The organism is Janthinobacterium sp. PAMC25594, assembly GCF_019443505.1.
GTDB lineage: Bacteria > Pseudomonadota > Gammaproteobacteria > Burkholderiales > Burkholderiaceae_D > Janthinobacterium.
In genome coordinates this window covers 173,015-229,170 of record NZ_CP080377.1, presented here as the reverse complement: position 1 = coordinate 229,170, position 56,156 = coordinate 173,015, and the positions used below count along the sequence as shown (strand labels likewise).

The 56,156-nt window shown below is 64.9% G+C and carries 54 protein-coding genes (2 of these 54 running past the window's edge); 31 read left to right on the top strand and 23 right to left on the bottom strand.

The window, feature by feature from the left end:
- The 3 genes from KY494_RS00965 to KY494_RS00955 form a co-directional block, all read right to left on the bottom strand.
- On the bottom strand, positions 1-553 hold the 5' portion of the coding sequence (locus KY494_RS00965; RefSeq protein WP_219889519.1) for a DMT family transporter. Its footprint begins 389 nt before the window's first position; 553 of the gene's 942 nt are visible here — the first part of the coding sequence; the start codon lies at positions 551-553; the stop codon falls past the left edge of the window.
- Between the two features lie 72 nt (positions 554-625).
- Positions 626-2,446, bottom strand: coding sequence for a DUF885 domain-containing protein (locus KY494_RS00960; RefSeq protein WP_219889518.1), 1,821 nt, complete (start codon positions 2,444-2,446; stop codon positions 626-628).
- A 124-nt stretch (positions 2,447-2,570) separates the two neighbouring features.
- The gene (locus KY494_RS00955; RefSeq protein ID WP_219889517.1) at positions 2,571-4,580 is read right to left on the bottom strand and encodes a glycoside hydrolase family 3 N-terminal domain-containing protein; all 2,010 of its coding nucleotides are present in this window, start codon (positions 4,578-4,580) and stop codon (positions 2,571-2,573) included.
- A gap of 208 nt (positions 4,581-4,788) precedes the next feature.
- Here KY494_RS00955 and KY494_RS00950 point away from each other — a divergent pair, with 208 nt between their 5' ends.
- On the top strand, positions 4,789-5,829 hold the full coding sequence (locus KY494_RS00950) for an AraC family transcriptional regulator (protein ID WP_219889516.1): 1,041 nt from the start codon (positions 4,789-4,791) through the stop codon (positions 5,827-5,829).
- A gap of 7 nt (positions 5,830-5,836) precedes the next feature.
- On the opposite strand, the gene KY494_RS00945 is transcribed toward KY494_RS00950, so the two are convergent.
- From KY494_RS00945 to KY494_RS00920, 6 genes are all read right to left on the bottom strand, one after another.
- Positions 5,837-6,937: a porin gene (locus KY494_RS00945; RefSeq protein WP_219889515.1), complete on the bottom strand. Its 1,101-nt coding sequence runs from the start codon at positions 6,935-6,937 to the stop codon at positions 5,837-5,839.
- Between the two features lie 24 nt (positions 6,938-6,961).
- A complete protein-coding gene (gene maiA, locus KY494_RS00940; protein WP_219889514.1) occupies positions 6,962-7,606 on the bottom strand; it encodes a maleylacetoacetate isomerase in 645 nt (214 codons plus the stop codon).
- Positions 7,603-8,964, bottom strand: a complete 1,362-nt coding sequence (locus tag KY494_RS00935; protein WP_219889513.1) for an aromatic acid/H+ symport family MFS transporter — start codon at positions 8,962-8,964, stop codon at positions 7,603-7,605. Before KY494_RS00935 ends, maiA begins: the two co-directional genes overlap by 4 nt.
- Before the next feature lie 66 nt (positions 8,965-9,030).
- Positions 9,031-9,738, bottom strand: a complete 708-nt coding sequence (locus KY494_RS00930; protein ID WP_219889512.1) for a fumarylacetoacetate hydrolase family protein — start codon at positions 9,736-9,738, stop codon at positions 9,031-9,033.
- A 21-nt stretch (positions 9,739-9,759) separates the two neighbouring features.
- Positions 9,760-10,812 (bottom strand): gentisate 1,2-dioxygenase, encoded by a 1,053-nt coding sequence (gene gtdA / locus KY494_RS00925; protein ID WP_219889511.1) that lies wholly within the window; start codon positions 10,810-10,812, stop codon positions 9,760-9,762.
- The gene (locus tag KY494_RS00920; protein ID WP_219889510.1) at positions 10,809-12,023 is read right to left on the bottom strand and encodes a 3-hydroxybenzoate 6-monooxygenase; all 1,215 of its coding nucleotides are present in this window, start codon (positions 12,021-12,023) and stop codon (positions 10,809-10,811) included. The genes gtdA and KY494_RS00920 overlap by 4 nt, the downstream gene beginning before the upstream one ends.
- Before the next feature lie 149 nt (positions 12,024-12,172).
- On the opposite strand from KY494_RS00920, the gene KY494_RS00915 reads away from it, so the two are divergent.
- From KY494_RS00915 to KY494_RS00895, 5 genes are all read left to right on the top strand, one after another.
- Positions 12,173-13,093, top strand: coding sequence for a LysR family transcriptional regulator (locus KY494_RS00915; RefSeq protein ID WP_219889509.1), 921 nt, complete (start codon positions 12,173-12,175; stop codon positions 13,091-13,093).
- A 48-nt stretch (positions 13,094-13,141) separates the two neighbouring features.
- On the top strand, positions 13,142-13,603 hold the full coding sequence (locus KY494_RS00910; protein ID WP_219889508.1) for a GNAT family N-acetyltransferase: 462 nt from the start codon (positions 13,142-13,144) through the stop codon (positions 13,601-13,603).
- A gap of 71 nt (positions 13,604-13,674) precedes the next feature.
- On the top strand, positions 13,675-13,962 hold the full coding sequence (locus tag KY494_RS00905; RefSeq protein WP_219889507.1) for a putative quinol monooxygenase: 288 nt from the start codon (positions 13,675-13,677) through the stop codon (positions 13,960-13,962).
- 66 nt (positions 13,963-14,028) lie between these two features.
- Positions 14,029-14,595 (top strand): hypothetical protein, encoded by a 567-nt coding sequence (locus KY494_RS00900; RefSeq protein WP_219889506.1) that lies wholly within the window; start codon positions 14,029-14,031, stop codon positions 14,593-14,595.
- A gap of 20 nt (positions 14,596-14,615) precedes the next feature.
- Positions 14,616-15,326, top strand: a complete 711-nt coding sequence (locus KY494_RS00895; RefSeq protein WP_219889505.1) for a hypothetical protein — start codon at positions 14,616-14,618, stop codon at positions 15,324-15,326.
- Between the two features lie 27 nt (positions 15,327-15,353).
- Here KY494_RS00895 and KY494_RS00890 read toward each other — a convergent pair whose 3' ends face one another.
- The 6 genes from KY494_RS00890 to folE2 form a co-directional block, all read right to left on the bottom strand.
- Complete coding sequence (locus KY494_RS00890) at positions 15,354-16,895, bottom strand: cryptochrome/photolyase family protein (RefSeq protein ID WP_219889504.1); 1,542 nt, start codon at positions 16,893-16,895, stop codon at positions 15,354-15,356.
- A 28-nt stretch (positions 16,896-16,923) separates the two neighbouring features.
- Positions 16,924-19,383, bottom strand: a complete 2,460-nt coding sequence (locus KY494_RS00885; protein WP_219889503.1) for a penicillin-binding protein 1A — start codon at positions 19,381-19,383, stop codon at positions 16,924-16,926.
- 74 nt (positions 19,384-19,457) lie between these two features.
- Positions 19,458-19,853 carry a hypothetical protein gene (locus tag KY494_RS00880; protein WP_219889502.1) on the bottom strand — a complete coding sequence of 132 codons (396 nt, stop codon included), beginning with the start codon at positions 19,851-19,853 and terminating at the stop codon, positions 19,458-19,460.
- Entirely contained in the window at positions 19,850-20,668 is an 819-nt protein-coding gene (gene blaOXA / locus KY494_RS00875; RefSeq protein ID WP_219889501.1) for a class D beta-lactamase, read from the bottom strand. Before blaOXA ends, KY494_RS00880 begins: the two co-directional genes overlap by 4 nt.
- Positions 20,669-20,753: 85 nt before the next feature.
- Positions 20,754-20,921, bottom strand: a complete 168-nt coding sequence (locus KY494_RS00870; RefSeq protein ID WP_157751084.1) for a hypothetical protein — start codon at positions 20,919-20,921, stop codon at positions 20,754-20,756.
- A gap of 33 nt (positions 20,922-20,954) precedes the next feature.
- Positions 20,955-21,881, bottom strand: coding sequence for a GTP cyclohydrolase FolE2 (gene folE2, locus KY494_RS00865; RefSeq protein WP_219889500.1), 927 nt, complete (start codon positions 21,879-21,881; stop codon positions 20,955-20,957).
- A 122-nt stretch (positions 21,882-22,003) separates the two neighbouring features.
- On the opposite strand from folE2, the gene KY494_RS00860 reads away from it, so the two are divergent.
- Genes KY494_RS00860 through KY494_RS00850 form a run of 3 tightly spaced genes read left to right on the top strand, consistent with a single transcriptional unit; the run spans position 22,004 to position 23,072 of the window.
- Complete coding sequence (locus KY494_RS00860) at positions 22,004-22,333, top strand: winged helix-turn-helix domain-containing protein (protein WP_219889499.1); 330 nt, start codon at positions 22,004-22,006, stop codon at positions 22,331-22,333.
- A gap of 11 nt (positions 22,334-22,344) precedes the next feature.
- Positions 22,345-22,602, top strand: coding sequence for a hypothetical protein (locus tag KY494_RS00855; RefSeq protein ID WP_219136914.1), 258 nt, complete (start codon positions 22,345-22,347; stop codon positions 22,600-22,602).
- A gap of 38 nt (positions 22,603-22,640) precedes the next feature.
- Positions 22,641-23,072, top strand: a complete 432-nt coding sequence (locus tag KY494_RS00850; RefSeq protein ID WP_219136913.1) for a hypothetical protein — start codon at positions 22,641-22,643, stop codon at positions 23,070-23,072.
- On the opposite strand, the gene alkB is transcribed toward KY494_RS00850, so the two are convergent.
- Positions 23,044-23,706 carry a DNA oxidative demethylase AlkB gene (gene alkB, locus KY494_RS00845; protein WP_219889498.1) on the bottom strand — a complete coding sequence of 221 codons (663 nt, stop codon included), beginning with the start codon at positions 23,704-23,706 and terminating at the stop codon, positions 23,044-23,046. The two genes, KY494_RS00850 and alkB, sit on opposite strands and share 29 nt — an antisense overlap.
- An 82-nt stretch (positions 23,707-23,788) precedes the next feature.
- Here alkB and KY494_RS00840 point away from each other — a divergent pair, with 82 nt between their 5' ends.
- Positions 23,789-24,259: a heme-degrading domain-containing protein gene (locus tag KY494_RS00840; protein ID WP_071077059.1), complete on the top strand. Its 471-nt coding sequence runs from the start codon at positions 23,789-23,791 to the stop codon at positions 24,257-24,259.
- On the opposite strand, the gene KY494_RS00835 is transcribed toward KY494_RS00840, so the two are convergent.
- Genes KY494_RS00835 through KY494_RS00825 form a run of 3 tightly spaced genes read right to left on the bottom strand, consistent with a single transcriptional unit; the run spans position 24,256 to position 26,412 of the window.
- Positions 24,256-24,948, bottom strand: a complete 693-nt coding sequence (locus KY494_RS00835; protein WP_219889497.1) for an aspartate/glutamate racemase family protein — start codon at positions 24,946-24,948, stop codon at positions 24,256-24,258. The two genes, KY494_RS00840 and KY494_RS00835, sit on opposite strands and share 4 nt — an antisense overlap.
- A gap of 17 nt (positions 24,949-24,965) precedes the next feature.
- Entirely contained in the window at positions 24,966-25,703 is a 738-nt protein-coding gene (locus KY494_RS00830; RefSeq protein WP_219136911.1) for an SDR family NAD(P)-dependent oxidoreductase, read from the bottom strand.
- A complete protein-coding gene (locus KY494_RS00825; RefSeq protein WP_219889496.1) occupies positions 25,696-26,412 on the bottom strand; it encodes a GntR family transcriptional regulator in 717 nt (238 codons plus the stop codon). Before KY494_RS00825 ends, KY494_RS00830 begins: the two co-directional genes overlap by 8 nt.
- Before the next feature lie 135 nt (positions 26,413-26,547).
- On the opposite strand from KY494_RS00825, the gene KY494_RS00820 reads away from it, so the two are divergent.
- On the top strand, positions 26,548-27,000 hold the full coding sequence (locus KY494_RS00820) for a thioesterase family protein (RefSeq protein ID WP_219136909.1): 453 nt from the start codon (positions 26,548-26,550) through the stop codon (positions 26,998-27,000).
- On the opposite strand, the gene KY494_RS00815 is transcribed toward KY494_RS00820, so the two are convergent.
- Entirely contained in the window at positions 26,997-27,680 is a 684-nt protein-coding gene (locus tag KY494_RS00815; RefSeq protein ID WP_219889495.1) for a YoaK family protein, read from the bottom strand. The genes KY494_RS00820 and KY494_RS00815 overlap by 4 nt on opposite strands.
- Before the next feature lie 189 nt (positions 27,681-27,869).
- Here KY494_RS00815 and KY494_RS00810 point away from each other — a divergent pair, with 189 nt between their 5' ends.
- Positions 27,870-29,234: an amino acid permease gene (locus tag KY494_RS00810; RefSeq protein ID WP_219136907.1), complete on the top strand. Its 1,365-nt coding sequence runs from the start codon at positions 27,870-27,872 to the stop codon at positions 29,232-29,234.
- Between the two features lie 93 nt (positions 29,235-29,327).
- On the opposite strand, the gene KY494_RS00805 is transcribed toward KY494_RS00810, so the two are convergent.
- Positions 29,328-30,935 (bottom strand): hypothetical protein, encoded by a 1,608-nt coding sequence (locus KY494_RS00805; RefSeq protein ID WP_219889494.1) that lies wholly within the window; start codon positions 30,933-30,935, stop codon positions 29,328-29,330.
- A 423-nt stretch (positions 30,936-31,358) separates the two neighbouring features.
- Here KY494_RS00805 and KY494_RS00800 point away from each other — a divergent pair, with 423 nt between their 5' ends.
- From KY494_RS00800 to KY494_RS00775, 6 genes are all read left to right on the top strand, one after another.
- Positions 31,359-33,068: a methyl-accepting chemotaxis protein gene (locus KY494_RS00800; protein ID WP_219889493.1), complete on the top strand. Its 1,710-nt coding sequence runs from the start codon at positions 31,359-31,361 to the stop codon at positions 33,066-33,068.
- Between the two features lie 24 nt (positions 33,069-33,092).
- Positions 33,093-33,719, top strand: a complete 627-nt coding sequence (gene cysC, locus KY494_RS00795) for an adenylyl-sulfate kinase (protein WP_219889492.1) — start codon at positions 33,093-33,095, stop codon at positions 33,717-33,719.
- 33 nt (positions 33,720-33,752) lie between these two features.
- On the top strand, positions 33,753-34,871 hold the full coding sequence (locus tag KY494_RS00790) for a sulfotransferase (RefSeq protein ID WP_219889491.1): 1,119 nt from the start codon (positions 33,753-33,755) through the stop codon (positions 34,869-34,871).
- Between the two features lie 137 nt (positions 34,872-35,008).
- Complete coding sequence (locus KY494_RS00785; protein WP_219889490.1) at positions 35,009-36,346, top strand: diguanylate cyclase domain-containing protein; 1,338 nt, start codon at positions 35,009-35,011, stop codon at positions 36,344-36,346.
- Between the two features lie 48 nt (positions 36,347-36,394).
- The gene (locus KY494_RS00780) at positions 36,395-36,790 is read left to right on the top strand and encodes a hypothetical protein (protein ID WP_219889489.1); all 396 of its coding nucleotides are present in this window, start codon (positions 36,395-36,397) and stop codon (positions 36,788-36,790) included.
- Positions 36,791-36,858: 68 nt separating this feature from the next.
- Positions 36,859-37,299, top strand: coding sequence for a DUF411 domain-containing protein (locus tag KY494_RS00775; RefSeq protein ID WP_219136901.1), 441 nt, complete (start codon positions 36,859-36,861; stop codon positions 37,297-37,299).
- A gap of 93 nt (positions 37,300-37,392) precedes the next feature.
- Here KY494_RS00775 and KY494_RS00770 read toward each other — a convergent pair whose 3' ends face one another.
- Positions 37,393-39,624 carry an NADP-dependent isocitrate dehydrogenase gene (locus KY494_RS00770; RefSeq protein WP_219889488.1) on the bottom strand — a complete coding sequence of 744 codons (2,232 nt, stop codon included), beginning with the start codon at positions 39,622-39,624 and terminating at the stop codon, positions 37,393-37,395.
- A gap of 124 nt (positions 39,625-39,748) precedes the next feature.
- Positions 39,749-40,012 (bottom strand): hypothetical protein, encoded by a 264-nt coding sequence (locus KY494_RS00765; RefSeq protein WP_219136899.1) that lies wholly within the window; start codon positions 40,010-40,012, stop codon positions 39,749-39,751.
- A gap of 257 nt (positions 40,013-40,269) precedes the next feature.
- Between KY494_RS00765 and KY494_RS00760 the strand changes: the two genes are divergently transcribed.
- The 13 genes from KY494_RS00760 to KY494_RS00700 form a co-directional block, all read left to right on the top strand.
- On the top strand, positions 40,270-40,515 hold the full coding sequence (locus KY494_RS00760; RefSeq protein ID WP_070218525.1) for a Flp family type IVb pilin: 246 nt from the start codon (positions 40,270-40,272) through the stop codon (positions 40,513-40,515).
- 49 nt (positions 40,516-40,564) lie between these two features.
- Complete coding sequence (locus tag KY494_RS00755; RefSeq protein WP_219889487.1) at positions 40,565-41,980, top strand: pilus assembly protein TadG-related protein; 1,416 nt, start codon at positions 40,565-40,567, stop codon at positions 41,978-41,980.
- Positions 41,977-42,879, top strand: a complete 903-nt coding sequence (locus tag KY494_RS00750) for a hypothetical protein (protein ID WP_219889486.1) — start codon at positions 41,977-41,979, stop codon at positions 42,877-42,879. Before KY494_RS00755 ends, KY494_RS00750 begins: the two co-directional genes overlap by 4 nt.
- Positions 42,876-43,697 (top strand): hypothetical protein, encoded by an 822-nt coding sequence (locus KY494_RS00745; protein WP_219889485.1) that lies wholly within the window; start codon positions 42,876-42,878, stop codon positions 43,695-43,697. The genes KY494_RS00750 and KY494_RS00745 overlap by 4 nt, the downstream gene beginning before the upstream one ends.
- A 44-nt stretch (positions 43,698-43,741) precedes the next feature.
- Positions 43,742-44,461: a hypothetical protein gene (locus KY494_RS00740; protein ID WP_219889484.1), complete on the top strand. Its 720-nt coding sequence runs from the start codon at positions 43,742-43,744 to the stop codon at positions 44,459-44,461.
- Positions 44,458-44,649 carry a hypothetical protein gene (locus KY494_RS00735; protein ID WP_219889483.1) on the top strand — a complete coding sequence of 64 codons (192 nt, stop codon included), beginning with the start codon at positions 44,458-44,460 and terminating at the stop codon, positions 44,647-44,649. Before KY494_RS00740 ends, KY494_RS00735 begins: the two co-directional genes overlap by 4 nt.
- Before the next feature lie 5 nt (positions 44,650-44,654).
- Positions 44,655-45,590 (top strand): Flp pilus assembly protein CpaB, encoded by a 936-nt coding sequence (gene cpaB / locus KY494_RS00730; protein WP_219889482.1) that lies wholly within the window; start codon positions 44,655-44,657, stop codon positions 45,588-45,590.
- Positions 45,591-45,661: 71 nt separating this feature from the next.
- The gene (locus tag KY494_RS00725; RefSeq protein ID WP_219889481.1) at positions 45,662-47,191 is read left to right on the top strand and encodes a type II and III secretion system protein family protein; all 1,530 of its coding nucleotides are present in this window, start codon (positions 45,662-45,664) and stop codon (positions 47,189-47,191) included.
- Positions 47,192-47,199: 8 nt separating this feature from the next.
- The gene (locus tag KY494_RS00720) at positions 47,200-48,978 is read left to right on the top strand and encodes an ATPase, T2SS/T4P/T4SS family (protein WP_219889480.1); all 1,779 of its coding nucleotides are present in this window, start codon (positions 47,200-47,202) and stop codon (positions 48,976-48,978) included.
- Positions 48,975-49,847 carry a type II secretion system F family protein gene (locus KY494_RS00715; RefSeq protein WP_257572358.1) on the top strand — a complete coding sequence of 291 codons (873 nt, stop codon included), beginning with the start codon at positions 48,975-48,977 and terminating at the stop codon, positions 49,845-49,847. The genes KY494_RS00720 and KY494_RS00715 overlap by 4 nt, the downstream gene beginning before the upstream one ends.
- A gap of 8 nt (positions 49,848-49,855) precedes the next feature.
- Positions 49,856-50,773, top strand: a complete 918-nt coding sequence (locus KY494_RS00710; RefSeq protein ID WP_219889479.1) for a type II secretion system F family protein — start codon at positions 49,856-49,858, stop codon at positions 50,771-50,773.
- A 10-nt stretch (positions 50,774-50,783) separates the two neighbouring features.
- Positions 50,784-52,049: a DUF192 domain-containing protein gene (locus tag KY494_RS00705; protein ID WP_219889478.1), complete on the top strand. Its 1,266-nt coding sequence runs from the start codon at positions 50,784-50,786 to the stop codon at positions 52,047-52,049.
- An 8-nt stretch (positions 52,050-52,057) separates the two neighbouring features.
- Positions 52,058-56,156, top strand: the 5' portion of a protein-coding gene (locus KY494_RS00700) for a phospholipase effector Tle1 domain-containing protein (RefSeq protein WP_219889477.1). Its footprint extends 1,088 nt past the window's final position; only the first 4,099 of its 5,187 coding nucleotides appear in the window; the start codon lies at positions 52,058-52,060; the stop codon falls past the right edge of the window.

Below are 56,156 nucleotides of genomic sequence, written 5' to 3'. Positions count from 1 at the left end.
TGAAATGCGCGTGGCGCTTGAGGAAACGGGCATTGTCGAGCGCATACCAGGTCCAGCAGGCGAGCGCGCCGATGGCGCACAGCACGCCGGCCAGGCTGGCGCCGTCCACGCCCGTGCCGCCGGCATGACTGAAGATATCGCCATTGATGCAGGCGATGCCCAGCGCTACCACCAGCAGCGGCAAGGCCAGTTGGCGCAGGGGCGGCGCGCCATGGTCCTTGCGGCCCAAAATCGTCACGCTCAGGGGCAGCAAGCCGATGATCAGCGAAGTGGCCGCCACGCCCGCCAGCTTGACGCCATACGCCAGCAGCAGGTAATACACGACATTGCCGGCCGGCGCCTGGCGCAGCATGGCCAGCCAGTCGCTGCGCCGCAGCCGGCGCAGCAGGGGCACGAGGCGCGGCAGCATCAAGCCGGCCGCCAGCGCGCCATAGCAGACGTAGCGGCCCACCATCAGCTCGACCGGAGAAAAATCCGGCAGCAAGACGGGCACAATGAAAACGGCGCCCCAGAAGGCGCCGGCCAGCAAACCACATACGATTCCACGCAACATGCAGCCACACCCGCGTCATTATTTCAAGGACGCCAGTATAGGGTATGCGGCACAGCGCGGAGTGGCCCGTCGTCAGCCCTTCGCCTTGCGTTGCCCGGGAATGAAGTGTTCGCGCACGGCCTTGGCCAGCAAGTCCGGCGGCAGCAAACCCTGGCCCAGCAGGAAGTTATTGAAGGCCAGGCGATCGAATTTCTCGCCCAGCGCCAGTTCCGTTTCCGCGCGCAGCTGCAGGATGCGCGTATAGCCGTAGAAATAGCTGCCCGCCTGGCCCGGCATGTTGAAGGTATAGCGGTCCAATTCCTGGCGCGCCATCGCTTTCGACAGCATCACTTCATCCGTCAGGATGCGTCCCGCCTCCTCGCGCGTGACCTGCCCCAGGTTCAGCATCGGGTCGAGCATGGCGCGCGCCGCGCGCAGCATGCGGAACTGCAGCGCGATGAACTGGCCTTCGGCCGGCTCGTACGGGATCATCTCCGCTTCCGCGTACAGCGCCCAGCCTTCCACGTTGACGCTGTTGAACGCATACAGGCTGCGCGCCTGCGACACGCCCCGCTCCACCATGGCGCTGAACTGCAGCTCGTGGCCGGGACGGCCCTCGTGCGCGCTCAGGGTCCAGGCGGCGCCCGCGAAGTTGAAATCGTCATACGCTTCGCCCTTGCCGCTGGCGGCCGGATTGCTGACGGGGAGGACGAACTGGCCGTGCTCTCCCGTATTGCCGATCAGCGGAGGCGGACGCATATGCGGCGCCGGCTGTGCCGCCGATTCGGCGGCGGACGCCAGGCGCATGGTCATGGCGCGCGCAGGAATATCGACCACGCGCTGCCGGGCGATGCGTTCTTCGAGCTGCGTATTGACGCCCTTGTAATGCGCTTCGAGCTGCGCGTTCGGGATGGAATCGCTTTTCAGCGCGCGCAGCACCTGGCGGTAATCACTGCCATCGACACCCTTCATCGACATTTTCGCCGCCACCACGGGCGCCAGCGCCTGCATGGCGGCGCGCGTTTCCAGGTAAGCCACCTGCGCCCGTTCCACCAGCGCGCGCGGCTCGATGTCGATGCCCACCTGCTTCAGGCGAAACGCATACAGCTCGGGCGCCATGCGGAAATCCGTGCGCGACAACGGCAGCACCACCTGCTTTTCCCACGCCGCATAGTCGTTCAACTGCTGCTCCATGGCCGCCAGCGCGGGTTCGGCGCCAGTGATTTTCATGTCAGCAAACAGCTTGCGGATGCCGGCGATATACGTGGGCACGTTTTCCAGCGACTGCTCCACCTGCAGGCGCACGGGACCGGCCAGGCCGGGCGTGCCGATTTTTTCCGTGAAGCGCGCCTTCGCCTGCTGCGTGATCGGCGTGCTGCCCGGGAACTGCCCCACATAGCGCTGCAGGCGTTCCAGCGCCTTGGCGCGGCGCGCGGCCGGACGCTGTTCCTGCAGCAGGCTTTGCATGCTGCCAAAGACCATTTGCGGCACATCGACCCACGGCAAGGTGTATTTGGCGTCCAGCTGGGCGCCGGCGATTTCCTGGTCGACGGCCTGCGTCAGGATCTGCAGATCCTGGCGGACGCGTTCATCTTTTTCCGCCGCCAGCTTGTCCTGCAATTGCGCGCGCGCCTGCCGCATGGCCGCCACCTGGCGTTCGACAATATGGGGTCCCAGGTCGGCGGCCAGTCCGTCGTACTGGGCCAGGCCCGTGTCGGAGGCGTTTTCGGGCGAGAACTGCGCCTGCGCCGCCAGCACGATGGCCGCGTTGCGGTTGCTGGCCTCGACCCAGGCGGACGTGGCGCCGGCCGCTACGGGGACGGCGGCCATGGCGGGCATGGCCAGCGCGGTTGCAAGCGCGGTTGCAAGCGCGGCGACTAACACGGTCTTGCACAATTGCGGAGTGACGGACATCGGGGTTTCCTTCCTGGCAGAATCGGCGAACAAAACGGCGAACGAAGCGGCCAGTATCGGCGAGCGCCAGGGTGCTGTCAATCGGGCGGGAACAGGCCGCGCCGGGCGGCCCGTCCCGCTCCTGTCAGTACGCCAGGCCGTAGCCGAACTTGTACAGCGGATGGGCCGTGTCATACGGCACGTCCGATTTCTGCACCTGCACTTCGGCCATCGACGATGGCAGTTCGAACGGCAGCTTGCCTTGCGGCTTGGCCTTGCCCGTCAGGACATCGAACAGCGCGCCGTCGCTGACGCCAAAGTTGGCGACGATGGCGCTGGCCTTGTCCTGCACGTTGCCGAGGATGGCCGGGCGGTCCAGGTACACGGCGACCACCGTCTTCGGCGCGTACTTTGCCGCGTTCTTGATCGCCTCGTAGTCGGCATTGCCATCGACGTAATCGAGGCGGCCCTCGTGCTGCATGCTGCCGAAGATGTAGTTCGGGTGCAGGGTTTCGTACGGCGCGGCCACGCGCAGCAGGGCCACGTCCGCCTCCTGCGGCGTGGCCACCACCGTGTAGCCATACTGCTTGGCCACGGCCGCATCGATGCCGTACAAATAGACCTTCTTGACGCTGGCCGCCAGCGGCAAGACCTTGTCCTTGTTTTCCAGCAGGACCAGCGAGCGGCGCTGGGCATCCAGGCCCGCCTCGACGAATTCAGCCTTGCCCACCGTGCTGGCCGCCTTGGCCGCATCGACGAATGGATGCTCGAACAGGCCCTGCTTGAATTTCTGGATCAGGATGCGCCGCGCCGACGCGTTGATGCGCGCTTCCGTCAACTGGCCCCGCTGCACGGCCTGCGTCAGGTACGGCGCTTCCGTCACCCCGCCAAACTGATCCATCCCCGCCGTGACGGCTTTGACGTAGCGCTCGGCCTTGGTGGCATCTTCCATGCCCCACGGCGTGCCGAAGCCGATGAAGGAAGGCGCCACGCCCGGCGCCGTACCGTTGCGACAATTGGCGTCGCAGTCGGAAGTGATGCCCCAGTCGGACAGGATCACGCCCTCGAAACCGTATTTGCCGCGCAGCAGATCCGTCAGCATGGTCTTGCTGAAGCCGGCCGCCACTTGCTCCAGCGTGATGCCGGCTATCGTGATATTGCCGTCCGGCAGCGCGTAGGTCGGCATGACGGAGGCCGCCCTGGCCGTGAATGCCCCTTCGAACGGCTTCACGTGATAGGCAAAATTATTGCCCGGATAGGTCATGTAGCGGCCATAGTAGTTGTGGCCGTCGAAGCCTTCCTTGGTGGCGCCGTAGCCGACCCAGTGCTTGACGACGGCCACCACGCTGCCGTCATGCAAACCCGTATTCCCATCCTGGAAGCCTTCGATATAGTGCTGCACCATGCGCTTGGCCAGGTCCGCGTCTTCGCCAAAGGTGCCGTTGATGCGCGACCAGCGCGGCTCCGTGGCCAGGTCCGCCTGCGGCGACAGCGCCTGCGTGATGCCGACGGCCAGGTATTCCTGGCGCGCGATGTCGCCGAAGCGGCGCACCAGCGCGTCGTCGCCGATGGCGGCCAGGCCCAGGGTTTCCGGCCACTGCGAGAAGCCGGAGGTAGCCGCGCTGGCGCCCACCGTGTACTGGAAATGGTGGCGCGGGTCCGTGCTGATCGACACGGGAATGCCGTGGCGCGAGGTTTCGCTCAGGGCCTGCACCTTGTTGTACTGGGCCGCCATATTGGCCGTGTCGCCCGCCATGCGGGTAATGAAGGTGTTGACGTACTGCTTGACGATCAGGTCCTGCAGGGCCGCCAGGTCATACGCGCCGCCCAGGCCGATGCCGGAAGGGTCGGACACGGTGGGCGCCGTGCCGTGCATCATCAGGCCCGCTTTTTCGTCGAGGCTCATGCGCGACAACAAGTCGTCGGCGCGCGCCTCGGCCGGCAGGCGCCAGTCTTCGTACGGGTCGATCTTGCCGTTGCGGTTCATATCCTTGAAGGTATAGCCGTCGACTTTCAACTGGGTGTAGGTGGTGGCGCCGAACACGGGCTGCGTGTATCCCTCGCTGCCGGTGTCATTGCCGCAAGCGGCCAGGGCAAGCGTGGCGACGCAGCCGGCGACCACGCGGGCCATCGGTTTCAAAGTGCAATTCATCATTATCTCCAAGACTGTTTTTGTAGGTATCAAGGCGCGGCAGCAAGGCCGGCCGAAAACAATATAGCGTGAGAATGCGTGAGTTTCTTGACCGTACAGCACGCGTTTTATACCCGCGAGAACAATTTTTGCTTAGATGGCACAACAACCAACAATCTCCTACAAAGTGCTAATATTTGTGAAAAATTACTACAATAAGCAGGAGGCAGCCTTGCACAAACCCGACACGCGCACGGTTTCGAACCGCATCGCGCAGCAATGCGCGCGCGCCATGCAAGCCGATGGCCACGACCCCGCCGAATTTTTTCAACGCACGGGCATCACGCTGGCGCAGCTCACGGAACCTGGCGGGCGCATCAACGCCGAGCGGCACCGCCGCATGACGGCCTACGCCCAGCAGTTGCCGCAGCACCGCGGCCTGCTCGACCTGGACGTGACGCACTGGTTCGCGCATTACTCGGGCATCGCCCACGTGTGCTTCAACCGCCCCACCCTGCGCAGCGCGCTGCACGAGCTGCTGCACTTGCGGGGCCTGATCGGCGAATTCGACTTCATGCTGATGAGCGAAAATGGCACGCGCATCGAGATCGAATACCTGTCCGAGTTTTGCCCGCTGGGGGGCGCCATGCAGGCGCTGGCCAATTTCCGCATGCTGTCGCTGGTAGCGCGCGCCTACGACGATGGCGCGGCCACCGCCTTCCATGCCGGCTTCCAGGGCAAGGCGCCGTGGTTCGCGCCGGCCATTGCCGAATGCTTCGGCGCCGCCGCCACCTTCGGCCAGGCGCGCAACACCCTGACGTTCGACGCGCCGGCGCTGGACCGTCCCTTCGCCCAGTTCAATGCCATGCTGGCGCCGCACGCGCTGCGGCACGCGCAGGGGCAATTGCAGCAGTTGCAGGGCGCACAGCTGTTTTCCGCCCGCGTGGAGCAGGCGATCATCGATTTGCTGGGCCGGCAAGGCGCAGGCGATGCCGACGGCGCCGCGCTGCTGCCGGCCCTGTGCGACGGCCTGGCGATGAACCGCTGGACCTTGCAACGCCAGTTGCAGCAGGAGCAGACGTCATTCCGCGCACTGGAACTGCGCGCGAAGAGCCGCGAATCGCGCCGCCTGCTGCGCGAAACGAGCATGAGCGTGGCGGACATCAGCGAGCGCCTGGGGTTTTCCTCGCAAAGCGCATTTACCCGCTTTTTCAAGAACCAGTTCGAACTGCCGCCGGCGCGCTACCGGCACGACATGCAAGGCAGCTCATAGGAGGATGTCAGAAAAAGTGGCGCATCCCCGCCATCACGCCGTTCTGCGTGCGCCCCGCGCCCACGGTGCCGCCCGCGTCCAGCGCCACGGCAGCCGCGCCGCTGTTGTCCATGCGGCCGATGGCGCTGTAGATGGCCGTGCGCTTGGACAGGTGATAGGTCAGGCGCATGGTGGCCAGCGTGGCATCGTTCGGGCTGTCCTTGACGGCCAGCCTGGCGATTTGTCCATCGAGAACCAGCGCGGGCGCCAGCGGATACGCGGCGCCCACATACAGCAGCTGCGAGTCGACCGGTCCCGTGGCCGCGCGGATAGTGCGGTCGATGATGCCGCCGCCGATTTTCAGCTGGCCCGCCATGGCATAGGCGCTGGCGATCACGCGGCGGTCGAAGTTGCGGCTCGACGTGAGGCCGTTGGCCGCGCCCGCATTGCCGTACATGATGTCGTACGAGGCCGTGGCGCCATAGCGGCCCGTGTCGTAGCCGAGCAAGGCGGTGATCTGGCGGCAAGCCTTGGCATTACCCGCCACTTCGCCCGCGCAGCCCGTGGCGGCCGGCCCGCCCGCCGCCGATGCATCGCGCCCCAGGCTATAGGTGGCGCCCACGGTCACGTTCGAGAACGTGCCCAGGTAGCCGATGGCGTTGTCGCTGCGCGCATTCGGCAGGTACAGATCGAGGCTGCTGATGGAAAACAGGGCCGGGCCCATGATGTCGGACTTTTGCGTGGCCCAGAACGACATATTCATTTGCCGCCCCAGCATCACGCTGCCATAACGCCCTTTCAAGCCCACATACGACTGGCGGCCAAATAATCTCCCGCCCTGCCCCGCGATGCCCGTGTCGACGCCGAAGCCCGATTCCAGCGCAAAGATCGCCTGCAAGCCGCCGCCCAGGTCTTCCACGCCCTTGAAACCGAAGCGCGACGGCAGGGAGCCCGTGAGTGTCGGCACTTTGACCATGCTGTCGCCGGCCGCATTGACATTGCTCGTATAAGCCACCGAGCTGTCGAGCACTCCGTACAGGGTGACGCCGCTTTGCGCGTAGGCGCCTGTGGTCACGCCGCAGGCGCACGCGCCCAGCAGCGCCATGGTGATGGCGTTGATTTTTCTCATGCTTGTCTCCTTCTATTGTGGTTTTTATTCTGCGTCTGGCTGTGTATCCGGGTGCGCGTGCTGAAACGCCGGCAGCGCCTCGCACTGCGCGACGATGCGCAGGATCGTGGGATACGGCGCCAGGTCGCACTGGAAGCGCCGCGCGTTGTACACCTGCGGCACCAGGCAGCAGTCGGCCAGGGTCGGCGTGTCGCCATGGCAGAACCGGCCCGTGTGGGGACTATTTGCCAGCTGCGCTTCCAGCGCGGCCAAACCCAGATGGGTCCAGTGCTGGTACCACGCGTTCTTCTGCTCCTGCGACAGGGCCAAAGGCCCCGTCAGGTAATTCAGGACGCGCAGGTTGTTCAGCGGATGGATGTCGCAGGCGCAGACCATGGCCAGCTGGCGCACGCGGGCGCGGCCCAGGGCATCGGCCGGCAGCAGTTTTTGCCCCGTCCGCGTCTCGTCCAGGTATTCGATGATGGCCAAGGATTGCGTCAGCACGGCGCCGCCGTCCTCCAGCACGGGCAGCAGATGCTGCGGGTTCAGGCTGGAAAACGCGGGCGTGAACTGCTCGCCGCCATTGCGGCTCAGGTGCACATAGGCCGTGTCGGCATGCAGCTGTTTCAGGTTCAGCGCGATGCGCACGCGGTAGGACGCGGAGCTGCGGTAATAGCCATGCAGTTTCATACGGTGCTCTCTTTCAGGGTGGCGGGAATGGCACTGGCGGCAGTCCGGGCGCGCATCAGACGACCCATGGCCAGCAAGGCCAGGGACGCCAGCACGGCGGGAATGGCCAGCAAAAAGAAGATGGTTTCGTTATCGAGTTTCAGGGTCAGCATCAGGCCGCCGGCCATGGAACCGAGCACGGAACCGCTGCGGCCCACGGCGGCCGCCCAGCTGACGCCCGTGGCACGGCTCGACGTGGGGTAAAACGCGGCGGCCAGCGCATTGGCGCCCACTTGCGAGCCGCTCACGCCAAAGCCGACACCAAAGACGGCCAGCACCAGCACAGCCAGGCTGCTGCCCGACAGGGCCACGACGACGATGCAGCCGGCGGCCGCCAGGTAGGCGATGCTCAGCACTTTATGCGGGCTGTAGCGATCCATCCAGCGGCCCAGCAGAATCGCGCCGACCGTGCCACCCACCTGGAACATCATCGTCACCAGCGAGGCGTTCGACAGGGACAGCCCATTGCCGTTGAGCAAAGTCGGCATCCAGCTCGACAGCAGATAAATGATCAATAAGCTCATGAAAAACGTGGACCACAGCAGCAAGGTGCCGCCGATCACGCCGGGACGGAACAATTCGGCCATGGGCGAGCCGGCCAGTTTTTTATCGCTGACGACGAGGCGCGGCAAGGCGGCCACGGTGGGCGCGATACGGCGCACGATGTTCAGCACCTGGCTGCCGTCGCGCCCTTTCAGCACCAGCCAGCGCAGGGATTCGGGCAGTGCCAGCAGCAATACGGGCACCAGCAGCAGCGGCAAGGCGCCGCCCAGCATCAGCACGCCGCGCCAGCCGATCAGGTGCAGCAGCTGCGCCGAGGCCAGGCCGCCCAGCGCGGAACCGATGGTAAAGCCGCAGAACATCATGGTCACGAGGCCGGAACGGCGCCGCTGCGGACAATATTCGGACGTCATGGTCACGGAAGTGGGCATGGCGCCGCCCAGGCCCAGCCCCGTCAAGAAGCGCAGCGCCAGCAGCATCGTCAGATCCGTCGACCAGGCCGACAGCAGGCTGGCGGCGCCGAAGAAGGCCACGGAGACGATCAGCACGGGACGGCGGCCGTAGCGGTCCGCCAGGGGGCCGAACAGGAACGATCCGGCCATCAGGCCAAACAGACCGGCGCCGAACAGGGGCGCCAGCGCGGCGGGCGTCAAGCCCCACTCGGCGCGGATGGCGGGCGCGATGAAGCCGATCGAGGCCGTGTCGAAGCCGTCGATGGCGACGATCAGAAAGCATAGCCAGAGGATCAGCTTCTGGTAGCGGGAAAACGGGTGGCTGTCGAGGAAGTGCTGGACGTCGGTGCCGGCGTGGGTAGTCATTGTCTTGTCTCCGTTGTTATTGTTCGCTTGGGCTGCGCGATCTGTGCCGCGCTGGCCCGATGATGTTTACTGCACGGCGACGGTGATCGGCGTCAGCCCGGCGATGCGCGCCTCCATGGTTTGTCCGCTGGTGACGGCGCCCACGCCTTCGGGCGTGCCCGTCATGATGATGTCGCCCGGCTGCAGCTCGAACAAGGTCGACAGATTGGCGATGACTTCATTGACGGACCAGATCAAATGCGTCAGGTCGCTCGTCTGCACGATTTTTCCATCGACTTCCAGCACGATGGCGCCCGTGCTGATTTCACCGGACACCGCGATGGGCGTGAGCGCGCCGATAGGGGCCGAATAGTCGAAGGCCTTGCCGATTTCCCACGGGCGGCCCTGTTCGCGCATGCGCATCTGCAGGTCGCGCCGCGTCATGTCCAGGCCCACGCCGTAGCCGAAGATGTGTGACGCCGCGTCCTCCAGGGCGATGTCCTTGCCGCCCTTGCCAATGGCGACCACCAGTTCGATTTCATGGTGGTAGTTCGACGTCTGCGCCGGATACGGCACCGTGGCCGTCACGCCAGGCGGCACGGCCACGACGGATTTGTCGTCATTCGGTTTGCAAAAGAAGAATGGCGGTTCGCGGTCGGGGTCAAAACCCATTTCACGCGCATGGGCGGCGTAGTTGCGGCCCACGCAGTAGATGCGGCGCACGGGAAACTGTGCGTCGGTGCCGAGGATGGGCAGGCCGACGATGGCTTGGGGTTCAAAAATAAAGTGGGTCATGGCGAAATCCTGTCAAAAAAATCAATCGGTCAAAAACTGCTCGCGCAGCACGCCCATGGCTTGCTGCACGGGGCGGTCGGAAAAACTGAACAGCACGACATCGTCTTGCGGGCAGTCGAAGGCCACGCTGGCCCACGACGGCACAACGAAGGTGTCGCGCGGAGCAAACTCGAAGCGCTGGCCGCCGATATCCACGCTGCCATGCCCCTCAACCACGCTGTAGACGGTGCCGTCGGTGCTGCGCGCGCGCTTGCCCTTGAAACCTTTGGGCAGCAGCTGCATGAAGGTGGCCATGGTGGGCATGGGCGAGCCGCCCGTCAGCGGATTCGTATAACGCAGCTTGTAGCCATGCCAGTCGTCGATGGCGTCCGTGCGCGACAGCAGGTCCAGCGCCTCGCGCGAACGGGCATACGGGTAATTGAAGATGGGCGAGGTCGTGCCCTCGTGCAGCTGCTTCACGGGCGCCATGTTGTAGCCGTAGCGGGCGAAGCTCTGGCCTTCCGGACGGCTGACCGTCTGGCTGTCCTGCGTGTCATTTTCCGCGAAACCCGAATCGAAATAGCGCAGCATGGGAATGTCGAGGCCATCGAGCCAGACGACCGGCTCGCAGACGCCGTCCACACCCAGGTTGCCATGGTCATGCCAGGTCCACGAGGGCGTGATGATGAAGTCACCGGGGTGCATGGTGGTGCGCTCGCCCGCCACCGTCGTGTAGGCGCCCTGCCCTTCGACGACGAAGCGCAGCGCCGACTGGCTGTGGCGGTGCGATGGCGCCACTTCGCCGGGCAAAATCAGCTGCAAGCCCGCGTACAGCGATTGGGTGATCGACGAGCGGCCCGGCAAGGCCGGGTTTTCCAGCACCAGGACCCTGCGCACGGCTTCGTGGGCCGTAATGACCTCGCCGGCGCGCGCCAGCTGCGGCGCGATATCGGCATAACGCCACAGGGCCGCCGCATACGGCGCCGTCGGATGGGGCGGCACCAGGGTGTGCAAGGATTGCCACAGCGGCGACAGATGCATGCCGCTCAGGGCTGCATATAAAGCCTCGCGTTCGGGCGTTTGATGGGAAGTCATGCTGCGTCCTTCTCGGTGGTGGCCAGGCAGGTTTGCGCCGTCCAGCCGTACAGCCAGGCCAGCGCTTCATAGAATTGCGCGGGCGTGCGCCCGCGCCATAAATCGTTGCGCACCAGGCGCTCGACGCCTTTGGCGTGGTACAGGCGGCCCATTTCGCGCGCCGACAGCACCACGCGCGCCGTGCGGGCGATGCGCGAGGTCTGGTACAGCTGGAAGGCGGCGGCCATGTCGAAATCGCAGGCGCGCACGGCCTCGCCCAGGGTGACGGCATCTTCCAGTGCCATGCAGGCGCCCTGCGCCAGGTATTGCAGCATCGGGTGGGCCGAGTCGCCCAGCAGGGTCATGCGCTGCGTGCTCCAGTTGTCGACGGGATCGCGGTCGGCCGTGCTCCAGCGTTTCCAGCTGGTCGGCTTGTGCAGCAACTGGCGCGGTTGCGCGTGCACGCCGTCGAAATACGACAGCACTTCTTCCTTGCTGCCGTCCGTGACGCTCCACGCTTCCTGCTCGCGGCTGTGGAAGGTCACCACCAGGTTGTATTGCTCGCCGTTGCGCAGCGGGTAATGCACGAGGTGGCAGTTCGGCCCGGCCCAGACGACGGGCGCATTCCAGCGCAGGTCGGCCGGCATGTCGGCGGCCGGCACCACGGCGCGGTACACCACGTGGCCGGAAACGCGGACCTTGTCGCCCACGATGCGCTCGCGAATGACGGATTTGACGCCGTCACAGCCGATCAGCACATCGGCGCGAAAACTGCGCCCGGCCGCATCGACCACGGTGACGCCCGTGTCGTCTTCCACCACGTCCGTCACCTGCGACGAGGTCACAAACGTGATCAATGGCGAGGTGCGCACCGCGTCGAGGATGGCGCCGTGGATGTCGGCCCGGTGGATCACGGCGTAGGGGTTGGCGAAGCGTGCGCGGAAGGCCGCATCGACGACAAAGGTACCTACCTCGGTCGCGTCGACGGCGTCCATCATCACCAGGCGCTCCGTGAAGACGGCCTTGGCGCGCGTGCGCTCGCCCACGCCCAGCGCGTCGAGCGCGGCGAAGGCGTTGGGCGCCAGCTGGATGCCGGCGCCGATTTCGCCCAGGGTCGAGGCCTGTTCCAGCACGGTGACAGCCAGCCCCAGGCGCGACAGGGACAGGGCGGCGGCCATGCCGCCGATGCCGCCGCCGACGATCAAGACCGACGGTTTGTGGGTAGCTTCCATTTCTTTCCTCCAATTGATCTGTGTGCTTGCGCGATGCACGTTTGCCGTGCTCTTGGTATGACAAGCAGTGTGCCGACAGGTCAATATTTGGTAAAGCGATGGAATACAATAACCACAATCACGTTTTTAAATAATGGTGGAATCCTCTTATGTCGCGCTTCGATATCGAATTGCTGTTCATCTTTGACGAGATCTATAAAAGCCGCAATGTGACGCGTGCGGCGGAAAACCTGGGCTTGCCGCAATCGACGGTGAGCATCGGCCTGGGCAAGCTGCGCACGCATTTCGGCGACCGCCTGTTCGCGCGCACCTCGAAAGGCATGGAGCCGACGCCGCGCGCGCAGAACGCGGTGCAGGACGTGCGCGCCGCGATTGCCGCCTGGCAGCATGCGCTGGCCGACCAGCCCGTGTTCGACCCGGCCGCCAGCACGCGCGAATTTGCCATCTGCATGACGGACATCAGTGAAATCGTGCTGCTGCCCACCCTGCTCAACCACCTGCAGCAGATCGGCCCCCACATCACGCTGGACGTGTCGAAGATCGCCACCGACACGCCGGCGCGCCTGGAAGGGGGCGAAGTGGACCTGGCCGTGGGCTTCATGCTGCACCTGGAATCGGGGTTTTATCAGCAGAAACTATTCGACCAGCATTTTGTCTGCCTGGTGGCCAGCAGCCACCCGCGCATCCGCGACACGATTACTGTGGAAGAGTTCCTGCGGGAGGGGCATATCGAGGTGAAAAGCTCGGGCACGGGCCATTCCATCGTGGAGAAGGTACTGGCGGCGGCCGGCGTGCAGCGGCGCATCGTGCTGAAACTACCCAGCTTCCTGGGCGTGTCGCGCATTGTCGCCGAAACCGAGTACATCGTCACGGTACCGTACCGCTACGCGCTGCAAATGCAGGACCACGAAGCGTTCCGCATCCTGCCCCTGCCCGTGGCGCTGCCCAGTTTTTCAGTCAAGCAGCACTGGCACGAGCGCTACCATGAGGATGCGTCGAACCGCTGGCTGCGCCAGACGATGGCGCAGCTGTTTGGGGCTGGCGACGCAACAACATTGCCTATTGAGTAATTTCTCCCCATACTGGCAAGCCTTGTCCTTACATTCCACTGATTGAACATGCTCATCAGCCTGCGCCCCGTCACCGTCGACAATTTTGACCTCATCAGCGAACTGCCTTTGCTGCCCCAGCAGCGCGACTACCTGGCCAGCAACGACTATTCCATCGCGCAAGCGAGTTTCCATCCCGCCATCCTGCATACGCGCGCCGTGTATGGCGACGAGGAAGTGATCGGCTTCCTGATGTTCGTCTCGCCCGACGCCGATGACCCACCCGGCCACTACCAGATCTGGCGCTTCATGATCGACCACCGGCGCCAGGGGCAAGGCCATGGCCGCGCCGCCCTCGCCCTGGCGCTGGCGGAAATCCGCGCCCGCCCGGACGCGCGCAGCATCGAAATTTGCTACAAGCCCAGCAATGCCAACGCGAAACAGTTCTATGTCAGCATGGGTTTCGTGGAAAAAGGCATCGACGCGGATGGCAATGACATGCTGGCCGTGATACAGCTCGGAGCAGCCTGACCGGGCATGGCGGGCAAGAATGGGCAAACTGCGCTATGCTGCATCGGCCCCACCACTTTACAAGGAACACCATGACCCTGATCGTCGTCGCCACCATCGATGCCCAAGCGCAACATATCGACGCCGTGCGCGCCGCGCTGGAAGCCGTCGTGCCGCCGAGCCGCGCGGAAAGCGCCTGCCTGCGCTACGAATTGCACCTCGACAACAAGATTCCCACACGCTTCATCATGCTGGAAGAATGGACCGACCAGGACGCGCTGACGGCGCATTACGCGACGCCCCACTTCAAGGCGCTGGTGGCCGCCGTGGGCGACAAGGTCGTCAAGATCGACGTGGCCGAGTTGAGCAAGCTGAAGTAACGGCAAGCGCGTGGCCATACTGGAAAGTTGCCATCTATAATATGTCAACTTTTCTTTATGGCCATCATGACACCATTTTCCAAGCTACGCGGCGCCGTAGCGGCAGCCGCCTTGACACTCTGCGCCGGCGCCTTCGCGCAAGCGCCCATGCCCAATCTCGTGGGTGAATACAATTTGCTCTCGTCGACAACCGTGCCGCCCAGCAGCTGGGGCTATTCCAAGGCCCGCGTGTCGATCAAGCAACTCGATGACCATCACTTGCTGATCCTGCTCGCCTGCGAATGGAAACGCGAACCGAAGGCCGTCTGCGGCGATTATTTCTATGCCCAATGGCGCGACGACGGCCTGTATCTGCAGGACATGAACACGTTTGCCATGCGCCTGTACTTCGACCCCGCCACGCGCAAGCTCACCATCATTTCGCGCGGCGCCGACGCCAAGCAGAGCGTACGCCACGAAGTGTTCGGCACGACGACCGCGCCGCTCGTCGATACCGCCCTCGTGCGGCGCATGAAGCGCGAGCAATCGAATGCCGACAGCAAGGAAAACCGGCGCGTGTTCGGGCCCTACACCAAGTGGCAGTATCAGGAAAACCGCATCGAATTCCAGCGCCAGGACTTGACGACGCGATGAGGCGGCAACTGATCCAACCCATGCGGCGCCAGCTGCTGCGCCTCGCCGGCGTCCTGCTGTGCTCGCCCGTGCTTGCGCGCGCGGCCGACAAAGACCTGCCACGCGCCGTGCGCCAGCGCATCGTGGCCACCCTCGACGCACCGCTGCCCAAGGTGCTCAATGTGCACCATCTGGCGCTGATACGGCGTTTCAATATCGGCTGGTCGCCCGTGGAAAGCGGCGCGCCCATGCTCAATCCGGCGTACCCGCTGGGCAAGGGCGATACCGTGGCACTGGCCATGCAAGCCATCGCCAGCAAGGATGCGGCGCTGGCCGCGCAGCGGCTGATGGAAGCGTCGCTGCTGCTGCCCCATTTCGTGCAGATGGCCGACCTGAAGCCGGGCAGCTATGCCAACGGCAAGGTGCCATTCGTCCTGACCGCGCAGCATGTGACGCTGCTGCGGCAACAGTCGTGGATGACGCTGGAAATGCTGGGCATGGGCGCGGAAGATTACCTGGCCGAAGGCTACTGGCCCACCCCGTCCGTCGACGGCAAGCGCCCGTACGGCGACTTCACGAATTACCCGGTGGAAATGGCACAGGCGCTGGGCCTGCCCGTGCGCCAGCAGGCGGACGGCAGCCTGGCCATCACGCCCGCGCTGAGAACAGAAATGAAAGCGCTGCACCAGCAGACCATGCCGGCGCTGCAAGTGTTCGTGCGGGAAGCAGGGTTGAGGCGCAATACCGTCTAAGGGTGTCCCGCGCCAGATTGCCCTGTGTTACAGGGAATCGAGCCTGGCAAGCATCGTGGCTGCCTGCTGCCGGAAAGCCGCGATCGTCGCCGCGTCCATTTTCTCCAGCTGGCGATACGCCATGCCGATGCGGGGATTGCGTTCCAAAGTCTCTGCATTGCGATGGAAAAAATCCCAGTACAGGGCATTGAAGGGACAGGCGCGCTCGCCGACGCGCGCCTTTTTATCGTAATGACAGCCTTTGCAATAATCGCCCATGCGGTCGATATACGCGGCGCTGGAGACATACGGCTTGGTGGCCAGCAGCCCGCCATCGGCGAACTGGCTCATGCCGACGGTATTGGGCAACTCCACCCATTCGAAGGCATCGATATAAATGCCCAGGTACCAGCCATGCACCCTGGCCGGATCGAGGCCGGCCAACAGCGCGAAATTGCCGATCACCATCAGGCGCTGGATGTGATGCGCGTGGGCCTGCTCCAGCGATTGGGTGATCGCCTGCGACAGGCAATGCATCTTCGTCTTGCCATCCCAGAACCATGAAGGCAGCGGGCGCGTGTGGCCAAAAAAGTTCTTCTCCGCATAGCCGGGCATATGCGCCCAGTAAACACCACGCACATACTCGCGCCATCCCAGTATCTGGCGGATGAATCCCTCCACCGCAGCCAGGGGCGCATGGCCGGCGTGATATGCCGCCTGCGCCCTCGCGACGACTTCGCGCGGGTTGAGCATTTTGACGTTCAGCGCGAACGACAGCAGGGAATGAAACAAGCGCCAGGCCTTGACGCTCATCGCATCCTGGAAATCGCCAAAATGCGGCAAGGCCCGCTCGATGAAGGCATCGAGCTGCTGCAGCGCCTCATCCCGGTTCAGCGCCCACGCCAGCCGGTCGGCGTGGGGAGCGCCAAAGTTTTTCACGCCTGCGGCGACGATGCTTTGCCATAACGGGGAATGGTCATGCACGGTGCGCGAATCTTGCGGCTCGGCGGGCGTACCGCGCCAGGGCTTGCGATTATCGTGATCAAAGTTCCATTGGCCGCCGACGGGTTTTTTCGCGTCTTCCATCAGCACCTTGTGCGTGCTGCGCATCTGGCGATAGAAAAACTCCATCAGCCATTGCTTGCGTCCAGCGAAAATATCGGCAGCCTCATGGCGTGCCGTATAGAAATGCTCGCTGTCGACCATCAGCCAGGGAATGGTCGAGCGTCTTCCCGCCTGGTACAGCTGCTGGTCAAGGCGCCATTCGTCGGGTGCCTGATACTCGAAGGCGCAAGCGTCGTAGTGACGAATCAGCGCTTCGATATTCTCCGGTATCGTCCGCGTGCTTGCCACCTCGTCAATGGCGATGTAATGCACGCTGTGGCCAAGCTGGCGCAGCTGGCGCGCCAGATCACGCATGGCTGCAAAGATCGCCAGGATTTTCTGCGCATGATGCAGCACATAGTCGGTTTCCTGCCTTACCTCCATCAGGACATAGATGGTGGCGGCATCGACTTCGGTGAACCAGCGATGCTGCGCATTGAGCTGGTCGCCGAGTATCAGGCGCAGTGTGGGCTTGGGTGACATCATTGTCCTGTATCAATTGACATCGCGTCGGCTAAGCTTGCGGCACGGGCTGCGGCGCCAGCTGCGGCATAGGAGCGGGTGCCGGAGCGGGTTCCGGCACCGCCTTGCCATGCGTGTCCTGCTCGCCTTCTGCCGGCACGGCCAGCGGCGCTGGCGGCACGCCTTCCTGCAGCAAGTCTCCCGGCTCTTCCACCGGCTCATCCTGTGGCGCCTCGACCGGTTCCACATGGCGCAGCGGCGGTGGTGGTTTGCCGCCGGGGAAGATGGCGTCGCGCGACAGCTTGCCCGTGTCGAGCGCCGTCTTGAAGAAGTCGCCCACCACCAGCACGGCGTTGTGGCCGCCCTGGCCCCAGTAATTGCTGCGCATGGTGACCCTGGCGTCATTAAAACCCACCCAGGCGCCGCCCACCAGTTCCGGGTGCATCAAAATAAACCAGCCGTCCGCATTGTTTTGCGTGGTGCCGCTCTTGCCGGCCACGTCGGAGCGGATGCCGAAACGGCTGCGGATGGCCGTGCCCGTGCCCCGGTCGATGACGCCACGCATCATGTCCGTCAGGGTGGCGGCCGATGCCGCCTGCATGGCGCGCTGGGGCTTGTCTTCGCCGAAACGGGCGATGACCTTGCCTTCGCGGTCCGTGATGTGCGTGACGACGAATGGCAGGCGCGCTTCGCCCTGGGCCGCGATGCTGGCGTAGGCGTTGACCATTTCCAGTAAGGTGACGGGACTGGTGCCCAGCGCCAAGGATGGCACTTTTTCAAGCTTGCTGTCGCGGATACCGAGCGCGCGCGCCAGTTTGATGATCGACGGCAAACCGACATCCTGCATCACCTGTGCCGTGATGGTGTTTTTCGAGTACACGAGGCCGTCGCGCATGGTCATGTCGCGTCCCGTGGTGCCGCTCATGTCGGTCGGGCGCCATTTGGTGCCGTCGGCCGCCTTGATATCCATCACTTCATCGCGATACACATGCTCGGGGCTCAGGCCCTTTTCCAGCGCCGCGCCATACACGATGGGCTTGAAGGTGGAACCGGGCTGGCGCGCCGCCTGCGACACGTGGTCGAATTGCTCGCGCGCAAAGTCGCGGCTGCCCACCCAGGCGCGCACGGCGCCCGTGGCCGGGTCCATGGCCGCAAAGCCCGCTTCCAGCCGCGTCTTCGACTTGCGCAGCGCCGCCATGAAGGCGCGGTCGCCCTTCAGCTGCGCCAGCGCCGCCTCGGGCGTGGCGCCGGCCGCCGTCAGCTTGCGGTAGTCGCCCGATTCGCGCACGAAGGAATCGAGCAGGGCCGGATGCGATTTCCAGAAATAATCGAAGGCCACGCTGCCAGCCTGCATGCCCGCGTACATGCCCGTCGAAGTGGACGACGGCACGCCCGCGCGGCTCCATTCCACGTCGGCGATCGCTTGCAAGGCATTCGCCTGGCGTTCGACGGCGCGCTCGGCCGCCTGCTGCAAATCGTGGTCGAGCGTGGTGTGCACCACCAGGCCGTCGCGCTCCAGGTTGTAATCGTTTTCGTCGGCCCAGTCGAGCAGCCACTTGCGCACATAGGCCGTGAAATGGCTGTCCGATTGCGCCCGCTCGCTCTGGCGCTCGAAATGCAGGCGCAGCGGACGCTTGATCAACTGTTTATAGCGCGCCTCGTCGATGACGTCGTGCTTGCGCATCTGCCCCAGCACCACGTTGCGTCGCTGCAAGGAACGTTCGGGATTGCCGACGGGATTGTAGTAATTCGTGCCCTTGAGCATGCCGACCAGGGTGGCGCTTTCCAGGATGTCGAGGCGCGATGCGGGCTTGTCGAAATACGTACGGGCCGCCATTTCGATGCCGTAGGTGTTGTACAGGAACGGTACCGTGTTCAAATACGCTTCGAGGATTTCCGTCTTGCTATAGGTGGCCTCGATCTTCAGCGCGGTGATCAGCTCCTTGAGCTTGCGGTTCAGGTTGCGCGAGCGGCCTATCTCCTCGGGGAACATATTACGCGCCAGCTGCTGCGTGATGGTGGAACCGCCCTGCGGGTTGCCCCCGGCCGTGTGCAAGATGGCGCCCGCCGTGCGCGTGAAATCGATGCCGTGGTGTTCGTAGAAACGGTGGTCTTCCGTCGAGATCAAGGCGCTGATCACGTTCGGCGAAATCTGTTTTAACGTGACCCGTTCCTGCAAGCCCTGGTCGAAACGCACCAGTTCCTTGCCGTCGGTGCTGACCATGGTGCTCGGTGCGGCCGCGCGCGCCTGGCGCAAATCGTGGATGCTCGGCGTCAGGGGAATCAGCAGCAGCAGGTACAGCGTCAACAAGGCCAGCAAAGCCAGGAACGACCACAGACCCAGCACCAGCGCGCGCCGCACGGGCGGCAAGGTCATCAAGTGAGCATGGCCGCGCCGGTACAGCGCCACTGCCTTGACCCATGCCAGCCCCGCCACACGAACGACCTGCGCGCGCGCCTGTATCCACGCCTGCCGTGCTTTTTCCTGAAACTGCTCCATGCCTGATGCCATGCTTGTAACCTTGTCTGATGCCGGATGATCCGTTTCAGCAAGTATATAGGGCGGGCAACAAAGCGGGCCGGAATTTACGCCAGGCAGGCATCGAGGCGCGCCAGCGTAACGCCGATATACGCGCCCACGCAGCGCACGTCATGCGTCGTAAACGGGTTTTCCAGCTGCAGCAGGCCGCAATCGCAGACGACGGGGTCGACCTGGGTCACGACGCCGAGCGCCAGGTAGCGCCAGCCATCGAGGCGCACCAGGCGCTTTTCCCGGCCGGGATTGGCGCGGAAGATGGCGTCCCAGTCGCCCAGCTCGCTGACCATGGGCCACAGTTCCGCCTGGAATAGCGTGCCGGCGGCCAGTTGCACGCCGCCGAACTCATCCATTACGTGCAGGCGCTGGCCGTCCACCTCGATGACGGCTTCCAGATAGTCGCCCTCGGTAGCGATGAAGGTGGCCGTGACGACTGCGTGCGTCACTTCTGCGCCTGCTCCAGCAAGGCCGGCAATTCTTTCAGCATGGCCTCGCGCGTGCGCAAGCCCGCCGATGGCAAGCCCTTCTGCTCGTCCTGCACCAGGCGCGCAAACACGATGCTGCGCTCGCCCTTGCTGGCCCAGCCCACGAACCAGCCGTAACCATGCGCCTCATCGAAGCTGCCATCGGCCTTGCGCGGGAAGGCCGCGCCCGTCTTGCCATGCACTTGCCAGCCGTCCACGTCCGCCAGGCGCGTCAGGCGGCGCGTCTGTTCCATCGCCTGTTTGCTGACTGGCAACTGATCGTTGACCAGCTTGCGCAAGAAACCCAGCTGTTCCAGCGCAGAGATCTTCAGCGAAGAGCTGATCCACGAGCGCTCCAGGCTATTCTCCTTGCCCTTGTCGCCCGACACATCCGCATTGCCATAGCGCAAAGCCTTGGCGTACTTCTGGAAGCGCTCGGCGCCCAGCGCCTGCGTGATCTGCTGCGAATACCAGACGACGGAATACTGCATCCAGCGCGACGGGTCCGTATCCTGACGCCACGCGTCACCGCCCCAGTCCACATAGCCCTGGCGGTATGGCAGGGTCGGCTGGTGCTCATCCTTGAGGAAACCGGCGTCATAGCCCATCAGGCTGAGGGCGATCTTGAAGGTCGAGGCGGGGGTGACTCGGTCGAGGCAATTACCCTCTTGCAACAAGACGGCGCCCGTTCTGGCGTCGGCCATGGCGGTGCAGATGGTGCCGGCCTGGGCCTGCGAGGCGGTCAGCGTGGCGCCTGCCAGGCCGAGGATGAACGGAAAAAATGCGCGGTATTTCATGGGCCTCCGGGGCTGGGGAGAAGGACAAAGCGAAATTGTACCGGTCAGCACGGCGCGATGCCAGCGCAGATACATCGCCTTGACGCTAGCGCCCCGCCGGCGCGCCCGGCTGGCGTTGCCGTTTCAAATGCTCCTCTTCCAGCTCGTCCATGCCCAGCTTTTCCTCGTCGATCAGCGCACGTTCGCGCCGCTCACGCTCCAGTTCCTCTTCCAGGGCGCCTTCACCAGGCTCCTGCGCAATGTTCTCCGGCATGCTGTCTTCCTCCACGGTGGTTGAGTGAAAAGCTCAGGCAAGCTGGCCCGCCTGCGCCACGGCATCGTGCGGATGCAGGCTTTCCATATGCCGTACGGTAACACGCGCCTGCGCATGATGTGGCGCCAGTAACGCCAGCGCCGCCTGCACGCGCCGGGCCGCGTCTTCCACGTACATCAGGTTAGCACCATTCAAGCGCGCGAACGCCTGCTCGTCGGCCCGTTTCACGGCCGTTTGCAGCGGCGTCGCCAGCGCCGCTTCCACCCGGTCGATCAGGGGAAACAGGTCCAGCTCATCCTGCTGCGTCAATGGCACGGTCACCGTCGCCGTGCTGCGCTGGCTGTGCGGCGTGGCCAGGCTGGCGTGTTCCCGCAGCCAGTCGCGCGCGGCCGCGCCCTCGATGCCGCCCGCGCCGAATTGCGCCGCAAACGCATCGGCGAGCAATTGACGTGCCAACGCCGCCGAACACGGGCACGTCGACGAGTAGCCGATCTCCACCGTCAGGGTCAGGGCAAAGCCCTGCGGCGAGCAACTGGCCTGCAGGCGCACGGGATACGATTTCCAGCCCGACAATCCCGCCGTCAGCAGCGCCGGCTGGCGCCGTAGCAGGGGAAATGCCAGCGCCAGACGCGCCTGCGTGCTGCCGCAATCGGCGTGGCTGTCCACCATGCGCCGCAGCACGGCGGCCAGCGCGCCCGCATCGAGCGGCTGCGCGGCGGCAAACGCGTCGAGCAGCAGATACAAACGCGACATGTGGATGCCCTTGACTGTCGGATCGGGCAGATCGACTTGCACGTCGGCCCAGGCATGCACTTGCTGCGCTTGCCCGCCCTCTTCCAGCCACAGGGGCAAGGCGATGCCCTGCATGCCCACCCATTCCAATGGCAAGGGGTGGCCCAAGTGGGGGCCGGCCGCCACATCGGGCAGGGGCGTGGTAAGGGAATCGCGCTTCATGGTCATGGCTCCATATGCAAACAAGTTGCATATCATGGAGAAAAAGCGCCGCATTTGCAAGTGTCTTGCATTAAAACGATACAATGATTTGGCTTGACTTACTTTCACGTGTCAGATAATGTTGACACATGACAGATACAAAAACATCCCCCACCGGCGACCGCTTGCGGGCCATGCTGGCGGCGCTCGACAATCCGCACCGGCTGCGTATCATCGCGGCGCTGGCCAGCGGCGGGCGCAACTACATCAGCCAGCTGGCGCGCGACCTGGGCATCAGCCGGCCCCTGCTGCATTTGCACCTGCAAAAGCTGGAACACGCGGGACTGGTCACCAGCCAGCTGGAACTGTCGCACGACGGCAAGGCCCTCAATTACTTTGAAGCCAGCCCATTTGAATTGCTGCTGACGCCGGCCAGCATCGCCGCGGCGGCGTCCACGCTTACTTCCAACCCTGAATAACCGAGGCCATCATGACTGAAAATGCATTCTTCGCAGCGTTCTTCTTCAGCTGCACCGCCGCCGTCCTCATCTTCGCCTTCAAATATGCATCCAGCGTCGCGCAAGCCCGCGCCCGGCTGGCGCAAGACAGCGCCTACCAGGAGCTGGCCAAGTCCATGGCCGCCGCGCAGGTCGAAACGGCAACGTCGCTGGCAGCATTGAGCGCTTCCGTGGCACAGATCCAGGCGCGCTTAAGCAGTCTGGAGACGATTCTCAAGGAAGTCGAATAAACCCTTTCATAGTCACCCCACGACCAGGAGACCGCACCATGAATACCGTATCGACCGCCCGTCTATATGCGCTGCGCGCCATGTATCTGCTGGTTGTTCTGGGCCTCGGCAGCGTGCTGTGGCCCGGCATCGTCACGCCGCACGCGCCGTGGGAACTGGCGCGGGGCACCGTCAACTGCATGCTGGCCGCGTTCTCGCTGCTATGTTTGCTGGGCTTGCGCTATCCGCTGCAGATGCTGCCCCTGCTGCTGTGGGAAGCGCTGTGGAAGACCATCTGGCTGCTGCTCGTGCCGCTGCCGCAATGGCTGAACGGCCAGATCGATCCCGCCACCGCAGCAACCGCGTTTGAATGCGCGTTCGTGGTGCTGGTCTACCTGGCCATTCCGTGGCGCCATGTGCATGCGCACTACATCCTCAAGCCGGCCACGCCGTGGCGCCAGCTCAGGCAGCCTTGCGAAACGTCAGATTGATGCGCTGCGCGCCCAGCACCACGTGTTCGCCTTCCTTCAGCGGCGCCACGCCGTGGAAGCGCAGACGGTCAGGGCCGCCCCACACCACCACGTCGCCATGCAGCAAAGGAATGCGAGCCGCCTTGTCGGCCCGCTCGGCGCCGCCGAACAGGAAGGTGGCGGGTAAACCAAGCGAGACGGAAACGATGGGCGCGGTGAAATCGCATTCATCGCGGTCCTGGTGCAAGGCCATGCGCGCACCGGGCGCATAGCGGTTGACCAGGCAAGCGTCGGGCGTGAAGCCCGCATAGCCGGCCGCCAGCGCCGCCTCCCGCGCCAGGCGCAGGAACACGGGCGGCATCGGCGGCCAGGGACGACCGCTGGCCGGATCGAGCCGCGCATAGCGGTAGCCGCGTCCATCCGTGATCCAGCCCTGGGCGCCGCAATTGCTCATGGCAACGGACATGCGCAAGCCGCCCGGCGTGGCCATGTGGCGCAGCGGCGCCGCCAGCACGATGGCGTCCAGCGCCGGCAGCAGCTCGGACAGATACGGCAGCGCAAAAGCGCGCAGCAGGACCGACGCGGACGAGCCCGGCACCAGCGGCGCGGGGCCGGCCGGGGCCTGGTCTTCATCGGCAAACAGGGACAGGTTCATGCCGCCTATTTTAGCCCCATTAACAAAATGCCCCCATGCTGCGCTACAGTAGCGCTCTCAGCCACTACTTGACTCCCTGACGATGGATCATTACGCCGATTTGCTGCAAACACTCGCGCAACAGGAAGAATCCCTGCAATTCGAACGCTTCGACAACGACGCCGCGCTGGCCGTGGGCCTGTGGATCGTTGAAGAAGTGCGCAAGCGGGGCAAGGCCGTCACCGTGAACATCACGCGCAACGGCCAAGTCCTGTTCCACCACGCCATGACGGGCGCCACGGCCGACCAGGCAGACTGGATACGCCGCAAGAACCAGACGGTGCAGCGCTTTTGCCACAGCTCCTACTACATGGGCATCTCGTATAAAAGCCGCGGCAGCACCTTCGAAGACGTGAAATACCTCGATGACATCGAGTACGCGGGCCACGGCGGCGCATTCCCCCTGCTCATACGCGGCGTGGGACTGGTCGGCACGGTGAGCGTTTCCGGCCTGGCGCAGGCCGACGACCACGCGCTGGTGGTAGCGGCGCTGCAGGCGCAGCTGGAACGCTAAGCTTCCAGCGCCCGGCGCAAGGCGGCGCGCGCCAGCAAGCGCGTGGAGTCGAGCGTCGGCAGCGGCGAATTGGCGTCGCTGATGATCAGCGGGATTTCCGTGCAGCCGAGGATCACGGCGTCGCAGCCCTGCTCGCGCAAGCCGGCGATGACGGCCTGGAAGCGCGCCACGCTGTCCGCCTTGACCACGCCCGGCACCAGTTCTTCCATGATGATGCGGTTGATCTCGCTGCGTTCGTCCTCGCCGGGCCGCACGCAAGCGATGCCGCGCGCGGCCAGCCTGTCCGGATACACGGCGCTGTCGACCAGCCAGCGTGTGCCCGTCAGCCCCACGCGGCGAAAACCGCGCGCGGCCGCTTCGGCGGCGACGACGTCCGCGATATGCAGCCACGGCAGCGGCGAACGGGGCGCCATCAGCTCGAATGCCTGGTGGATGGTGTTGTCGGGGCAGATCAGGAAATCGGCGCCGGCTGCGGCCAGCTTGCGCGCCGACGCCAGCATCAGTTCGGCCACGCCGGCCAGGTCGCCCCCGTTCAGGCAATCCACGTAACGCGCCAGCGACGGCGTGTGCATGGATACTTCCGGGTGTTCATACGCCCCCAGCGCATGCGCGCCCTCTTCGCAGATGGTGCGATAGCACAGGGCCGCGCCTTCGGCCGAACAGCCGACGATGCCAATATGTTGGGTCATGTGATCTTCCTTTTCAATTAAATGCGCTGGCCGCCGTCGATGGGAATTTCCGCGCCCGTGATATAGGAGGCGCGCTCGCTGCACAGGAACTCCACCAAATCCGCCACTTCGGCCGTCGTACCCAGGCGGCGCAGGGGAATTTGCGTGTCGACGATGTGCGAGGTGCCCGGCGATAAAATCGCCGTGTCGATCTCGCCCGGCGCGATGGCGTTGACCCGCACGTTCAGCGGCGCCATGTCGTTGGCCATTTCGCGCGTCAGCGACGCCAGCGCCGCCTTCGAGCTGGCGTAGGCGGAACCGGCGAACGGATGCACGCGGTAGCCGGCGATCGAGCACAGGTTCACGACGGCGCCGTGCGCATTCGACAATTCCTGCGCGAAGCCGCGTGTGAGCGCCAGCGGCGCAAAGAAATTCGTGTTGTACATTTCCTGCCAGGTCTGCATGTCGGTGGTCAGCGAATTGACGCGCGAACCGCCCGGCCCCTTCGGCGACACGCCCGCATTGTTCACCAGCGCGTGCAGCTTCGAGTCGCCCAGCATGGGACGCAGTGTCTCGACCATCTGCCCGATCTGGCTCAGGTCCGACAGATCCATGCACACATGCGTGTTGTGCTCCTGGCTGCGCGGACAGCCGCCCGGTATCGGGCTGCGCGAGACGGTAATCACCCGCCAGCCCAGGCTGCGGAAGCGTTCGGCCACGGCGTGGCCGATGCCGCGGCTGGCGCCCGTGACGATGGCGGTTTTTTGTTCACTCATGTTCTTCCTTGTTCTGTTCTTGTTCGGTTGTGCCGGCGTGGATGCGCTCCTGGCGCATGACATAGGCCAGCATCTGCGCGCCGCCGTCGAGAATGTCCTGTTCGATGGCGCGCCGCGCGGCCGCGCCGTCGCGCTGGCGCAGCGCGCCGAGGATGGCGTGGTGGTGGCCGACCCGCATGTCGGGCGAAAAACTGGCGTAGCCGGCGGCGATCAGCGGCGCCGTCTGCATCCACAGGTGGTCGACGAAGCGTTTCAAGGTCGGCATGCCGGCCGCCTGCGCCAGGGCCAGGTGAAACGCCTGGTTGCATTGCAGGGCCGCCGCCAGATCGTGCCGCGCGATCGCCTCTTCATTGGCCTGCAGCAGGCGCTCCAGGTCGGCCAGGGTGGCGTCGTCGATGCGCTGCGCCGCCTCGAACGCGCCCAGCCCTTCCAGTTCCAGGCGCAGCGCGCGGATTTCCAGGTAGCGCGCCACGCTCAGCACGGGCACGCGGAAGTCGCGCGGCGAGCGCAGCACCAGCGCCTCTTCCTGCACCAGCTGCAGCATGGCGTCGCGCACGGGCGTGACGCTGGTGCCCAGCTGCAGCGCCAGCTCGCGGATGCGCAGCCGGTCATTCGGCTGGAAGCGCCCCGCCGCCAGCGCGTCGCGCAGCATCGCATAGACGGATTTGCCCAGGTTGACGTGCTGCAGACTGTCCAATTGGTGGTTCATGCGTATTTTTGATCTTTTGAAATTATGATGCATCATACATCAACACATAAAACAGCGTTTTTCCAGGCGTGCGCCGCAGGCAGGAAACACCGCCAGCACGTACAATCAGCCGCCACCGTATTGAAAGGAGCGCACTTGAACTGGGATTATCCGCACGCCCACACCCTGCCCGTCACGCCCGAAGCGGGCGACATCGATGGCTTGCAGCATACGAACAACGCCGTGTATGTGCGCTGGTGCGAGCATATCGCCTGGCACCACTCGGCCGTCCTGGGGCTGGACCTCGACGATTACCGGCGCCTGGACCGGGCCATGGCGATCCGCCGCGGCGAATACGACTACCTGCTGCCGACGCGGGCCGGCGAAGCGCTGACCCTGGCCACCTGGCTGTGCGCCAGCGACGGCCGCTCCAGCATGGAACGGCGTTTCCAGCTGATCCGCGACAGCGACGGCGCCACCGTCGTGCGCGGACGCTGGGAATTGATCTGCATCGAATTGAGCAGCGGCCGCGCGCGCCGCCTGCCGCCCGAGTTCCTGGCCGTGTACGAACCAGCCATCGTCGCGGCGCGCCAGAGCGCGCAGGATTAAGCTGGCAAGCGCGCCGGCTCCAGCGCGATCAGCACCAGCAAAATGCCCAGCGGCACGGCCAGCGCGGCGAAACCCACGGCCAGGTAGGCAAAGGCGGCCAGGATGGCGCCCACGGCAAAGCCCAGCAAGGGCCAGAAGCATTTCACGCAGCGTTCGCGCGTGGCGCCATCGGCCGCGCCGCGCAGCACGTCGACCGTGTCGATCACCAATTGCGTCACATTGCCCGTCATCATGGACGTGGGCGCCAGGTGCGCCAGCAGCAAGCGGCTGATGGCGCTGTGCGCGCCCATGGCGGCCGCGCCGAACAGACCGGCCGCCATCGCCAGCGCGCCCGGCTCCGCCGCCAGCGGCTCGGCCAGCACGCCAGACACCATGAAACCGAGCAGCAGCGCCAGCTCCAGCAGCAGCGCCAGGCGCAGCGCCGGTCCGCCGCGGCGCTCGGCCGCCACCGTCAACAGCCGCGCCGCCGCCACGCCCAGGATAAACGCGGGGAACGCCAGCAGCTTGAGGGCGATCGAGGCGTGCGTGGCATTGGCCAGCGCCGCGCCGATCAGCACGAAGTTGCCCGTCACATGGGCCGTGAACAGGCCGAACAGGGCGACAAAGCCCAGGGTATCGACATAGCCGGCCAAAAAGCCCAGGCTGATGCCTTGCAAACGGCTGCGTTGCGCAAGCTGCATACACGCTCCTTGAAATTTGTCATCATGATACCGCGCCGCCAGCGCAGCCTGCAGCGGTTTTGCGCGCCGTTCGGCGAAGATGCGGGGCTTTTCTTGCGCCTCCGCAGTGCAACATGCATTTCGCTCCTGCTTTGCGCGCCCATGCTTTAGAATCAGCGACCTCAGCCCCGTAAAAACAGGATAAAACATATGACGGCAGTCGGGAATACCGAACCACAAGAGCTCAAGCGCGGCCTGAAAAGCCGCCACATCCAGCTCATCGCCCTGGGCGGCGCCATCGGCACCGGCCTGTTTCTGGGCATCGCGCAAACCATCAAGATGGCCGGCCCTTCCGTGCTGCTCGGCTATGGCATCGCCGGCGTCATCGCCTTCCTGATCATGCGCCAGCTGGGCGAGATGGTGGTCGACGAACCCGTCGCCGGCTCCTTCAGCTATTTCGCCGACAAATACTGCGGCCACCTGCCCGGCTTCCTGTCGGGCTGGAATTACTGGGTACTGTATGTACTCGTCAGCATGGCCGAACTGACGGCCGTCGGCATCTATGTGCAGTACTGGTGGCCGGGCGTGCCCACGTGGGTCTCGGCGCTGATCTTCTTTTGCGCCATCAACGCCATCAGCTTGTTGAACGTCAAGGCGTTTGGCGAGATGGAATTCTGGTTCGCCATCATCAAGGTGGTCGCCATCATCGGCATGATCGTCTTCGGCGCCTATCTGCTCGCGTCCGGCGACGCCGGTCCGCAAGCGTCGGTGGCCAACCTGTGGCAGCACGGCGGCTTCTTCCCGAATGGCTGGCAGGGCCTGGTGATGGCCATGGCCGTCATCATGTTCTCGTTCGGCGGCCTGGAACTGGTGGGCATCACGGCGGCCGAGGCGGACGACCCGAGCACGACGATTCCGCGCGCCACCAACCAGGCCATCTACCGCATCCTGATCTTTTACATCGGCGCGCTGGGCATTCTGCTGTCCCTGTACCCATGGCAAAACGTCGTCACCGGCGGCAGCCCGTTCGTGCTGATCTTCCATGCGCTCGACAGCAACCTGGTGGCCACGGCACTGAACGTGGTGGTACTGACGGCGGCACTCTCCGTCTACAACAGCGGCGTGTACTGCAACACGCGCATGCTGTTCGGCCTGGCCAAGCAGGGCAATGCGCCGCGCGCGCTGCTGCACCTGAACCGCCGCGGCGTGCCGCTGGCGGCGCTGGGCGTGTCCGCCCTGGCCACGGGCGCCTGCGTGGTGGTCAATTACTTCATGCCGGGCGAAGCGTTCGAAGTGCTGATGGGACTGGTGGTCTCCGCGCTGATCATCAACTGGGCCATGATCAGCTGGATCCACCTGCGCTTCCGCGCGCAAAAGAAGGCCGAGGGCAAGACGACCTTGTTCCAGAGCCTGGGCTACCCGTTCACCAACTACCTGTGCCTGGTCTTCCTGGCCGGCATTTTGGTGATCATGTACCTGACGCCGGGCCTGCGCATCTCCGTCTACCTGATTCCCGTGTGGCTCGCCGCGCTGGGCGTCGGTTACTGGATCAAGCAAAGCAAGGCCAAGGCATAGACTGCCTTGCTCCATATCAAGCAATAAACAGGTAATCAACAAACAAAAAGCCCGCCTTCGCAGACGGGCTTTTCGTATTGGGCGCTGGCGTTTTTAAGCGGCGGCGGCCTCGCCCTTTTCCTGCGGCATATTGGCTTGCCACATGCTGACGGTCTGGCCCGCATACGATTGCAGCAGCACGTCGTCGCTCAAGGTCAGCATCGCCTGCTGGCGCTGCTCCGCCTTTTTCTCGGGCGTCATGCCCAGCTCGCCCGTCTTGTACGGCCCCAGCACGGGCAACAGGTCACGCAGCACGGAATAATTGCCCGGCGTGGTCTTGTCCGATTCCAGCTTGCCCAGGAAATACTTCATGACATGCTCGGACTGGCGGCCCTCCTGCTGCAAGCTCGCCTTCACCATCTTGCCATCCTTGTAGGCCACCTGCGCGTCGCTGCTGGCCGTATCCTCGATCTGGTGGTAGGTATAGTTCTGCGATTCCGTGTTGGTTGTCAGGCGCAGCGGCACGCCGGGGACGAGGGTCTCATGGTAGCTGGCGCTGAGCTTCGATTGCTGCTGCTGCCGGATCGAACGTGCATCCTGGCTGGCACCGGTCTGCGCCGTCTTTTGCGACACTTCATAATTGAAGCCATCCTTTTCCGCACTGCGCATGGGATTGCTGAATTTCACGGTCTGCGACACGGAGGCGCTGAAATCGGCCAGTCCCGTCAGGATGGACTTGTCCTCGGCCGCCAGGCGCCACTTGCCCGTCTCGGGCGTGTCCGTGGCCACCTGCGGCGCGGCGGAATTGCTGTGCAGGGCTGTAAAGCTGTCCTTGAGCATGGCCACCAGGCCCGCGTCGCCATGGCCGCGCGACGCCGCCTGGTCGAACTGCTTCATGTAGCTGCCCAGCGCCTTGGCTTGCCGTTCCTTGCTGCCCAGGGTATTGAGTTGGCTGGCATCGACCTTCAGGTCCAGGCTGCCGGCCTCGCCACTGAAGCTGACCTTGCGCTGCGCGCCGTCGGCCTGGAAATCCAGGGTTTGCACGCTTTCCGGCTCGCCGCGCACCTTGACTTCCGCATGCAGTTTCACCGAGGCCAGCACTTGCTGGTCGAACTGCATCAAGCCCTCCAGCTTGATTTTCGGCGTGGCGCGCCCCATGCCATCAATGGCTTCCTGAAAACCTTTTGCCAGGTCGCCCAGCGCGCTGGCTTCAGCGTCGCTGAGGTCGCCGCTCGTCGTCATGTTCACGGCCAGTCCGTCGCCCTGGCTGTCGAGTGCCAGCTTGACTTCCACGCCGCTTTTCGTCGTGATGCTGAGGGTAACCCGGTCTTCGCCATTACCGTGCAGGCTACCCGGCGCGATGCCGGACGCTGCATAGACATTCGGCGAGGTGCTCGGCGGCGGCTGGCGCATCGCCTGCGAGAAATTGTAGTTGCCCAGCTTGGCCTGGCCCAGCATGGCCGCGCCCAGGCCGCTGAAGCGACCGCCAAACGCATACGAAGAGAAGCTTTTCGTCATCGCCTCGCTCACCTTGTCGCGCGGCGCGCTTTCCCACACCATCGGCGAAGGCACGAGAGATGACACGGCCGGCGGGCCGCCGAAGGCGACGATGGCGGAAGGGGACGGCGCCGGGGATGAGGGCGTGTCCACCCCGCTTGCCGTAGCGGCTAGCGTGCGGGACGGGCTTGGATTCCAGCTCGGGATCGGGGAGACGGAGGTCATGGTCGTTATGCCTTGCTAAACGAGTGGTGGTGTATGGGTGAGATATTCATAACTTTCAGTTTTTGACAACAATCAATCGTCAAGCTAGCCCACTTTCAGCCAGACGTGGGATACACGCCGCTTCAGGTGCCAGGCAGACACAGCTATAACGACGTGAAAGGTGAAATCATGAGCGCAATGTGGCATGAAAATTTTTCATTCTTGATACAAGTCACGCTCCGCCCCAGTAGTGGCGCCAACGAGGGCGCGTCATTTAACTCAAATTGGAACTGTTGCCTCAAGTAAATTTCTACTGTTGCTCAAATGCTGAAAGTGACTTTGTGTGACATTCCGTCTGCCCGCAATCACTATGATCGCTGAGTGCTTCGCGATAAATCCGCATTAGCTTATGCGAAACAGCAAGCACAGCCTTAAGGAGGCAGCATGAGATTTCTGAACTTAACCATAGCCAAGCGGCTCGGCCTGGGCTTTGGCCTGGTCGCCCTGTTCCTGTTGCTGGTCATCGCGCTGGGACTGACCAGCATGCGGCAAATCCAGGACCGCATGGATGAAGCAACCAAGGTCAACGACGTCGAAACCAGGCTCGCTCAGACTATGGACTTGACAGTAACCGAGCGGGCGCTGGCGCTGCGCAATCTGATTTTGCTGAAAGAAGAGAAGGAAATCCAGATCGAGGTCGCGCGCATCGCGGACCAGGAAAAAAAATACGCCGCCGCCCAGCAAAAGCTGGGGGCGATGTTCGGCAGCCTGGGGGGCACGTCGAACGAAGAAAAAAGCCTGCTCGAACAGATCCGCACGCAAAGCGAGCTGGCGGCCCCCTTCATCCAGCGGGCCGCCGCGCTGGCGCTGGACCAGAAGCAGGACGACGCCTACAAGCTGCTGCGTTATGAATTCCGCCCCGTGCAAAAGCGCTGGTGGGAATTGCTGCGCTCCTTGATCGCCGTCGAGGAAAAGCAGAACAACGAGGCTTCCATCATCGCCGAGGCCGCCTACAGCCAGGCGCGCCTGGTGATGCTGAGCATCGGCTCGCTGGCGCTGCTCACCAGCCTGCTGGCCGCCGTGCTGATCACGCGCGGCGTGACGCGCCAACTCGGTTGCGAACCCGACGAAGCGGCGGCGATCGCCGGACAGATCGCCAGCGGCAACCTGGCCGTGCCCATCCATACCCGCGCCGGCGACACGCACAGCCTGCTGTACGCCATGCAATCGATGCGCGACAGCCTGGCGCAAATCGTCCAGCAAGTGCACGCCAGCACCGAAACCATCGCCACGGCGGCGGGACAAATCGCCATGGGCAACCTGGACTTGTCTTCGCGCACGGAGCAGCAGGCCAGCACGCTGGAGCAAACCGCTTCGTCCATGGAAGAACTGACCAGCACCGTGCGCATCAACACCGACCATGCGCGCCAGGCCAACGGGCTGGCCGAATCGGCCTCCGATGTCGCCACCAAGGGCGGCGCCGTGGTGGCGCAGGTGGTCGACACCATGGCGGCCATCGATGTCTCGGCGCGCAAGATCGTCGACATCATCGCCGTCATCGACGGCATCGCCTTCCAGACGAACATCCTGGCGCTGAACGCGGCCGTCGAGGCGGCCCGCGCCGGAGAACAGGGGCGCGGCTTTGCCGTGGTGGCCACCGAAGTGCGCAACCTGGCGCAGCGCTCGGCCGCCGCCGCCAGGGAAATCAAGGACTTGATCGGCGACTCGGTCGACAAGGTCCAGGCCGGCAACCGGCTGGTGGAACAGGCCGGATCGACCATGCACGAAGTGGTCGCCAGCGTGCGGCGCGTCACCGGCATCATGTCTGAAATGATGTCCGCCAGCCAGGAGCAATCGGCCGGCATCGAGCAAATCAATATGGCCGTGACGCAAATGGACAATGTGACGCAGCAAAATGCGGCGCTGGTCGAGGAAGCCGCCGCCGCCGCGCAAGCGATGCAGGAACAGGTCAACAGCCTGAACGACGTGGTCAGCGTCTTCCGCGTAGGAAATATGGCAGGCGGCCGCGAGGCGGGACTGCGCGTGGTCCACCGTCCGCCACCGCCGCTGGCGGCGCGGCGCCCGCCCGCCACGGCGAAGCCGGCCCGTCCGGCCGCCGCCAAGCCCAGCGAAATCGAATGGGAACAGTTTTGAGCCGGCAACGGGGGAGTGGCGCACGTGGGTAAACTGGAACAGATCGCCGCTGCGGGCGGCGGAGCGCATCACATCTTCCCGCATGCGGGCCATATCGACAAGGAACAACGAGGGCTGATGGCCGGCCAGCGGGCCGCGACGCTGTGGCTGACCGGCCTGAGCGGCGCAGGCAAGTCGACGCTGGCGTACGCGCTGGAAAGGCGGCTGCTGGCGCAGGGCCGCCTGAGCTGCGTGCTCGACGGCGACAATATGCGGCACCACCTGAATGGCGACCTGGGCTTTTCTCCGCGCGACCGCCAGGAAAACATCCGCCGCGGCGCCGTCGTGGCCAGGCTGATGAACGACGCCGGCATGATGGTCATCTGCGCCTTCATCTCGCCGCTGCGCAGCGACCGCGAAATGGCGCGCCAGATCATCGGCGGCGACGACTTTATCGAAGCCTACATCAGCACGCCATGCGCGCTGTGCGAGGAACGCGATCCCAAGGGACTGTACAAAAAAGCGCGGGCCGGACTGATCCCGGCATTTACGGGCATCTCGGCGCCCTACGAAGCACCGCTGGCGCCGGCGCTGACGCTCGATACCAGCACGCTGTCGCTGGAACAGGCTTGCGAACGGCTGTTCCAGCAGCTGTGCCCGCGCTTCATCTGATGCCGCGCACCCACCTGTTCGAGGAAGGATGAGATGAGTTCCACGCACCACCCCGGCCACGGCGCGCGCCCGCGCCCTGTCATGATGATTCCCCTGCGCCGCTGCGGCAGCCATGCCCTGCGCCTGCGCCTGAACCTGTCGCCGCAGTTTTATTCACCGTATCCGCTGCACCTGGTCGACATGATGCCGTTGCTGCCCCTGTACGGCGACTTGCGCGACGACCGCGCCTACTTTCGCCTGGTGGTCGATGTGGTGGGCCTGGCGGCGGTCAGCATGGTCAAGTGGCCCGGGGTCGTCTTCGATCCGGTGGAAGTGTTCGAAACGCTGCGCGGCCAGCCGCGCAGCATCCACCGCGTGGCATGGGAGCTGCTGCTGCGCGCCGGCGAACGCCGCCAGGCGCAGGTGGTGATGGACAAGTCGCTCGACAGCGTGCACTACGCCGACGACATCGTGCGGCTGTATCCGGACATGCTGTTCCTGAACGTGGTGCGCGATCCGCGCGCGCAAGTGGCGTCGATGAACCGCGCCATCATCCACGATTTCGACACGCTGCTCAATGCCAGGACCTGGCTCGCCGCCCATACAGCCGCCGACCACGTCGTGCAGCGCCATCGGCAGCGCGTGCTGACGATACGCTATGAAGATTTTCTGTCGCGGCAACACGAAACGCTGGAAACGGTATGTGACTTTCTCGGCATCGCCTTCCTGCCGCAGATGCTGGACGTGGCGGCGTCGGCGGAAGCGCGGCAAATCGCACAGCTGTCGTCGCTGTGGTCGGCCAACTGCCATGCGCCGATCGCGGCCAACATCGACAAATTCAGGCAGCAACTGTCGGACGATGAGATCAACCTCATCGAAACGCTCGCCGGCCCGTATATGGACCGCTACGGCTACACGCGCCTCTGCCGCGGCGACGCCGGCATCACGCCCGCGCTCATCGAGCTGGCCGGCAGGCGCTCGGCGCAAGGACGCGAACGCGCCTGGCGCGCCCTGGAACAGGATAACTTCCGCGATTACGTGCTGCGCCGCTGCCGCGCCGACTATCTGGCCCAGCTGCATGCACGCCTCAGCCAGAGCGGCGGCGCGCCGGACAGCGGCGCCATCGTCACGCTGGATCCACTCGACCCGGACGCGTTTGTCGTCGATGATTGACAGGCTGGCGCCGACACCTGCTCCGCATCGGCATGCCGCCGTCGCTGCCGGCGCGGCAAGCCGCGATCAACGCTCTTTGTTTTCTAAAAACAACAATCTCGATATCGATCGGCAATGTCCACTAAAATAGTGAACATATGAAACATCTGATTAGCGCGCCGGTCGCCAGCTTCACCGATTTATTGCTCGACGCCGTGTGCATGGTCGATGTGAATGGGCGCTTTGTCTTTGTCAGCGCCGCCTGCGAACGCATCTTCGGCTACACCCAGGAAGAAATGATCGGCATGGTCATGCTCGACCTGGTCGCGCCAGCCGACCGTCAGCGCACCATCGCGGCGGCGCAGGCCATCATGAACGGCCATGCCCAGGCCCACTTTGAGAACCGCTACACCAGGAAAGACGGGCGCGTCGCGCACATCATGTGGTCGGCCCGCTGGTCCGCCACCGACCAGCTGCGCGTGGCGGTGGCGCGCGATATCACGACGCTGAAACAGACGCAGGCGAAGCAGGCGGCGCTGTACGCCATCTCCGAGGCGGCGCATGCGACCGAGGAACTGCCGGCCCTGCTCCAGCGCATCCACCAGATCGTGCGCGAACTGCTGCCCGCGTGCGGCTTGACAGTCTCGCTGCAGGACGAGCACGGCCAGCACTTGCACCAAGCGCAGCGGGAACTGGACGGCACGCCGGCAACGCACGCCGCGCTGGCGGGCCTGCTGTGCGAAGAAGTGCAGCGCAGCGGCCGCGCCTTGCTGATCGAGCCTGGCCAGCTGGCCGGCTTGCCGCCCGCCTTGCAGGTTGCCGCTGGCGACCTGCTGGAGTACTGGCTCGCCGTCCCGCTGCAGTCGTCGCGCGGCATCATCGGCGTGCTGGTATTGCAAAGCGGCCAGGGAGCGTCCACAGGCAACGAACACGAGCTCGATTTGCTGCAATTCGTCGCCAAACAACTTGCCATCGCCATCGAGCGCAAGCAACTGCAGAGCCGCATGCACTTCATGGCCATGCACGATGAACTGACCCGCCTGCCGAATCGGCGCCTGTTCCATGACCGCCTGCAGACGGCGTTTGCGCGTGCCCAACGCCATGATGGCCGGCTGTCGCTGCTGTTTCTTGACCTGAACCGCTTCAAATTAATCAATGACCACTACGGCCATGCCTGTGGCGACCTGCTGGTGCAGGCCGTGGCGGACCGGATCAGGGCTTGCCTGCGCGAGACCGACACCCTGGCCCGCCTGGGCGGCGATGAATTCGTCGTGCTATTGGAAAACAATCCGCTGTCGCTCGATGTGATGCTGATCGAACGGAAAATCCACGCGGCGCTGGCCACCCCGCTGCGGCTTGGCGATGGGCGCCACCTGCGCATCAGCGTCAGCATCGGCGTCGCGCACTTCCCGGACGACGGCGATACCATGCAGCTGCTGCTGCGCCATGCGGACCGGGCCATGTACACATCGAAGGCGGGTGCCGCCGAGCGCTAGCGGGCGCCTGCTTCTGGCGACAATACCCCTATGCTATACTTTCCGGCGATGCTAAGACTCTTCAAAACATGGCTGATCCTGCTGCTGATCACGGCGGTGCCGCTGCAAGCGGCAGCAAGCGGCGTCACGCGTGCGTGCGCGCCGCTCGCTGTCTTGCCTGCCGCCATGATGGCAGCGGACTGCCAGCATCACGCTGCGCAGTCATCCGCCGTCCCGCACAGCGCCGGCACGCAAGAAGAAAACAAGGCCCCTGCCAAGCACCCCGCTTGCGGCGCCTGCTCCAGCTTTTGCCTGGGCGCGCTGATGCCGCCCTGCCTTTCCCTGCCTGCCGCAGCCTGCACCGGCGCGCAACAAGTCACCATCGCAACGGCCACCTTGCTGACGGGATTCATTCCCGACGGCCCGCGCCGGCCGCCGCGGCCGCCGCGGCCGCTTTCCGCTTAAATTCCAAACTCGTCCCAAGCAGGCCACCCGTGTGGCCACGATAGACCTTATTCGTCTGAAAGCAACACATGATCAAACATTTCTTATTGCGCGGCGCCTGCGCCGCCATGCTGGGCTTGCCCACGTTCGCCATCGCGGCCCTGCCCGTCATTGACGTCTACAAAAGCGCGTCGTGCGGCTGCTGCACCGCATGGGTCAAGCACCTGGAAGCGAACGGTTTTACCGTGCGTGCCAAGAACGTCGAGATGCCGGCGCAATATCGCCAGCGCGCCGGCATACCCGACCAGTTCGGCTCCTGCCACACGGGCATCGTCAACGGCTACGCCATCGAGGGCCACGTGCCCGCCAGCGACATCAAGCGCCTGCTGCGCGAGAAACCCCAGGCAAAAGGCCTGGCCGTGCCAGCCATGCCCATGGGCTCGCCAGGCATGGAAGGACCGCGCAACGATCCCTACGACGTGTTCCTGGTGAAAGCCAATGGCACGACGGTCTACCAGCACTACAAATAAAGGCAGGAAACAATAAAAAACGCCGCCGGGATTGCTCCCGGCGGCGTTGTTTTTTGTCAGGCAGTAAAGAACTTACCGCCTGTCAGGACTGCATCAGATGGTGTCCAGCACGGCATTCAGGCTGGCGCTCGGACGCATGACCGCTTCCGTCTTCGCCGGATCGGGCAGGTAGTAGCCGCCGATATCCGTTTCCTTGCCTTGTACCGCTTTCAGCTCGGCAACGATCTTTTCTTCGTTATCGGCCAGGGCTTTTGCCACGGGAGCGAAGTGCGCCGCCAGTTCCGCGTCGTCCTTCTGCGCCGCCAGGGCTTGTGCCCAGTACATGGCCAGGTAGAAATGGCTGCCGCGGTTGTCGAGCTCGCCGGTACGTGGCGATGGCGACTTGTTGTTGTCCAGCAGCTTGCCGGTGGCTTCATCGAGGGTTTTCGCGAGGATTTTGGCCTTCGCATTGCCCGTCTTGATGCCCATGTCTTCCAGCGACACGGCCAGGGCCAGGAACTCGCCCAGCGAATCCCAGCGCAAATGGTTTTCTTCCACCAGTTGCTTGACGTGTTTCGGTGCCGAACCGCCGGCGCCCGTTTCGTACATGCCGCCACCGGCCATCAAAGGCACGATCGACAGCATCTTGGCGGACGTGCCCAGTTCCAGGATCGGGAACAAATCGGTCAGGTAATCGCGCAGGATGTTGCCGGTCACCGAGATGGTGTCCAGGCCGCGGAAGGCGCGTTCCAGCGTGTAGCGCATGGCGCGCGTCTGCGACATGATCTGGATTTCCAGGCCGCTCGTGTCGTGCTCCTTCAGGTACACCTGTACCTTCTTGATGACTTCGTTCTCGTGCGGACGGTAGGAATCGAGCCAGAACACGGCAGGCATCCCCGAGTTGCGCGCACGCGTGACGGCCAGCTTGACCCAGTCGCGGATCGGCGCGTCCTTGACCTGGCACATGCGCCAGATATCGCCCTCTTCCACCGTTTGGGTCAGCAGCACTTCGCCCGTTTCCAGGTCGGTGATGTTGGCGGTGCCGCCTTCAGGCACTTCAAAGGTCTTGTCGTGCGAACCGTATTCTTCCGCTTGCTGCGCCATCAGGCCCACGTTCGGCACGGTGCCCATGGTCTTCGGATCGAAGTTGCCATGCCATTTGCAGAAACCGATCATTTCCTGATAAATACGCGCGAAAGTCGATTCCGGCATGACTGCCTTGACGTCTTTCGGACGGCCGTCGGCGCCCCACATCTTGCCGCCGATACGGATCATGGCGGGCATGGACGCGTCGACGATGATGTCGTTCGGCGAGTGGAAGTTGGTGATGCCCTTGGCCGAATCGACCATGGCCAGTTCCGGACGATTCGCGTGGCAGGCGTGCAAGTCTTTCAGCACTTCATCTTTTTGCGACGCCGGCAGGGTCTCGATCTTGTCGTACAGATTGCTCATGCCATTGTTGACATTCACGCCCAGCTTGTCGAACAGTTCGGCGTGCTTGGCGAACGCGTCTTTGTAGAAAATGCGCACGCAGTGGCCGAAGACGATCGGGTGCGAGACCTTCATCATGGTCGCCTTGACGTGCAGCGAGAACATCACGCCCGTCTTGAAGGCGTCGTCGATTTCCTTCTCGTAGAACTCCAGCAGCGCTTTCTTGCTCATGAACATGCTGTCGATGATTTCGCCCGCTTTCAGGGAAACCTTCGGTTTCAGCACGATGGTCTTGCCCGAGGCGGTGACCAGTTCCATCTTGACATCGCGGGCCTTTTCCAGGGTCAGCGATTTTTCGCCATGGTAAAAGTCGCCATGATGCATGTGCGAAACGTGGGTTTGCGACGCCTGGCTCCACTCGCCCATCGAATGCGGGTGCTTGCGTGCATACTCTTTGACGGCCTTCGGAGCGCGGCGGTCGGAATTGCCTTCACGCAGGACCGGATTGACCGAGCTGCCGATGCATTTGCCGTAACGGGCCTTCAAGGCTTTTTCTTCTTCCGTCTTCGCGTCTTCCGGATAGTCCGGCAGCTTGTAGCCACGGCCTTGCAATTCGCGCACGCAAGCGATCAATTGACCTTGGGAAGCGCTGACGTTCGGCAATTTGATGATGTTGGTGTCTGGATTCTGGGTCAATTTGCCCAGTTCAGCCAGGGTATTCGGGACTTTTTGCGCGTCCGTCAGGAATTCGGGAAATTCGGCCAGTACACGCGACGCCACCGAAATATCCGTGGCGACGACATCCACGCCAGCCGGCGCGGTGAATTTTTTGATAATCGGCAGCAGGGAATACGTCGCGAGCAGCGGCGCCTCGTCAGTCAGCGTGTAGATGATTTTGGATTTTTGTGTTGCCATGTTCATTCCCTTGTATGCGGTGATGCCTGGTGGTTAACTTTCTTCATTCCAAACACAGGACGGTTAGCCTTGCTTTGGACGGCTAGTGTGCCGGCGGTGACGCCGTGCTTGCCCACCACGTATTTTAGACTGTCCTGCCGCTGTTTGTGTATCCGATGGCGACGAATCTTATATAAGACAGCAAATATCTGATGGCGCCAGGCCCGAACGGCCATTTTCCGCCTTGAAATGGGTGCAGGACGGCGGCCCGGCATGTATGTCGCCTTGATGAAGCATTCAATATTGACAATATCCAAGTGGGAGCGACGGTGCGCGCGCCCACCAGCCAGGCCGCCAGCAGCGAAGCGGCCATGGCGGGCCATTGCAGTAGTTCGAGGATGTCGGACATGGCGCCTCCTGTTTGCCGGCAACGTAGCCATATTGTCTGTCGTTTTTTTGGCGCACGCCTGCCACAGGCTGCGCCACTTCCCCGCAAATCTTCAGCTGGCTTGATATCGATTAAACCAGCTGATTAAAACGGCCATACGATGAGCAGGCTTTCTCTTTTTATTCATCCATTGTTTGTCTTTTCTCAACTGAAAGGTATTTCAAATGAAACCTGTTATGCGGAAAATCAAGTCAATGCGGCAACAATTGGGACAGGGCATGACGGAATATATCGTCATCGTGGCGCTGATTGCCGTTGCCGCCATCGGCGTATATCAACTGTTCGGCGCCACCATACGCAACCAGACGGCCGGCATCGCCATGGAAGTGTCGGGCAAGAACGGCACGGCCGCCATCGCCAAGGCAGGCGGGGCCGCCACCAAGGCCGAGACGGCCGCCAAGGACACGGCGAAGAACAGCCTGTCCACCTACGGCGACCAGGCCACCACCGGCAAGCAGGACTAGGCCGCCACCAGCGACTTCCCAAACCAATGAGCGCCCCGGCCCCATCATCATGACAGCGCAACAGGCCTTCCGCCCGCCCCACCTCGCGCAACGCCGCCAGCAGGGCCAGGCGCTCATCTATGGCATCTTCGTTCTCATGGGCGGCCTGGCCGCCCTGCTCTTCGTCTTCAATACGGGCCAGCTCACGGCGGAAAAAAACAAGCTCGTCAATACGGCCGATGCCGTCGCCTACAGCGCCGCCGTGATGCAGGCGCGCGCCCTCAATTTCGACGCCTACACCAACCGCGCGCTGATGGCCAACGAGGTCATGATCGCGCAAGCCGTCAGCATCGCCGCGTGGTCCTCCCATGTCGTCAAACATACGGAAAACGTCACGCCCCTCAACTGCCGCGGCTATTACTCCGTGCCGGCGGCACTGGTGCTGCTCGACTACATTCCCGTCTGCTACCTGCTCAGCTTGCCTACCGCCAGGAATACCGCGCAAGCCGTCGACCAGGTGGCGCAGCAAGCGGCGCAGGCCAGCGTGCTGGCGTCCGAAGCGGCCAAGGCCATCCTGCAGGGGGCGCAGGCGAACATGGCGGCCACCATCTTGCCGGCCCGTCAGGCCCTGATGCAGCAGGTGGCCGACGCCAACTATGCGGGCGATGGCAGCGTGCGGGTCGACAGCATGCCCCTCACCGACACGTTCACGCTGTTCGAGGGCGGCAGCTTCATCCGCGCGTATGCGGGCGCCGAGCGGGGCCGCTTCAAGCAGGCGGCGCTGGCGGCCGCCCACCGCGACGCCTTCGTCCGGCAGCGCTCCTGGACCTCGGCCAACCACCTGCCTTGCCTGTTGGGCAACAAGGCGGAGTTCCGCCGGCGCGGCGGCACGGAACTCGTCGACTTCGATGCATGGAAAGCCATGGATACGGCCTCGCTGCACCACTGGTCGTGGCATACGCATGGCCTGTTTCACCTGCCTACCTGCGACGATGATGAAATGCCGCTCGGCTATGGCGCGCAAGCGGCGGCCAGCGGCACGCCCGACGACAGCGGCGCCGCTTACGGCCAGTCGCGCGCCAACAATCCCCGCGCCAGCGGCCTTGCCAGCAGCAGCGACTGGCATTACAGCGGCCTGCCCACCTTTTCCGACATCGCCGTGCCGGCCCTGGCCTACGCCTCCACCGATCCGCAGCCGCGCCTGACCTTCGCCATTCGCCTGACGCGGGCGAAAGACCAGCTCAGGACATCCGATGGCAGTTCAGGCATCAAGCCGGGCGGCCACCTGGCCATCATCGACGGCAAGCCTGCCCACGACGTGCTGGCGGCAGTGGCCACGGCGCAAGTGTATTTCGAGCGACCGGGCGGGCGCGACGATGGCAAAACGGAACTGGCCAGCCTGTTCAATCCCTACTGGCAAGTGCGCCTCCTGTCCACCTCGGCGGCCGACCTGGCTGTCGCCACGGCACTGGGAGGCGCGCGATGAAGCCGTCTGGCCTGACCCTGCTCCTCCTGCTTTGTGCGCTGTTGCCGGCCGTGGCCAGCACGCCGGGCGAAGATGCCGTGCGTCAAATGCCCATGGCCCACGCAGCACTGGCGGGACGCGACGCCACCGTCAAGGTCCACCTGGTCAGCGCGCGCGGCTACCTGGACGGCAAGCCCGGCGACGCCGCCGGCCTGGCCCGCCTGCACGCGGAAGTGCAGGCCTGCGTGCAGCGCAACAGCGAACGGGGCATCGCCTCGAAGCCGCCACAGGCATGGCCCGAACATGTCATCAGCATGCGCCTCGACACCTATGCGGCCGTCAACCGCAGCATCGTGTACGCCGCCGGCCTGTCCTATGCCATCGATCCCCGCGATTGCAGCCTGATGGAAGCGCGCACCGGCACGGCCAGCCTGTCATCGAGCCTGGGCACGTGCGAAATCGACCTGCTGGCAAAGACGGCGCACGGCCATTGCGATGCCACGGGGCATGCGCGCGCCGCGCCGCCACGGCACCAGCCGGCAATGACGGCGGCGCAAAGGGCGGACATCGTACGCCAGGCGGCCGGCAGCCCGGCCATGGCCGCATTCGCCGCCGCCATGCAAGCCCACCCACAAACGGGCACGGGCGAACGCAAGACCATCGCCGGCCTGGAATGCGAGGTCCGGCCCAATCCACTCGACCCGGACGGCAGGAACTGCCTGTCGCGCGGCGGCTCCTTCTCCTCGCTGGACGCTGTAGGTGAAGCCGGCATGTCCGGCATGACCCTGGAAATGAGCTCGCCCAACGGCATCGCCCTGCGCGCCACGCAAGCGAGACTCGATACCCTGGTGCCGAACGCCGTCTTCACGCCCTACCTGGACGGCGGCTTTCGCATCACGCGCCCGGGGAGCCGGCCATGAAACGGCACAACTTGCGCCAAAGCCACAACCGCGGCCAGGCGCTGACGGAGTTTCTCGTGCTCGCCGCCGCCCTGCTGCCGCTGTACCTGCTGCTGCCCCTGATCGCGAAATACCAGGATATCGCCACTCAGGCCGGCATGGCCAGCCGCTACGTCACCTTCGAGGCAATCACGCACAACGACGCGCAAGGCGGCTGGAAGGCGCCGGCTGCCCTGGCCGGCGAGGTGCGCCGGCGCTTTTTCAGCAATGCGGACGCTCCCATCAAGACAGGCGATACGGCCGGTAATTTTCTCGCGCACCAGAACCTGTTCTGGCGCGGGCCTGCCGGCGGCGCCCTGATCGCGGACTTCGGCGGCGACGTGGCCGTCAGCTTTGGCCCCGGCAACGCGGCCAGCCATGCCGGCGCCTTCACGCCCGCCAGCGACGGCGAGCCCTTCAACGGCTTGGTGGGCACATCCGCAGGCGTGCACACCGCCGACGAACTGGGCTTGCAAAGCCGCGGCATTTACCGGGGCAACGTCAGCGTGCGCCTGGCCAAGTTACCGGCCGGCATCGTCGCCTATCAACCGTTTGACAGCCTCGACCTGGCCATCCACCGCCATACGAGCGTGGCCATCGATGGCTGGGCGGCCGGCTCGCCGGCCCAGGTGCAGTCCCGTCTCGACAGCAAGCTGCTGGTTCCCGCCACGGCGCTGCGCGATGCGGCAGGCGTGGTCAATGCCAGCGTGACCCTGGTGGAAATGGGGCACATCCAAGGACCGAAGCTGGGGCAGCTCGACTTCTGGCGCGATGTCGTGCCGCCCGACCGGCTCAAGTAGGCATCGCATCATCCACCTTATCCGCATCAGGGGAGATTGCAGAAATGACAGTCAAACAATATCTTCGGCGTATATCCGGCGCGGCACTGGCGCTGTTGCTGCCCTGCGGTGCCGCTGGGTCAGCGCCGCCAGCCTGGCCCGCGATCGCCATTCCCGCCGGCATTGAAACCTTTGCCACAGGGGGCGAGATACGCGTCAATGGCCTGCCGCTGTACCTGCGCGGCGTGCTGTCCGCCAGGACGCCGGACCAGGTGGCGGCGCAGTTCCGCGCCAGTCTGGGACAACCGCTGGCCGAACACACGCGGGACGGCACGCTGGTGCTGGGGCGGGCGCTGGGCGAGTTTTACGCCACGGTGCAACTGCAGCCCGCGGGAAGCGGTACGCGCGGCATCCTTGCCGTCAGTCACCTGGGCGCCGCGCCGGGGCCGCGCGACAGCGCCACGGACCGGCTGCTGTCGCGCTTCCCCGCCGGTTCGCGCTTGCTCACGCAAACGCGCTCGGTCGATGGCCCGCGCCGCGCCGAGTTGCTCACTGTCAGCAACACCATGGGCGTCGAGGCCAATGTCCGCCACCTGCGCCGCACCTTCGAAGCGCAAGGCTACACGCTCGAGCGTACGGACTCGTCCACCAGCGCGCCCGGCGGCGCCACCTCGCTATTTTTCAAGACCTCCGCCAGTGAAGCGCTCGCGGTGATTTACCGCGGCAGCCAGGGCGACACGGCCATCGCCCTGAACACCGTCACGCGCCTGGAGTCCGCCAAATGAGGCCCCGCTTTCGCCACCGCCGGCCGCAAGAGGGCCAATCCAGCGTCGAGTACGCCATCGTCTGCGCCGCGCTGGCCATCGCGCTGGGCGTGGGCATGAGCGGCGAGAGCAGCGTGCTCAGGCAACTGCTGGCCGCCTTCAAGTCCGTGTACCAGGACTTCAGCCACGCCATTTCCCTGCCCGGCTGAGCATCATGAAAATTCCCTTTCCTGCATTATCGAAGATCAACAAGACCTGGGTGGTGCTGGGCGCCGCGCTCACCATCGGCCTGCTCGCCGCCGTCGCCACGCGCAGCTTCCTCAGCACACGGGTGGCCGAAATCGAGGCGCGCAATGTGCATCAGACCCTCAGCGTCGTCGTCGCGAAGATGGATCTGGCGCAAAACACGATCTTGTCGAGCGACAACGCGGCCGTGCGCAAGATCCCCGTCGAGTATGTCCACTCGGGCGCCGTGCGGCCGGGCGATTTCGAGCGCGTCGCCGGCAACGCCATCGCCTTCCCCGTCAAGGCGGGCGAAATGATCATGTGGAGCCAGATGGCGGGCAAGCGCGTGCCCACCTTTTCCGCGCGCCTGGCGGCGGGGCGGCGCGCCATCACGGTGGTGGTCGACGAAATCAATTCGATTTCCGGCATGCTGGAACCGGGCGACCTGATCGACCTGATGCTGACCATCGACCAGAACGGCAGGAAGGTGGTGCTGCCCCTGTTGCAAAGCATGCAAGTCATGGCCACGGGCCAACGCTCGGTGGATGACGCGAAAAACGGCGAGGCGGCGCAATTTTCCACCGTCACCCTCGACACCACGCCCGCGCAGGCGCGCAACCTCATCATCGCGCGCGAAAACGGCAAGCTGACGGCCCTGCTGCGCAATCCGGCGGACAAGGCCGCACCCGGCCAGCCAGACTCTGACCTGTCGCTGCTGTTCGATGCCCGCCCGGAAAGCCTTCCCCTGCCGCAGCGGCGCGGCATCCCCGTGCTGTATGGCGGCAACGGCATGCCGGCGTCACCCGACGCCCTGCGCCTGCAGGGTCATCGCAGCGGCACCGATCCGCCAATGGCGATGCCGCCGGCGCCAGTGGCCGCGCCGCCGCCCATTCCACTCATCAACGCTGCCGCCGCGCCTCCCTGAGACGTGCCGGCGCCAGCCTGCCTTGCGCCAGTACGCAAGCCACCGCACGCCCTTTGGATGGACAAAGTCCCATGAAACGCTACTTCCTCTCTCTGCTGCAAGCCCTTTGCATACCGCTGATCCTGGGCGCGGGCATGGCGGCGCCGGCCTGTGCCCGCGCGCAAACGGCGCCCCAGGGCGTAATCCAAGGCAAGGCGCCGCTCGCGGCCAAGGCCGGCAGCATGCCAAAGTCGGCCAATGCCGGCAATACGGCAGCGCGCTACCAGCCCATCGGCAAGCAGGACGATGCCGAAGCGGAGCCCGAACTGGAGCTGTACCTGGGCGAATCGCGCGTCTTCCCCACGCCGGGCGTGGCGCGCATTGCCGTGGGCAATGGCCAGGTCATCACCGCCAACGCGCTCGACGACAGGGATGTCATCATTTTCGCCAACGGCGCCGGCAACTCCTCGCTGTTCGTCTGGCACCACGATGGCCGCTACCAGCGCGTGAAAGTGACGGTGCTGCCGCTCGACATGCGCCGCTATGCGCGCGACATCGCCAGCTTTTTGTCGGCCATCCCGAAAGCGAAGGCCAGCGTGGTGGGCGACAAGGTCGTCGTCGAAGGCGATGAATTGTCCGACGCGGACCGCGACAAAGTGGCGGAACTGGCCAGGCGCTATCCGCAAATCGTCAATTTCACCAGCCCCATCGGCTGGGAACAGATGGTCATGATGGACGTCAAGGTGGTCGAGTTTCCCCGTACGGAACTGCGCGAGCTGGGCCTGAAATGGAGCGCCACAGGCGGCGCCGCGCTGGGTGGCATCTGGGCGCCGTCCAGCCGCGGCGATGCGGGCCGCTATGCGATCAACGTGCGCACGGGCGAGGCCAATGCGCCGCCGATCACCGTGCCGAATGGCGGCAACGGCAGTTTCGTGCCCCTGCCCTCGAACCTCACCATCCTCAGCGCCATCAACCTGGGCCTGAACGCGCAGTTACTTGCACTACAACAAAATGGCACTGCCAGTATCCTTGCCGAACCACAATTGTCGACGCGCAGCGGCTACAAGGCCAGCTTCCTGGCCGGCGGCGAGATTCCGTATTCCGTCGCCACCGTCAACGGCGTGACGGTGCAGTTCAAGCCCTACGGCATCAAACTCGACATCGAGCCCAAGGTGGGCAGCAATGGCGTCATCCGCGCCGTGATCGAATCGGAAGTCAGTTCCATCGACGCTTCGCTGTCCACCAGCAGCGGGCCGGCCCTGCTGACGCGGCGCACGCGCACGGAATTCAATGTGCGCCAGGGCGAAACCATCGTTCTGGCCGGACTGCTGCAACGCAATAGCAGCAGCGACGTCGACAAGGTGCCCCTGCTGGGCGACATCCCCGTCCTGGGCGCCCTGTTCCGCTCGAAGTGCTACCAGAACAAGGAAACGGAGCTGGTGGTGTTCGTCACGCCCAGCATCGTCGACAGCCGCAGCGCCGGCCTGGCGGACCGGGCGCGCAGCGCCACGCAGCGGCTGGAGCGGCAGCTGGGCCAGCAGCCCCACCTCAGCGATCCCCTGCAGCCCGGCGCGGATGCGGCCCGCTTCAACCAGGCGCCGCCGTCCGTGCCGGCGCAGTGAAGGCCATCATGTTCCAGGTCGACATCCTCCACCCCGACGGCAGCGCCAGGCAAGTCAACGTGCCCGACGACTGCATGGTCGGCAGCAAGACCAGCAACGACATCTGGCTCGACAGCTGGCGCATCGGCAAGGAACACGCGCGCCTGCTCAAGACACCCTCCGGCGTGTTGCTGGAAGACATGGGCTCCTATGCGGGCACCAGCGTCAACGGCGTGCGCATCCGCAGCCAGCACGGCCCGCTGGCGCCCGGCGACGTGATCGGCATCGGTCCCTACAGGTTGCAGGTGCAGGAAGCGGCCGGCGCGGCCCGTCCCGTGCAGGCGGCCGCCTTTCACTCGCGCTCGAGCAGCGCCGCCACGCGCAACCAGCGCGCCACGGCGGAAATCCACGCCTCGCGCCTGGCGGCGGAAAAAATGCAGGAACAGTTGCGGCGGCAAACGGCCGACGGCGCCGCGCCGGAAGAGGACTTTGCCATCATCCTGGCACCGCAGGCACGCCAGCAACTGGAATTCGAATGGCGCCAGCGCCTGCACGCCATCTTGCTCGAAACCATGGATTTACGCCGCCACGACGTGTCGAAAATGAGCGACGAGCAATTGCGCACGGAAGCGCGGCGCTACATCCACGACATCATGCGGGCGCAGCGGGCCGATATTCCCGAGGAACTCGACTACGAACTGCTGGCCAGGCAGGTGCTCGACGAAGCCGTGGGCCTGGGGCCGCTGGAGGAATTGCTCGACGATGCGGGCGTCACGGAAATCATGGTCAACCAGTTCGACCGGATTTATATCGAGCGCGACGGCAAGCTGGAAAGGCATCCGCTGACGTTTACCAGCGAACGGGCCGTGCTGGGCGTCATCGAGCGCATCGTCGCGCCGCTGGGCAGGCGCATCGATGAATCCTCGCCCATGGTCGACGCGCGCCTGAAGGATGGCTCGCGCGTCAACGCCATCATCGCGCCGCTGGCCCTGAAAGGCCCGGCATTGACCATCCGCAAGTTCGCCAGATACAAGATGACGGCGGACAATCTGGTGCAACTGGGCGCCCTCAGCGCCGACATGGCCGCCTTCCTGCAAGTGTGCGTGGCGGCGCGCAAGAATATCGTCGTTTCGGGCGGCACCGGTTCCGGCAAGACGACCTTGCTCAACATCCTGTCCAATTTCATTCCTGCGGGCGAGCGCATCATCACGGTGGAAGATGCGGCCGAGCTGCAACTGCACCACGAGCACTGGGTCAGCCTGGAGGCGCGCCCCGCCAATGTCGAGGGCAAGGGCGCCGTGTCCATCCGCGAACTGGTGCGCAACACCCTGCGCATGCGCCCCGACCGCATCGTCGTCGGCGAATGCCGGGGCGGCGAGGCGCTCGACATGCTGCAGGCGATGAACACGGGCCATGACGGTTCGCTCACCACCTTGCACGCCAACAGCCCGCGCGACGCCCTGGCGCGCCTGGAAACCATGGTCTTGATGGCCGGCATGGAATTGCCCCTGTCCGCCATCCGCGACCAGGTCGCTTCCGCCATCCACCTGATCGTGCAGCAGACGCGCTTTGCCTGCGGCACGCGCCTGGTCACCAGCATCACCGAAATCACGGGCATGGAAAGCGGCAAGTTCCAGATGCAGGAACTGTTCCGCTTCGTCCACCTCGGCTACGCCGGCAAGAGCGACGGGGCCACGCTACGCGGCTACTTCAGCGGCTGCGACCTGCTGCCGGGCTTTTACGAAACCTTGCGCAGCCAGGGCCAGCCGCTCGACACGACGATTTTTCGCCAGCGGGAGGCGACATGAACAGCGCCATGAACGCCGCCCACATGCTGCTGTTCATCACCGCCATCGCCGCGCTGGCGGCGGCCATCCTCGCCTGGCTGGTGATCGACATCGGCATCGCCACCATGCTGCGCTACCGCGCCCACTTCACGGAACGCACGCGCTTCCAGGTGCGCGAATTCTTCCTGTTCGTCGATCCGGCGCGCATCTTCCTGGCCCACGCGGCCAGCATGACCCTGGGCGCCATCATCGCCGGGCTGGCCAGCGGCAGCGTGCTGGTGGCCGCCCTGGCCTTCATCGGCCTGGCCCTGCTGCCGCGCGCCGTGTATGCCTGGCTGCGCCGGCGCCGCCTGCGCAAGTTCGAAGAACAATTGCCGGACGCGCTGATGATGCTGGCCGGTGCCCTGCGCGCGGGGCTGAGCCTGAACCTGGCCATGTCGCAGCTGGTCATCGAGGCGCAGGCGCCGCTGGGCCAGGAATTCACCCTGCTGCTGCGCGAGCAGCGCCTGGGCGTCACCCTGGAGCAAAGCTTGAACGGCCTGGTGCGGCGCATTCCCACCCAGACCACGATCCTCGTGGTGTCGGCCATGCGCATCGCGACGGAAACGGGCGGCGGCCTGGCGGAAATGCTCGAACGCACGGCCAACACGGTGCGCAACCGCCTGCATATCGAAGGCAAGATCCGCGCGCTGACGTCGCAGGGCAAGTTGCAGGCGTGGATAGTCGGCCTCTTGCCCGTCACCCTGATGCTCGTGCTCGACCACATGGAGCCGCAGGCGATGGACCAGCTGTGGCACACGCGCATGGGCTGGGGCGCGCTGGCCGTCATCGCCACCCTGGAAGTGCTGGGTATCCACGTCATCCGGCGCATCGTCGCCATCGATGTCTAGGCGCCGCCATGTCGCCCACCCGCATCGAACTCACCATCACCGCCCTGGCCATGCTGTCCGGCCTGGCCATGGCCCTGCTGGCGACCCTGCTGGCCAGGGCGGTCGCCGCCATCCCGGCCGAGGACCGCAGCTACAAGGACGCGCCGCCGCTCGCCTTCCGCCTGCTGTGGTGGCCCATCCACTGGGGCGGCCATGCGCTGCGCCCTTTCATTGCCAGGGCGCCCACGGCCGCGCTGCCCGTGCGCCTGCGCAAGGCGGGCCTGGAATACAGCCTCAGCCCCTCGCAATTCATCGCGGCGCGGCTGCTGTGCGCGCTGATCGTCGCCGCCTTTGCGTGCTGGGTGCTCGATTCGCTGGGCCAGGGCAGCCGCAGCGGTGTCGGCGCCGTCCGCTACTGGCAAGCGGGGCTTGCCGGCGCGGCTTCCGGCTGGTGTTACCCGGCTATCTGGCTGCGCGACCGCATGGCGCTGCGCCGCAGTGCGCTGAACAAGTCGCTGCCTTTCTACCTCGACCTCATCACCTTGTGCGTGGAAGCGGGTCTCAATTTGCAGGGCGCGCTGCAGCAGGCGGCGCTGAAAGGGCCGAAAGGCGCGCTGTGCGACGAAATCAAGCGCGTGCTGCGCGATGTGCGTAGCGGCAAGGCGCGTGCCGACGCGCTGCGCGCCATGAGCGAACGGGTGCAGGAACCGGCCGTGACCAATTTCGTCACGGCGCTGATCCAGGCGGAACGCATGGGCATGAACCTGGGCCCCGTGCTGCGGGCACAGGCCGACCAGCGGCGCTCCGAGCGTTTCCTGCGCGCCGAAAAGCTGGCCATGGAAGCGCCCGTCAAGCTGCTGTTCCCTCTCATCGCCTTCATCTTTCCCTGCACCTTCATCGTGCTGTTCTTTCCCATCGTCGTGCAATTCATGCAGTCGGGCCTATAAGGAGCGCGCCATGCCGATACCCGCCCCCAGCATCCTGCACACGGCCAGCGGCGCGCACGCGCTGGACCTGCGCCTGGCCGACACGTTTGTCGCGCGCCTGCGCGGCCTGATGCTGGCCGCCCCGCTGCATCGCGCGCAAGGCTTGCTGATCACGCGCTGCGCCAGCGTGCATGCGGCCTGCATGCGCTATCCCATCGACGTGGTCTACCTCGACCGGCACGGCGTCGTCACCCGCTGCGTGGCCGGCCTGCGCCCGTGGCGCGCCAGCTTCAGCGGCCTCGGCTGGCATGCGCCGCGCACGGCGCACACGCTGGAACTGGCCGCCGGCGCCATCGCGGCCCTGCACATCCGCCCCGGCGACCGCCTGCGGCATCCACGGCTGGAAGCTGCGCCCGCAACGGTGGCCGGCATGCGGGACAAGGCCCAGCGCGGCGCGGCGATGATCGAATTTACCGTGGTCGGCCCCATCATCACCCTGCTGGGACTGTCGATCCTGCAATACGGCATGTTGTTTTTTGCCCGGACACAAATCAACTACGCGGCCTTCATGGCCGCGCGCGAAGGGGCCGTCGCCCATGCCAGCGTCAGCAGCGCCTACGCGGCGTACACGCGCGCGCTGATCCCCCTGTACGGCGGCGGCCAGACGCCAGCCCAGCTCGCCGCTTCGCTGGCCAAGGCGAACGCTGACCTCGGCGCCAACGGCACGGGTAACGCCAGCATCGAGCTGCTCAACCCGACCCGGCAAAGTTTTGATGACTGGAACGACGTGCACAGGCAAATCGCGCTGCATACGGGCAACCGCCGCGTCATCCCGTACAGCGGCCAAAGCCTGAAGGAGCAGAAAGTGGGTACCACTTCCGGCCAAACCATCCAGGACGCCAACCTCATCAAGCTGCGCATCACGCAAGGCTACCTGCCAAAAGTTCCGCTGGTCAAGAATCTGTATGCCACCTACCTGAAATGGCTGGACCCGCACACGGACGCCTTTCACACCAAGCTGCTGGCCAGCGGGCGCATCCCCGTGGTGACGCACGTCACCGTGCACATGCAGTCCGACGCCATCGAAGGCAACAGCCTCGTTTCCGCGCCGGGGCCGGGCAATGGCGGCACGCCCGTCAATCCCGGCAACCCACCCGTGACAAGCGTGCCGCCACCCGCGTGCGACAACCTCAGTTGCACCGACCCGCCCGTGACGCCGCCCGCCTGCAACCCGTTTACGGACCCGCAGCATTGCGTGCCGGAACCCTGCACCGTCATCTGCTGCACACCTAGCTGAGGTAAGCCATGCCAACAACTTTTTACTCTCCCCGGCTGCGCCATGCGCTGCATGCCCTCTGCGCCAGCCTGCTGGCCTGGCTGATGCTGTCGGGCATGCCTACCGCTGGCGCCTGCGGCCCCGAGCCGGGCGGACCGCCCGGCGCCTGCGCTGGCGCTGTCGCCGGCGTGGGCGCCAGCGGCGGCCCCGATGCGGGCGCGGGCAATCCCATCAACGTCATCACCGGCAACAAATACCAGCGCGAGGAAGACTTGCCGGCCCTGCCCGGCGTGCTGGGGCTGGAAATCGTGCGGCACTACAACAGCGCCTACAGCAAGCCAGGCAGTCCCAACGGTCCCTTGGGACGCGAATGGAAGCTGTCGTATGAAACCGAATTGATCGACAAATTCGGCCGCATCCAGATCCTGCAAGCCGACGGCGCCCGCGTCATCTTCGACCGCGATCGACGGCATCCCGGCCTGTGCAGCACGGCGCTGCCGGCCCACGGCCGTCTGACGCTGGCGCCGCAAGCCAACGGTGCCAGCGACTACACCTGGACCTTGCCCGACGGGCGCCGCCTGCATTTCAATACCCTGGGCAAGCTTGACACCATTACGGCCGCCACCGGCGAAACGCTCAGGCTGATATATGACGACAACCATCTGCTGGTGCAAGTGACCGACCCGCAAGGCCGCAGCCTGCACCTGCGCTACCTGGCGCCCACCTCGGCAGGCGCCAGGGCCGGCACGCAATTTCGCGGCGTGCAACACATCGACAGCCCCGTGGGGCGCTTTTCCTACGACTACGGCGGCGCGCCGCCAGCGGGTGCCCTGCCCTTCGAGCAGCGCATCCTGCTGGCCAACCTGCTGCGCGTGCACTTGCCGGCGGGCGACAAGGCGCTACCCTCCGTCAGCCGCCGCTACCACCACGAAGACCCGCGCCTGCCCTGGTTGCTGACGGGCATCAGCATCGAAACCGGCAGCGCCGGCGGCCCGTCCGTGGCCACGCGCTACGCCACCTTCGGCTACGACAGCAACGGCCGCGCCAACCTCAGCACGCATGCCGGCAACGTCGGCAAGGTCACGCTCGATGCCAGCGAGGGCGGAAAAACCGTGCTCACCAACAGCCTGGGCCAGCGCACCGTCTACCGCCACGCCATCGTCGGCGGCCAGCAACGTCTGCTGGAAGTGCGTGGCGCCGGCTGCGCCAGCTGCGGCGCAACCAATGTGCGCTACGCCTACGACAAGCTGGGGCAGCTGCTGGAAACGACCCGCCTGGACGACAAGGGCGAGCCCGTCAGCACCAGCTGGCGCGAACTCGACCAGCTGGGCCGCACCGTCCGCGCCGGCAGCGTGACATACCAGCACGGCCAGCGGGGCGCCGCGCAATGGCGGCTGCGCCTGGAGTACACGGGCGACGACCCCGCGCCCACGCTGATCGCCCGCCCCAGCGTCGTGCCGGGCAAGGAGCGGCAAACGCGCATCGAATACAACGCCGTGGGCCAGGTCCTGCGCGTGACGCAGACGGGATGGGTGCCCTGCTACGACGGCAAGCAGGCAGCGGCCGCCATCGCGCGCACCACCAGTTACCAGTACGCCATCATCGCCGGCCACAGCCTGCTGACCCGCATCGACGGCCCCCTGCCCAACGGCAAGATGGGCACGCCGCTGGACTCCGATGTCACCGTGTTTGAATATGGCCAGCCGGCGGACAAGAGCAACGCGGGCAAGCTGGCGCGGTATGACGAACATGGAACAAGCGACGCCCCCCTGACTGCCATCATCACACCTGGCAATCTCAAGCGCGCGTTCACCTATGACGGCGCCGGCCGCATCGCCACCATCTCCGATGCGCTCGATCAGATCACTCAGTACGCCTACACGCCGCGCGGCCAGTTAATGCGCCAGACGCGCGACGGCGCGACGTATGCGGCGCGCTACGATGGTCTGGGCAATCCGCTCGAAATCGCATACAGCGACCAGGCAGGCCAGCAGTCGCTTGCCCGCCTGGGTTACGACGCCGCCGGCCGCCGCATCTGGAACGCCTCACACCTGGGCATCGTGACGAGCCATCGCTACGACACGGAAAACCGCCTGCTCGACACCACGACGCAATCGAGTGCAATCAAGCAGACACTCAACTACCGCTACGACCCGCCGGGCCATCTGCTGGCCATGACGGATGCGAATGGCGGCCGCTGGCGCATCGCGTGGAATGCGCGCGGCCTGCCCGAGGCACTAGGCGATGCGCTGGGCCGTATCACGCGTTTGCGCCATGACGCCATGGGCAATATCGTCGGCGTAACGCAGTGGGCGAACACGCCGGAGGCATTGGTGCAAAACACGGAAACCCGCTTCGAACGCGATATCGACGGCCAACCCACGGCCGTGACAGCGCCAAACGGTGCCACCACCCGCTATCTGCGCGATGATTTCGGCCAGGTCATCGCCACCATCAGCCCCGACAGCGGCATGACACGCCGGCAGTTCGACGCCGCCGGCAGGCTGATAGCGGGCACCGACGCCATGGGCAACCAGGCCAGCTACGCCTACGATGGCGCCGGGCGCATTGTGCGCCAGGTCATCACCGATGCCGGCGCTCCGGCCGGCCAGCGCCAGACCGTCACCACCTGGCGCTACGCGGGCGCGCACCTGGTCGCCATCGATCATCCGCAACAAGCCGAGCGCTACAGCCATGACGCGCAGGGGCGCCTGTCCGTCAAGACCGTCATCATCACGCTCCACAGCGGCAAACAGGCCAGCTACCACACCCGTTACCGCTACGACAGTCTGGGGCAGCTGAGCGGCATCAGCTTGCCGGACGGCAGCCTGCTGGACTACCGGCGCAACGGCCAGCAGCAAGTAGTCGCGCTTGAGCGCCAGCTCGTCCACAGTCCCTGGCTGCGCTGGCTGTTGCCAGGGGCAAGCATCGTCAAGGACCTGGAGCGCGACGTTATCGGCCTCAAGCGCTACACCTATGGCAACGGCATCGAGGCCCTCTATCAGCGCAGCAAGGAAGGCGCGCTGGCGCGCATCGTCTACCGCAACGCGCGGGGGGACCAATCCGGGCAGCAAGCCGTCTTGGCGCTGCAAGCCGTGCTGGGCATCGGCCAGGCCGTGGCCACGCCGGCCGCCGCGCTGCCAGCCGAAGACGCGCAGCAAGCCGCCCAGGCTGGCGCGCTGGGCCTGCCGCCCGACCCGGCCGCCCTGCTCGACCACCGCTACCTGTGGGACGTGCAGGGCAATTTGCTGCATACGAGGGACAGGGACGCCACCAGCAGCTACGCCTACGATGCCCACGACCGCCTGATTGCGGCGGCAACCGCCTCCCCGCCCCCGTCAACAGCGGCAAGCTTCGACCGCTACCACTACGACAGCGGCGGCAACCGCCTTATCAGCCAGGAAGATATCGCCAGCCAGGATGAACTGTGGCGCAACACCGTCCGCGCCAGCGATACAGAACACGCCCGCTACGACGCGACCGGCCAGCCGCAGCGCATCGGCCAGCGCCGCTATGTCTGGGATGCGCTGGGCAGGCTGTTGTCAGTGCATCAGGGTCAGGACCTGCTGGCGCGCTACCGCTACAACCATCGCGGGCTGCGCATCGCCAAGGAAGTGCGCGGGACGCGTACTTATTATCTGTACGACGACGACAGAAAGCTGCTGGCGGAACTCGATGCGGACGGCAAGATCAGCCGGCAATACATCTATCTTGCCGGCCAGCCGCTGGCGCTGATCGACACGGCGGCCAATGCCGCCGAATCACGGGAACAGCGTGGGCCGCTGGCGCAAGCCATGGCCGACATCTCGGCCATCTGGAAGGCGTGGTTCAGTCACGGCGAGAGCATCGCCTTCCTGCACAACAACCACCTAGGCGCGCCCGAGCTGGCTACCGACGCCCATGGCCAGCCCGTGTGGCAGGCCGCTTATGCGCCATTTGGCAAGTTAAGAAAAACAAACACCCAGCACGCCTTCCAGCTCAAGCTGCGCCTGCCGGGCCAGTATGCCGACCAGGAAACGGGCTTGTACTACAACGACCAGCGCTATTACGACCCGGCCCAGGGCCGTTACCTGACGCCCGACCCGCTGGGCCTGCGCGCCGGCACCAACAGTTATGTCTATGTCGCGG

What these genes read in the sequence shown, in the direction of transcription:
- KY494_RS00740 (WP_219889484.1), top strand. Translation starts at nt 43,742, where the DNA reads ATGACAGTCAAACAATATCTTCGGCGTATATCCGGCGCGGCACTGGCG.
- KY494_RS00825 (WP_219889496.1), bottom strand. Translation starts at nt 26,412, where the DNA reads ATGAACCACCAATTGGACAGTCTGCAGCACGTCAACCTGGGCAAATCC.
- cpaB (WP_219889482.1), top strand. Translation starts at nt 44,655, where the DNA reads ATGAAAATTCCCTTTCCTGCATTATCGAAGATCAACAAGACCTGGGTG.
- KY494_RS00715 (WP_257572358.1), top strand. Translation starts at nt 48,975, where the DNA reads ATGAACAGCGCCATGAACGCCGCCCACATGCTGCTGTTCATCACCGCC.
- KY494_RS00830 (WP_219136911.1), bottom strand. Translation starts at nt 25,703, where the DNA reads ATGAGTGAACAAAAAACCGCCATCGTCACGGGCGCCAGCCGCGGCATC.
- alkB (WP_219889498.1), bottom strand. Translation starts at nt 23,706, where the DNA reads ATGAACCTGTCCCTGTTTGCCGATGAAGACCAGGCCCCGGCCGGCCCC.
- KY494_RS00770 (WP_219889488.1), bottom strand. Translation starts at nt 39,624, where the DNA reads ATGGCAACACAAAAATCCAAAATCATCTACACGCTGACTGACGAGGCG.
- KY494_RS00910 (WP_219889508.1), top strand. Translation starts at nt 13,142, where the DNA reads ATGCTCATCAGCCTGCGCCCCGTCACCGTCGACAATTTTGACCTCATC.
- KY494_RS00760 (WP_070218525.1), top strand. Translation starts at nt 40,270, where the DNA reads ATGACGGAATATATCGTCATCGTGGCGCTGATTGCCGTTGCCGCCATC.
- KY494_RS00790 (WP_219889491.1), top strand. Translation starts at nt 33,753, where the DNA reads ATGAGTTCCACGCACCACCCCGGCCACGGCGCGCGCCCGCGCCCTGTC.
- KY494_RS00705 (WP_219889478.1), top strand. Translation starts at nt 50,784, where the DNA reads ATGCCGATACCCGCCCCCAGCATCCTGCACACGGCCAGCGGCGCGCAC.
- KY494_RS00860 (WP_219889499.1), top strand. Translation starts at nt 22,004, where the DNA reads ATGACAGATACAAAAACATCCCCCACCGGCGACCGCTTGCGGGCCATG.
- KY494_RS00900 (WP_219889506.1), top strand. Translation starts at nt 14,029, where the DNA reads ATGACACCATTTTCCAAGCTACGCGGCGCCGTAGCGGCAGCCGCCTTG.
- KY494_RS00945 (WP_219889515.1), bottom strand. Translation starts at nt 6,937, where the DNA reads ATGAGAAAAATCAACGCCATCACCATGGCGCTGCTGGGCGCGTGCGCC.
- KY494_RS00755 (WP_219889487.1), top strand. Translation starts at nt 40,565, where the DNA reads ATGACAGCGCAACAGGCCTTCCGCCCGCCCCACCTCGCGCAACGCCGC.
- KY494_RS00870 (WP_157751084.1), bottom strand. Translation starts at nt 20,921, where the DNA reads ATGCCGGAGAACATTGCGCAGGAGCCTGGTGAAGGCGCCCTGGAAGAG.
- KY494_RS00905 (WP_219889507.1), top strand. Translation starts at nt 13,675, where the DNA reads ATGACCCTGATCGTCGTCGCCACCATCGATGCCCAAGCGCAACATATC.
- KY494_RS00890 (WP_219889504.1), bottom strand. Translation starts at nt 16,895, where the DNA reads ATGATGTCACCCAAGCCCACACTGCGCCTGATACTCGGCGACCAGCTC.
- KY494_RS00750 (WP_219889486.1), top strand. Translation starts at nt 41,977, where the DNA reads ATGAAGCCGTCTGGCCTGACCCTGCTCCTCCTGCTTTGTGCGCTGTTG.
- KY494_RS00835 (WP_219889497.1), bottom strand. Translation starts at nt 24,948, where the DNA reads ATGACCCAACATATTGGCATCGTCGGCTGTTCGGCCGAAGGCGCGGCC.
- KY494_RS00710 (WP_219889479.1), top strand. Translation starts at nt 49,856, where the DNA reads ATGTCGCCCACCCGCATCGAACTCACCATCACCGCCCTGGCCATGCTG.
- KY494_RS00780 (WP_219889489.1), top strand. Translation starts at nt 36,395, where the DNA reads ATGCTAAGACTCTTCAAAACATGGCTGATCCTGCTGCTGATCACGGCG.
- KY494_RS00850 (WP_219136913.1), top strand. Translation starts at nt 22,641, where the DNA reads ATGAATACCGTATCGACCGCCCGTCTATATGCGCTGCGCGCCATGTAT.
- KY494_RS00840 (WP_071077059.1), top strand. Translation starts at nt 23,789, where the DNA reads ATGGATCATTACGCCGATTTGCTGCAAACACTCGCGCAACAGGAAGAA.
- KY494_RS00735 (WP_219889483.1), top strand. Translation starts at nt 44,458, where the DNA reads ATGAGGCCCCGCTTTCGCCACCGCCGGCCGCAAGAGGGCCAATCCAGC.
- KY494_RS00765 (WP_219136899.1), bottom strand. Translation starts at nt 40,012, where the DNA reads ATGTCCGACATCCTCGAACTACTGCAATGGCCCGCCATGGCCGCTTCG.
- KY494_RS00805 (WP_219889494.1), bottom strand. Translation starts at nt 30,935, where the DNA reads ATGACCTCCGTCTCCCCGATCCCGAGCTGGAATCCAAGCCCGTCCCGC.
- blaOXA (WP_219889501.1), bottom strand. Translation starts at nt 20,668, where the DNA reads ATGAAATACCGCGCATTTTTTCCGTTCATCCTCGGCCTGGCAGGCGCC.
- KY494_RS00930 (WP_219889512.1), bottom strand. Translation starts at nt 9,738, where the DNA reads ATGACCCACTTTATTTTTGAACCCCAAGCCATCGTCGGCCTGCCCATC.
- KY494_RS00815 (WP_219889495.1), bottom strand. Translation starts at nt 27,680, where the DNA reads ATGCAGCTTGCGCAACGCAGCCGTTTGCAAGGCATCAGCCTGGGCTTT.
- gtdA (WP_219889511.1), bottom strand. Translation starts at nt 10,812, where the DNA reads ATGACTTCCCATCAAACGCCCGAACGCGAGGCTTTATATGCAGCCCTG.
- KY494_RS00915 (WP_219889509.1), top strand. Translation starts at nt 12,173, where the DNA reads ATGTCGCGCTTCGATATCGAATTGCTGTTCATCTTTGACGAGATCTAT.
- KY494_RS00855 (WP_219136914.1), top strand. Translation starts at nt 22,345, where the DNA reads ATGACTGAAAATGCATTCTTCGCAGCGTTCTTCTTCAGCTGCACCGCC.
- folE2 (WP_219889500.1), bottom strand. Translation starts at nt 21,881, where the DNA reads ATGACCATGAAGCGCGATTCCCTTACCACGCCCCTGCCCGATGTGGCG.
- KY494_RS00745 (WP_219889485.1), top strand. Translation starts at nt 42,876, where the DNA reads ATGAAACGGCACAACTTGCGCCAAAGCCACAACCGCGGCCAGGCGCTG.
- maiA (WP_219889514.1), bottom strand. Translation starts at nt 7,606, where the DNA reads ATGAAACTGCATGGCTATTACCGCAGCTCCGCGTCCTACCGCGTGCGC.
- KY494_RS00810 (WP_219136907.1), top strand. Translation starts at nt 27,870, where the DNA reads ATGACGGCAGTCGGGAATACCGAACCACAAGAGCTCAAGCGCGGCCTG.
- KY494_RS00920 (WP_219889510.1), bottom strand. Translation starts at nt 12,023, where the DNA reads ATGGAAGCTACCCACAAACCGTCGGTCTTGATCGTCGGCGGCGGCATC.
- KY494_RS00775 (WP_219136901.1), top strand. Translation starts at nt 36,859, where the DNA reads ATGATCAAACATTTCTTATTGCGCGGCGCCTGCGCCGCCATGCTGGGC.
- KY494_RS00800 (WP_219889493.1), top strand. Translation starts at nt 31,359, where the DNA reads ATGAGATTTCTGAACTTAACCATAGCCAAGCGGCTCGGCCTGGGCTTT.
- KY494_RS00720 (WP_219889480.1), top strand. Translation starts at nt 47,200, where the DNA reads ATGTTCCAGGTCGACATCCTCCACCCCGACGGCAGCGCCAGGCAAGTC.
- KY494_RS00885 (WP_219889503.1), bottom strand. Translation starts at nt 19,383, where the DNA reads ATGGCATCAGGCATGGAGCAGTTTCAGGAAAAAGCACGGCAGGCGTGG.
- KY494_RS00725 (WP_219889481.1), top strand. Translation starts at nt 45,662, where the DNA reads ATGAAACGCTACTTCCTCTCTCTGCTGCAAGCCCTTTGCATACCGCTG.
- KY494_RS00895 (WP_219889505.1), top strand. Translation starts at nt 14,616, where the DNA reads ATGCGGCGCCAGCTGCTGCGCCTCGCCGGCGTCCTGCTGTGCTCGCCC.
- KY494_RS00935 (WP_219889513.1), bottom strand. Translation starts at nt 8,964, where the DNA reads ATGACTACCCACGCCGGCACCGACGTCCAGCACTTCCTCGACAGCCAC.
- KY494_RS00960 (WP_219889518.1), bottom strand. Translation starts at nt 2,446, where the DNA reads ATGTCCGTCACTCCGCAATTGTGCAAGACCGTGTTAGTCGCCGCGCTT.
- KY494_RS00785 (WP_219889490.1), top strand. Translation starts at nt 35,009, where the DNA reads ATGAAACATCTGATTAGCGCGCCGGTCGCCAGCTTCACCGATTTATTG.
- KY494_RS00955 (WP_219889517.1), bottom strand. Translation starts at nt 4,580, where the DNA reads ATGATGAATTGCACTTTGAAACCGATGGCCCGCGTGGTCGCCGGCTGC.